We start from the raw sequence: 49885 nt of genomic DNA, 5'->3' as shown, positions 1-49885 counted from the left end.
ACCGAAAGAGGGCCCCCGAAGGGGCCCTCTTTCGGTCGGACTGACGTTAGGCCGCGGTGACCGGATTGGTGGCCGCCTTCTCGGCTTCTCCGACGCCGATGTACTCGGCCATCAGCACGTGCATCGTGCGGCGCGTGTCGCGAGTGTTCGGGACCGCGTTAGTGACCTTGCCGTCCTTGCTGACCTTGGTGACGAGCACGGCGTTGTCAGCCCAGAGCGGGTTGTCGAACGCGAAGAAGTCGACCTCGACCTCGACCTCGTCCTTACCCTCGCCCTTCTTGACCTTGACCTTGTTGTTCAATCCGTCCAGCAGGTTGAGGCTGAGTTTCTTGTCGTAGAAGGTGCGCGCGAGGCGGACGTAGCCGTGGATGGCGATCGCCCATGCCGCCAGCGACCCCGAGCGGTACTTCTGCCGGTCGGTGTAGCTGGAGACCGGACGAAGTTCGGGCCGCAGGTCGGCCAACTTCTTCCAGTACCCAACGAACCAGCTGACAACCTTGTCGATATCCGCCTCGGGGATATCGGCCCAGGCATCCTCGAACGCCACCGCCAGGGTGTTGAACGCCACCAGCCGCGGGTTCTTCTTCGCCAGCGTGTTGCTGACGGTCTCGACGTTTTTTTCGGTCAGCAGGGGCGACTGCTGGATGACGGCCCGGGCGATCTTTTGGCCGGTGTTGCGCTGGGCCAGGTACTTGGAGCGGGTGGCATCAGCCTTGTCGCCCTCCTGGTTCATCCAGTAGAAGATCTCGTTCTCGGTCTCGGCGGGCACGGTCCAGATCCGGACCGAGAACTTCCGGTTCAGGTCGAAGGTGGAGCCCTTCGCGGCCGAACCCGCCGCTTCGACGATGGACAGAATCCGGTGAACCGAATCCGGGGCGGTGGCCCTGCCGTCCTCGATCACGAACTGGCCCGCGGTCTCGTCGTAGTAGACGTTCGATTCTTCCGGCCGGAAGTTCAACGTCAGCTGCCCGAAGACCGCCTTGTTCTCGATCAGGTCGCGGGCCCACCGGTCAACCTTGGCGTTCTTCAGCACCTGCTTCTTCGTGACCGAGTTCTTCCCCCGCTGGCGGTCCGGGTCGACCTCAAGCAGGTCATGCTCCACCATCCACCGAATGTCCCCGGCCGTGACCACGCCGTCGTAGACGACGTGGTCGAGGTCGTGGCTCTCGATGACGGGCTCAATAATCATGCGTTTCACTTGGTACTTCTCCTAAATATAGTGTTCATCGTGCGCCACAGGTACGTGGCTTCGGTCGCTTACCGGCTGCGGTACGTCGCCGATAGAAGCCGATGGTACGTCGGAATTACGTGGCTGTCAAAAAGGTTCTGGCGACCAAAATCTCCACGTACCGCCAGGGCGTCCCCCGACAACGCCGTCGGCCGACGCCTCGGCCCTGCCGAACGCCGGCGCAGATGAGCAACGCGATCGGCACCGCACTCCCGTCCGGCCGAGGCGACAGCTTCTTCTACAGGGTGGTGGTGGTAATGACGGCCATTTCGTTAGAAGGTACTTTGCCGGTTCACGGACAACCCCGAGTCAACACCTTCCATCATCCTGAGAAGCTGTTCGCGACCGAGGACGATGACTCGCCGTAACCGGCGGTCATAGAGCCGACGATGCCGCGACCAGCGCGGCATCGCCCGCCAGGACACCGTCGATCACCTCCAGCAAGCGTGCCGCTGCGTGCCCGACGGCGAAGCGCTGCGTGTAATGCTTTGCTGCGGTGGCACCGTGGCGGGCCGCCCGGGCGGGGTCAGCAAGTTCGTCGAAAGTGGCTGCCAGCCCGGCGATGTCGTCGACGCCCACCGGGGGACACCCTGGTGGCTGGTATTCAAGCAGGCCGCCGACGCTCGACACGATCGGAGTCACGCCCAGCTGCATCGAGAGCACCTGGACCCCGCTCTGCGAGGCGCGACGGTAGTGGGCGACCGAACCCTTGGCCCGGCCCAGGGTGCCCACGACTTCGCTGTACCGATACCGTCCCGAGCGCCAGTGGGTGTGGGGCGGTAGGCGTCCGCTATCCACCGACCCATCGCCGATGAGCACCAAATTGTCACCGCGCCAACCGGACCCGTCGACGTGGCGTTGCCAGGCCCGCAGCACCACGTCCAGGTTCTTGTACGGGTTCAGCCGGCCCACCATGACGAAATCGCGCCGGGCCTCGGCCGCGACGGGCGCCGGAACCAGCGCCGGGTCCAGGTCACTGGTCAACGGCGCGACATGCACGGGGGTGCCAGCCACATCCCGGCGATCGGCGACGCGTGCGGCAACGTAGTCGCTGTAGGTGACGGTGGCCGCCGAGCGGGCACCCCAGCGGTCGAATACTGCGAGTTCGTAGGACGGTCGCTGTTCGGCGGCGTCATGGGGACGGTCGTCGTGTATCAGCTGAATCCGGGGTGCGCTGCCGGCCAACGCGATCCAGCGCGGGTCGCGCACCAACTCGGTGACCACGACGTCGGGTCGGTAGGCGCGGACGCGGCGCCAAGCGGCGAAGCTGTCCGGCCAGGTGGCCGCCGTGCGGAACCGTGGGTCGAGCACGAGTTCGTAGTCACGGGCGGTGTCGGATTCCGGGTGCTGGTCGGAGGTCACCAGCAGCACCTCGGCCCCGAGGCGGCGCATCACCTCGGCCTGCACGCGCGCGAGCGGCCGCAGCCATGGCGAAAGCCAGAGCACCCGCACCATGGTTATCCGTTTCCGCTGGGGCCGTAATCTACCCACCAGCGGCCCTCGAATTGGGGGTAGGCGCGGCGTACCTCACCGAACAGGTCCGGCAGGGTCAGCAGCACGCGGTCGGGGTCTGCGCTGGTCAACTGCTCGGGGGAGATGATCGGGATGTCGGTGCCCGGAATCCTGCGGCCCTGTTTGCCCGGCGAGGCGTCGGCGATCCCCGCCAACAGCTGCCGGTCCACCTTTGCGATGTTCAGCAAGGCGGGCACCCGCGAGCCGGCGCCGTAGCCGTAAACCGTGCGGTTGGTATCCGCCTGCAGCACAAGCCAATCGCGCAGCTGCGCGGCGTGGCTGTCGACGGCACGCTGCAGGCGCTGCAGCACGAGCGCATCGGTCACGCCGAAATGGCTCTCCCGGGACAAGATCTCCCGCACGCGCTCGTCGGGCTCCACGTGGCCGTGTACGGCAGCTACCAGAATGGTTCCGGCGTACAGATCGAACTCCCATGCGGTGGCCACACTCATCCCCACGGCGGCAAGTAGATTGACCAGCGCCGTCAACGAGTAGTAGGCGAAGTGGCCGTGGCGCAAGGCAGTCCACTGTCCTTCGCTCACCATCGTCATCAAGGACGGGAATTGAATCAGCAACACGCCGTCGGGCGCGGTGACCTTCGCGCGCTGCTCGAAACCAGACCGCTGATGCGGGTCGTGGGTGATGCCGAAACAGTCGAGCACCACGTCGGCGACTTCTCCAGCTCCGATGGCTTCGGAAAACCCGCGTTCGGCAAGTAAGGGTAACCACGTCCCGCCGTGCGGGCTACCGAACTCGCGAACCGTGTTCCCACGCAGCCAACCTGCTTCGGCGACTTGCCGTACGGCGTCGGCGGCCTGATCCCGCAGCGCTTGCGGTTCGATGCCGCGCGGCTCCTCGGTCACCGTGTCGTCGTCGGCCAGTTGTGCCAGGCCGCAACCAATGCAGAGATCCATCGCCAACGGATGCGCCGATTCCTCGGGGCTGATCGGATCGCTCGCGAACGGAAAGTGGTCGGCCGCGGGCGCTTTCCCCAGATCGAGCACCCGGTGCAACTCGATGCCGCCGCAGCCCCGGCAGCCGCGGGCGGTCATCAACGGACCGCCGCAGTCGTCTTGGCCTTGCGTGCCATATGCAGGGTCGGCAGGGGATAGACGATCTGACCGCCCCACTCGGTGACGTAGCTGAGTTGCTCGGTGAGCTCGGATTCCAGGTTCCAGGGCAGCACCAGCACCACGTCCGGTCGGTCGCGGGCGATGACCTCCGGGTCGTGAATCGGGATGCGGGTGCCGGGTGTGAAATGCCCATGCTTATAGGGATTCCGGTCTACCGTGTACTCGAGGAGGTCGCTGCGGATCCCGCAGTAGTTGAGCAAGGTATTGCCCTTGCCGGGGGCGCCGTAACCGACGACGCGCTTTCCCTCGGCCTTGCATTTGAGCAGGAAGCGCAGCAGATCATGGCGCGCCTGCTCGGTTCGCTGGCGCAGCTTCAGGTAGCCCTCCGGACGGTGTAGGCCGGCCGCCTCTTCGATGCGAAGGATGTTGGTCACTCGCGCCGACGGTGCGCCGGCCACCTCGATCGGGCGGGCCCAGACGCGGATCGATCCGCCGTGGGTGGACAGCAACTCCACGTCGACGACGGCCAGGCCCGCGCTGGCAAGGGCGTTGATCGCCGAGTAGACGGTGTAGTACTGGAAGTGCTCGTGGTAGATCGTGTCGAATTGCCCGAGGCTGACCAGGTTCAGGGCGTGGTGCACTTCGATGCTCAACCAGCCGTCGTCAGCGAGCAGACCGCGCAGCGACTGGGTAAAGCCGCGCAGGTCGGGTATGTGTGCGTATACGTTGTTGGCCACCACCAGGTTCGCCGGGCCGTGCTCGGTGCGCACCCGCTGTGCCACCTGCTGGTCGAGGAACTCCGAGACGGTCGGCACTCCCCGATCGGCCGCTGCCGCACCGACATTCAGTGACGGTTCGATTCCCAGGCAGGGAATCCCCCTGGCCACCGCGTGTTGCAGGAGGTAGCCGTCGTTGCTGGCGACTTCCACCACGAACGAGTCGGTTCCCAGCCCGAGCCGCTTCGCCGCCTGCTCGACGAAGGTCTCCGCATGCTGGACCCAACTGTCGGAATACGAGGAATAGTAGGCGTATTCGGTGAATGTTTCCTCGGGTGTGATCAGCGCGGGTATCTGCAGCAGCAGGCAGTCCTCGCACAGCCGCAGGTGCAGCGGGTAAGTGGGCTCGGGCAGGTCGAGTTCCGCGGCGGCGAGAATTTTCTCGCAGGGTGGTGTGGCGCCCAGGTCCAAGACGCTGAGCATGCGGTCCGAGTCGCATAAGCGGCAGATCATGTGGTTCTCGATTCGTCGTTGGGTGGGAAGGGTTGGGTTCGCGAGGCTGTGCGGTGGTGTCACATCACCGCGCCGATCGCGTCGAGATACGCGTCGGTCATGGCCGTGACCGTGTAATGCTTTTGCATCCGCTCGAACCCGCGGCGTCCGATCTCGGGCAGCCCGTCGGGTTCGGCCAGGATTTCGGCCAACCGGCTCCGCCAGGCCGCCACCGAGACCGGTTCGACTACAAACCCGCAGTTGCCGAAATCCAGCATCTCCGGGACGGCGCAGATGCCCGATGCGGCAACCGGCACGCCACGCGCCATGGCTTCCAGGATCACCAGCGGGAAGGCCTCCGAACGGCTTGGCACACAGAGCAGATCGGCGTCGGCCAGAGCCGGGCCGGGGCCGTGTGACCAGCCGTGCCACTGAACTCGATCGCGCAGCGACTGCGGGGTGCGGGCTTCGAGCTTCGCGCGGTCCGGTCCGTCACCGAAAATCGAGAGCCGCCAGGGCAGATCGGTCAGACCGGCCAACGCATCGATCAGCAGGTCGGGATTCTTGTGCTCGACGATGCGGGACAACATCACCAGGTGCGGTGGCGCTCCGGCAACCCGCACGCGTTGTGGCGGTTCATCACTACAGGCGACGCCATTGGGCGCCACGAAGGGTTGCCCGCTCAGCCGGTGATGCGGAGTCAGCATCTCCCAATGCCGTTGCGCTAGCACGATGAAGCCGTCCGCCCGGCGCATGGCTGTGGTCAGCGGACGTGAATAGATTGGCCCGTCCTCGGCAGGCGGCACATGTGGGGCAACCAGCCAGCGCCGGTCTGCAGATGCCGCTCGCCACAGCGTGGCGAACCCGGTCTCGGTGTTGGTGTCGCCGCTGATCAGCACGGCCGGTCCGGCGGGTAGATCTACCATGGGTGCCCACCACGGCTGACGCACCACCCGCACGCTGTGTGGAATCTCCTTGATCAACGGCCCGAACCGCTGCATGCACACGATGGTGACGGGGTAACCGCGACGGTCCAGTTCCGCCGCCAACAGCGCCTTCTGCCGTTCCGCGCCCCCGTAGACCAGACGATTGGTGGTAATCACGATCGGTGGTTTGTCGGTGCGACGCGCTTCGATGGCGCGGTTGCGCACCGCGCGTTTGGATCGCTGCACGCGGTCCAACAGGGCGGTGCCCGCCAGGTAGGCATCGGCGTGGTGCACGCTGTCGCGGCGTTCCAGCAGCAGAGCAATGTTGGCGCGCAGCAGATCCCGGTTGCGGAACCGTTCGACAGTGGAGACCTCTGCGCCGTGCACCGAGACCGGATCACCGGCGCTCTGAGGGGGCGTCGGGTTGCCGTGGTCGACGTCGAGTTCGTCGGCCAGCAGAATGCGCCAACCGGCCGCGGTAGCCCGTTCCTGCCAATCGGTTTCCTCACCGTAGAGAAAAAACTCCTCGTCGAAACCGCCGATCTGATTCCACGCCTCGCGGTTGATGGCCAGACAGATTCCGGCCACGTACCCGTCGATGCTTTCGGATTCGGCTGGCTGCCTGCGATACAGGTGTGAGATCGGCGTTCCCCGCAGGCGGTCGGAGTAGCCGGCGGCGGCCACCAGCGCGCGAGTCAGGGTGCGGCGACGCGTAGCGATGTCCCACCGTTGCGGACCGGGCGCCCCGATGTCCTGGATCAGCGGTGACACGGCGGCCACACCGGGCCGGTGCAGCAGTCGCCGGGTCCGCGTCAGCGGCCCCTTCAGCCGCGTATCGGCGTTGAGCAGCAGCAGGTCCGTATCGGCGGGGGTGTGTGCCACCAAAGCGTTGAACGCTCCGCCGAAGCCCAGGTTCACCGGCCCCAGCACCCAATGCACATCCGGGTGACGGGCGGCCAGCTCCTCCCGTCCGGGGTACGTATCGCCGCTGTTCTCGTAGACGTAGACCGGCAGTTCGGGCGCGTATTCGGCGAGACTGGCCAGGCACTGCTCCACCAGGTCGTGGCTCTTGTAGGTCACGATCAGCGCCGACAGCGGACGCTCAAGGCCCAGCGGAACCGGCTCTGCCGTCGGCGGTTTCAGATACGCGCGATCCAACTCGGTTGTCATGGCAACACCTGTCTTCCGAACAGTGAAGTCAACATCGACCATTTGACCGGGCCGATCACCATGTTGACGGCCAGATACGTTGTCGCCGCGGCGGCCAGCACGAGCACGACCTGGGCACCCGTCAACAGCAACACCACCCCGGCACAGGCTGCCGTTGGCACCAGCAACCACAGCAGGAACTTCGCCGGGGTGCGGTAACCGCAGCGGCTGCCCAGTCGCCAGCTCGCCAGCGCCATACCGAACAGCTCGGTGCACACTAGGGCGATGCCGGCCCCGACGGCACCGAACCGACTGTCCAGAGCCAGATTCAGCACGACGTTGACGACCAACGTGGCCACGAACAATCGGAAGAAGAACCGCTGTTCGTGGCTGGCGAACAGGCCTTGCCCCAGGGTTCCGGTGACGAACCGCAGGGACGCTGCGATGAGGAGCAGCGCCAATGTCGGTGCGCCGCGAGTCACGAAGTCGCTGTCGCCGAACAAGTCGATAAGTGGTGCGGCCAGCATCGAGCCGACCACGGCAACCGGGAGGGCGATAAAGAACATCAATTCCACACTGCGGCGCAAGAATCCGACGTAGGCATCGATATCGCGGGAATAGAGCGCGGTGGCCGTGGACAGCGTCGACTTCTGGAAGAACACCGACAGCGCCTCAGTATTGAATGCGATGGTGTAGGCCAACCCGTAAACGCCCACTTCGGCGTGGGGGCTCAGCAGCGATAGGATCACGCCGTCGGCGCGCCAATAAAGGATCCCCAGCACCGCGACGCCCATGAGCGGAAGGCTTTCCCGCAACAGGTGCATGGACTCGCTCGCCGAGAAGACCGGACGCAGCTTGATGTGCCGTGCCGCGGCCGCGCCCTGGATTAGCAACTGCACTGCGGGTGGGATCAGTTGTGCGACCGCGAACCAGATCACGTCTTCGCGCGTTGCCACCAGCCAGCTGACCATGGCCAGGGTGCCCAGCCGGCCGGCGACATCGGAGATGGCCACCGCGGCGAAGCGGACAGTGGATAAGAATACCGGCTCGAACCGGGTTCGCATCGTCAGCATCAGCAGCTGGCCGGACAACACCACCAACATCACGCGAACGTCAACGTCGCGATAGATGAGCCACCCGGTGGCGGCCGCGATGACCGCCAGTGGGACGCAATACACAAGGGAAAGACCACTATTGACCCGGACCAGCCGCTCCAGCTCGCCACGCCCAGAGGTCACGCGCCGTACGATCACGGTGCTGATACCGAGATCGGTCATGCTGGTCCACATGCCGATGAAGGCCACCGCCACCATGAGCTGGCCGTAGCGGCCCGGTCCCAGGTAGCGGGCGGTCATCGCCACCGACACCACCGAAGCCAGCATCCCCAGTGCACGGCAAATCAATTGGATCGAGAAGGCGTGCGCGATCCGCGCTTGCGGTACTTCAGCCGCTGGCGCAGGCGCTGCCGAGGACTGCGGGGCCTGGGAGATCCCGGCCACCGCAGCATCCCCAGCAGCCTCGGTCACGGTGCCGCCCTTCATCTAGTACGCCCCGTCACTGGCCAACACCGCTTTGAGGGTGCGGGCGATGATCACGAGATCGCCTGCCATGGACCAGTTGTCGACGTAGGACAGGTCGAGGCGGACCGAGTCCTCCCAGGACAGGTCGGATCGGCCGCTCACCTGCCACAGGCCGGTGACCCCCGGCTTGACCAGCAGCCGCCGCTTGACCTCACCGTCATAGTTCTCCACTTCCCGCCGCAGGGGCGGTCGCGGGCCCACCACACTCATGTCCCGCTTGAGTACGTTGATGAACTGCGGTAGCTCGTCGATGCTGTAACGGCGCAGGATGCGGCCGACCGGTGTGACCCGAGGGTCCCGGTGAATCTTGAACAGCATCCCGGCGCCCTGGTTCAACGGCAATAGGCTTTCGATTTGCTGATCGGCGTTTTCGACCATGGTGCGGAACTTCAGCATGGTGAACGGTTGACCGTCCAAACCGATCCGCTCGGCGCGATAGAAGATCGGTCCCTTGCTGGTCATCCTGATTGCTGCGGCGGCGGCGAGGAGGAGCGGCGCCGTTACGACGAGGGCGAACAGAGCGAAGCAGAAGTCGAAGGCACGCTTCTGAATACGTTGGGTGCCTTCGTATTGCGGCTTGTCGACGTGGAGCAGCGGAAAACCCGCAATGGGCCGCATGGTCAACCGGGCGCCGGCCACGTCCATGACGCCCGGTGACACCACCAAATCGACATCGAGGGTCTCGAGTTGCCACATCAACTCACGGATCCCGTGGACGCCGAAGTGTTCGGTACGCGTCACCGCGACGGTGTCGGCGCCGCACTCCTCTAGTGCCGCCACCGCGCTGGTTTCGTCACCGAGGATCGGGATCTCGCGGTCCTGAACGGTGAGGCTCTCGCCGCGCCGCGGCCCGTACCCCGGGATGCACACGCCGACGACGACATACCCGTCTTTCGGGCTGCGGATCAGCTCATACGCCAGGTGAGCGACTCCGGATCGGTCCCCGATGGCCAGGACCATCGTCTGGTAATGGCCCTGTGCACGCCGGTGCCACACGTACTTTCGCCACAGGTTGCGGCTGGCCAGCAGGCCCAGGGTGCCCACCGGAAGGGCAACGGCGAGGTAGCCACGGGCAAGCTCGATCTTGGCGAGCAGGGTGACCATCGCGATGATGCCGAACACGGAGAACGATGCGCTGGCGATGCGTCGGTACTCGTCGATGCCGGCGCCGATGATGCGGGGCGAACGAGTGTGGAACACCGATATCGACGACAGCCACAGCACCGCGAACAGGCAGGAGAACAGCGTCATCACTGGCCCCGGATAGCCGGACATATTAGGGGAGTCGCCAAATCGGACCAATTGCGCAAGCATGATTGCCGCACAGACGATTATCGAGTCGGTGATCCGTAGCCGTGCGGAGTACCTCTGCTGCCAGCGTGGAATGGTGCCGCTGCCCGGACTGCGGACGACGGGTGACAGGCTGGTGTGGGCGTGCAGTGTGGCTGTCATGCTGGCCGCTCCCTCGCTCATGCGGACGCCGCTTCCCTTGCAGTGCCGGAGGTTTCGACATGAGTCCGGATGCCCGCGCCGGTGTAATAGGCGCCGGGGTAACAGATCAGCTGTGCGCGTGCCGCGCGCACCAGCGCCAGGGGACCCTGCAACAGGTAGCGCCGGGCCAATCGGCGTGGTTCGCGGGTCAGCCGGTAAAACCACTCCAGTCCGATCCGCTGCATCCAGCGTGGCGCCCGGCGGGTCATGCCGGCGAGAAAATCGATGGCGCCGCCCGACGGCAGGAAGACTCGTGCGCCCGTCGCATGCCCGTACCGGTCGACCCACAACTCTTGGCGCGGCTTGCCCAGGCTCACCACGAGGATGTCGGTGCGCGCCGCGTGGATCGCCGAACACAATGCGTCAGAACGGGATTCGACATCGTCCGGGGGAGGCGCCCACATTCCCGAGACGGTCAGCGCTGGATAGTGCTCCTCGAGGTGCCGGGACAGCAGCTGATGGGTTCGGCTACTGCCGCCGAAGAATCCGACCCGCTGGCGGTTCGCCTCGGCCAGTGCCAATACCGCTGGAAGCAGATCGGCTCCGGTAACCCGAGGCCATGGCTTGGAGGTCAGCAGTTGACCCCGCCATGCGATCGGCATCCCGTCGGCCAGCAGCAGCCATTCCAGCATGCCGCTGGGAGCGGCACCCGCCGTTCGGAAGTGGTGCAGGTGATCGAGGTTGACCGATCCCACCGCCAAACCGCGATCCGAACCGGAACGGAGGTGGGAATCGATCAGCGCTAACACCTCTTCGGTGTCACACCGCTCGACGATGCTGCCGCTGACGACCATGCGTACGGCGGCTGCAGGCAGCGTGTCGTGGGCCATGTCGATTCACCCGAGACGTTCTTCGCTGCTGCTGGTCATGATGCCTCGCCCCTCAAAAGCGGCCAGCTGGCGTCCTTTTCGGAGATCACTGTGACCGGAAGCGGCCACTCGATGCCGAACATCGGCTCATTCCAGCGGAAGTTTTCTTCACTGCCCGGTTGGTAGGGGCCGCTGATCTGATAGAGGATCTCGGTGTCGTCGGTCAGTGTCTGAAAGCCGTGCGCCACATAGGGCGGCAAGAACAGGGCGCGGCGGTTGTCGGCACTGAGCTCGACCATCACGTGCTTGCCGTATGTCGGTGATTCCGGCCGGACGTCCACGGCAACGTCGGCAATGGCACCGCGGATGCAGCGCACCAGCTTGGCCTCGGCGTGTGGTGGTACCTGGCGGTGCAGGCCGCGCACCGTGCCGCGGGTTTGGTTGAAGCAAATGCTGGTCTGTGCGACCTCGGGAATCAGCCCATGCTGGGCGAATTCCGCGGCGCAGAAAATCCGGCTGAAAAACCCGCGGTGGTCCCGGTGCGGCTCGATGTCGATGATCGTCACGCCCGCGACCTGCGTGGGTGTGTATTTCATGCGGATCCCCCTGTTATCCCCTCTTGTGATTCGCATTCGACTGCGATTGGACGTTGCGCTACGGGCTTGAGTCGCAAGCGATCTGACTCAGCACTACTTTTTCCAGCACAAAAGCCTCGGCGTACCGCGACCTGCTCTGCACCCCCGGACCCGCATCAGGCCCAAGAACGTCTCTTCGTCGAACCAGTCCCGTCCGGTCTGAGACGGGTAGCACTGCTCAAGGAGCCGTGCCTTGCGGTGAGCCGCCTCGTCCGGGATCGGCACGTACAGTGTGGGATTCGGCAAATCCGACTCCCACTTGAGAATCTCGTAGCCCAGCACCAGATGCGCGCGAAACTCCGTCGGGATGAGCTTGCCGAGTAAGCGATGGTCCTGGTGGTAGTCGTCGCGCTGGGGGCCGATCACCAGGTCGGGTTCACAACCACGACGAAATTCGGCGAGTTGTCGCTTGACCGCGCCCCAATGCTCGGGCAGGCGCCCGTCGGGTAGATCAGCCACCGTCAACCGAACGTCCGCCTGCGGGAAGAACGCCGCGAAGGCGCCTTTTTCCTCGATCTCGCGTTCGGTTCCGGCGCCGGTCAGCACCAGCGCGTGGATGACGACATCGGAACGTTCGCCCGCGACCTGCGCCAGCGTCGCGCCGGCGCCGATGAGGATGTCGTCACAGTGAGCACCAATGACGGCGACCGACTGGATGTCGTCGCCGAAGATCAGCGGGTTCATGCCGACTGCGCGGTTTGCTGTGCCGCTTCCCAGGCCGCCCACGGGCGGATGCCCCGGTTGTAGTCGGCGTCGAGTTCGGCGCGCTCCTTGAATGTGTCGGCCGGCTTCCAGAAGCCGTGGTGCTCGTAGCCCAGGAGCCGTCCGGTACCGGCCAGCGCCATGCAGGCATCGCCGACCAGGTCGCCGTTTTCCGGGATCAGGTCGATGACGTCCTGGCGCAGCACGAAGTAACCGCCGTTGACCCAGATGGGGAACTTGGCGATCGGGGCGATCTCTTTGATATCGCCGTCGGACCCTACGTCGACGCAGTGAAACGAGGACTGCGGCGGCACCACAAGCATTGACGCTGCGGCGCCGCTGGCGTGGAACCGCTCGATCATGGTGTCCAGCGGCGCGTCCGTCAGTACGTCCGCGTAGTTCGCCAGGAAGTATTCGTCGTCACCGAGGTACTTGCGCACTCGGCGCAGCCGCTCGCCAATGGGCGATTCCAGGCCGGTGTCGACGAAGGTGACGGTCCAGTCGGACATGTCGGAGTCCAGCAACTCGACTTCGCCACCCCTCATGACGAAGTCGTTGGACTCGGTCTCGCGGTAGTTGACGAAGAACTCCTTGACCAGAGCCTGGCCGTAGCCAAGGCAGAGGATGAACTCCTTGTGCCCGTAATGCGCGTAGTAGCGCATCACATGCCACAGCAGCGGTCGCGGGCCGACCATCTGCAGCGGTTTGGGTACCAGGTCGCCATCGGCGCTGCGCATCCGCATGCCGTATCCGCCACAAAACAGTACGACCTTCATTGCAAGCCCCCCTTTAGGCCGAACACAATTTGTCGATTCCCCCTGGACGAACCGCCGATCAGCGGTTCTCCCTAGCCGCCGGTTGAACTAAAACTCAACCTTTGCCCACCATCCATTATACGTACCTACCGTATGTAAGCAAGCGCAAATCATGACTTTGAGTATGGCCAGTGCATGGAACGCGGTCGTTGCGGCATTTTGGGCCGACCGCGTGTTGCAGCGATCGCCGGCGGCGTTGATTGGTTGCATGCCAAGCGCTGCCAACCACGCGCCTCGCGTTGGACATTGCGAACCCGAGCGGTGCCATCGGCCCAGCTCAGACCGTGCCGTATCCGGCCGATGGCGGCTGGGCCATCACTGTCGGAACCAAGCCGTAGCGAGGGCCCGGGCCAGGGCCCTGACTCGCCACGCCGCGCGGCATTCCGCCCACCAAGCCGGGTGGCAAACCAGCCACGCCGTTGGCGCCCGCGCCGCCCGGCAGCGCGGAACTGATGCCGGTGAGGTGGGCGGTGGGGATCACGCTGGTCCAACTCGCCGGGACCGACAGCGAACCCAAGCTGGCCGCTTGGCCCATGGCGCCGAGTACACCCGCGCCGGCCGCCTCGGCGCCACTGGCCGCTGCACCGGCGGCCGCCTCGGCGGCGCCGACGGCAGCCTCGGCAGCCTGCTGAGCAGCGGTTGCCGCCATGCCCTGCATGGTCTGAGCGATGCTTAACAGGCTGCTCAGGGCAAACAGCGGCATGGTGGCGATGTTCATGTAGTTCGCCATGTCCCCGGAGGACGAACCGAACGGGATCGCGGTCGTCGCCGCAGTGGGTGCGCCGGTCAGCGAGGCCGGTGTCGACATGTCCCGCAGCGCCGTGGGCAGCGAGTTGACCAGCGAAGCCAGCTTTGACTGCGTTGCCGCGGCCTCGCCGGTGGCTTGCGACACCGCTGCGGCCTGCGCGGCTGTGCCCGCGGGATTGGTGACCTGGGGCGGCGCCTGGAACGGCGTCAGCGCCGAGGCCGACGCGGAACCCGCTGCATAGCCGTACATCGCCGCGGCATCCTGGGCCCACATCTCGCTGTAGTGGGCCTCGATCGCAGCGATCGCGGGCGAGTTCTGACCGAAGAAGTTCGTTGCCACCATCGTCGCCAGCAAAACCCTGTTGGCAGCGACCACACCGGGTGGCACCGTCATAGCGTATGCCGCTTCATAGGCGGCGACGGCGGCCCTGGCCTGGTCTGCGGCTTCCTCGGCCTGGGTGGCCGTGGCGCTCATCCAGACCGCGTAAGGCGTGGCCGCCGACACCGCGGAAATCGCCGCCGGTCCGAGCCACGGCCCGCTGGTCAGGCCGGCGATCACGGCGTCATAAGCAGAGGCCGCCGCTCGCAGTTCGGTAGCCAACCCGTCCCACGCGAAGGACGCACTCAGCAGCGGGCCGGCGCCCGCGCCGCTGTACATCCGCGCAGAGTTGATCTCTGGTGGTAATGCGCCGAAATCCATTGCACGCTCCGCCCGTCAGCCGGCCGTAGCCGCGTTGGCGGCTTCGGTGGCGGCATAGGACCCCGCGCTGACGCGCATTACCTCGACGAACATCTCGTGGATTGCCGCGGCTTGAGCGCTGACGGCCTGATAGAGCTGGCCATGAGCCGCGAACTGCATTGCGGTGAGCGCGGATACTTCGTCCGCGGCGGCCGGCGCAACGGCCGTCGTCGGAATTGCCGCTGCGGCGCCTTCGGTGCTGACCGAAATGCCGATGCCCTGCAAAGTGTTGGCCGACGTAGCCAAGGCTTCTGGCTGAGTGATGACAAACGACATGGAGCCTCCCCCTACCCGAACGACTGCCTGTCGGGTGCTGCGGTCCCAACTTGAGCCCGGGGTGGAAGCTTCAGACCCGTTGAAGCCCCCGCCAATCCCACGCCCAAACCGCAACTCCCCTTGATAGGCCACTATACATACTTTTAGAACGATGCCAAGTGCTGAGAGCGACATGGAGTATTTTTGAGGACCTGGATGCGGTCAGATTGGCGTGGAGAGTCCCAGGTTGGGTCTTGGCTTGATAACCTCACAGGTGGCGCACAAATAGTGCGTCGGACACAACGGTGACTGCTTTACCACCTGACGAACCGGCCACCTGTGAGGAAGGCATCGCGATGGTGAAGGTGATCGCTCGAAGAAACGGTCGTTGCCTCGAGGCGCGATCCGACGATCCCCGCGGGTCATATGTCGACTGAAACGACGGACGGACGAGCAGACACCACCCGGCAACAGATTCTGCGGGCCGCAGCACATCAATTTGCGCGCCGCGCCTACCACGACGTCGGACTGGACGACATTCTTGCCGAAGCCACGTTGACCAAAGGCGCGATGTACTTCCACTTCCGCTCCAAGCACGCGCTGGCGGTAGCGATCATCGAGCAACACAGGGAAGAAGGACGAGCAGCCGTCGAGGATCTCTTGGCGCGTCAGCTCTCAGGGCTGGAGACCTTGATCGACTTCTGCTACCTGGCTGCGGTGCGAGAGATCAGTCAGGACGTGGCCCGAGCGGCGTCCCACCTCATCGAATCGGTCGGCCGAACCGAAGGGCTGCAGGCCCAGCTGTTGGGTGGCTGGACGGACATGCTGGCCGATGTGGTGAAGCGCGCGATCGCTGAGGGCGACGTCGTAGAAGGATGGGACCCGCGCGACATCGGGCGGCTCATCGTCTCGATGTACATGGGGCTGCGGCAGACCAGCGACCTGGATGACCCGCAGCGGTACCTGCTGGACCTCGAGAAGAACTGCATGCTGGTGCTGGCGGGCATCCTGCAACCCGATCGACTCGACTACTTCAAGCAGTTCATCAGGCGGCGCACCACCTTGGCGGTCAATTCGCTGGCAGCCACGGCTACCGCCGGCTGAGCGATGTGATGCGGCGTTTGGCACGCACGATCGAAAACCCGGTAAGAGTGGCTGCTAATCTTGACCGGCTGACCAGGAAGAACGATTCACGGCGCTCCGGACTTAACCGGTTCGACATCATTGTGGAGGTGCGGGAGAGCGATGGCGCGCCAGGTGCGGTCCGAGGTAACCCGACGGAAGATTCTCGACGCCGCGATTGATGTTTTCGGTGAGGTGGGATACGCGGCCGCTGGCTGGGGCACGATCATCGAGCGGACCGGCATGACCAAAGGTGCGCTCTACCACCACTTCGATTCCAAAGAAGCGCTCGCTTCCGACATCATCGACGAGGGCGCCGAGGTGCTCGTCGGCGCCTTTCGCAGCGTGTGCGGCTCAGCGTCGCCCGCCCTCGAGAACATGATTCACGGGACCTTCGCCATCGCCCAGGTGCTGACGTCGGACAAGACCGCTCGCGCGGCCGAGCAGTTGATTGCCGCACTGGCCGGATTCAACGACGCGGCCTCTCGCTGCTGCGCAGCCTGGATCTCGGAGATGACCGTGCAGGCCAGTCGCGCCATCGCGGAGGGCGATCTGCGCGAGGACATCGACGCCGAACGGCTCAGCGAGTCGATCGTGGGGGCGATGTTCGGGTCGCGATTGCTTTCGATCTCGATGTCGCGCATCCGCAGCGGCGAAGGCATTATCGAGGAGCTCAACGAGCGGCTGAGTCAGCTGTGGATGCTGCTGCTGCCGGGCATCGCGGCCGAGACGTCGCTGCCGTACTTCCGGCAGTTTCTGGCGCGTGAGGTTCTTCGCCACTCCCGATCCGCCGCGCCGGCGGCTGCCGCTGCCGGACCAGCGGAAAGCTAGCTACTAGGCACTGACGGCGCGGCGACGGCGGTCCTTGACGATCCGGGCCGGAACGCCGCCGACGTCGACGTCGTCGGGCACCGGTTTGGTGACGACGGCTCCCGCATAAATGCCCACGCGGCTTCCCACATCGACGCCGAGCACCATGGCGCCCGGGAAAATGAAGACGTCGTCGCCGATGGTGGGGTACTCGCCGGGACGGCCCTCGCCGATGGTCACCCCTTGGTGTATCCGGCAGTTCGCGCCGATTCGGGCCCGGTGATGGACGTGGACCCAACCGACGTGCGCGACGGACAGGCCGGGCCCGAATGCGTTGAGCGGTATGCCGAATCCGAGTCGCTCACCCAGGAATTTGAGCCGCAGTCGCAGGTACGCGGCCACGAAGCGACCGGCCGGCGTTCGCGCGGTGTTCGTCCAGTACTCCGTCTTGCGCAGCATCCGCTGGAAGTAGGGGGCGCGATGCATGATCCGGTAGCGATGCCGCCATCGGTCTAAGCCTTGAGCATGCAAGTCAGCAGCGAGGTACGACTCCAAGTCGTTGCGAGTCCTGATCACCCGTAAAACCATACAACAAGTATTAAAACTAGCCTATACCAATACTTGTGGTTCGCGGGAATTCATAGGAAGTGGAGTCGGACGAAACCTGCTCGCGGAGTCGATAGGTCTCGTCGGCGCCTCCGGATGAGACCTGGTACCCGCCACGGCGGCACATTAAACATTCAAAGCCGGTGAGAATGATCACCGCGCTATCGGGGCCCTAATACCGGCCTCAGCGCTCTTCTTCCCAAAGTTGTTCGGTCAGATCCTGAAACGCGGCGAGGGCGAACTTGTCGTCAGCGCGCATGACGGCGGACCTACTCATCAACGCTCGGACCACCGATCCGTCCTTGTGGGCCAACTCGACGACCATGTTTGCCAGAGCGTGCACGAAGGACAGCAGCGAGGATTCCTCTTCCGGTGCCTGGTGGAAGATTTCGTGAAACCGCAGCGCAAGAACCTCTTCGGGGTCGCAGCCCACCATTTGAGCGAACGCCGAATTGGTGAACAGGATGCTGCCGTCGTCCGCGATCGCGAGGACCGGAACCGGTATTCGCTCGAGGACCACCAGCGCGGGCAGTTGCTTCAAGGTGGTCATCGGCGACTGGGCTGGTTGCCGATTCCGTCTTCGTTCCACAGCCCGATTATGGCCTATCACCGAAATTACGCGAACACGCTCGCGTTCAACGCGTTCCGCTCACTCGGCTTCGGGGCCGGATGCTCGCCTCGTTCGCGTCACTGCGTTCCGCTCACTCGGCTTCGGGGTTGGATGCTCGCCTCGTTCGCGTCACTGTGTTCCGCTCACTCGGCTTCGGGGTTGGATGCTCGCCTCGTTCGCGTCACTGTGTTCCGCTCACTCGGCTTCGGGGTTGGATGCTCGCCTCGTTCGCGTCACTGTGTTCCGCTCACTCGGCTTCGGGGGCCTGATAGCGCGGGAACACTCCCACCGGAGCCGGCAACGCCGTACCGGGCGCCAGCCGCGCCGCAACGGCGGCGAACGTCCGCTGATCCGCGCCCTGCCCAAGCAGATCGAGCAACTTGCCGGCGGATTCCGGCATCACCGGTTGCACCAGCAACGCTGCGATGCGGACCACCTCGCACGTCACGTAGAGGGTGGTCCGGAACCTGTCCTGGTCGTCTTGCGACTCGCTCTTGCGCAGCACCCAGGGCTGCTGCGCCGAGAAATACTTGTTCGCGTCGCCGAGCATCAGCCAGATCGCCTCGAGCGCCAGATGCATCGCCTGGACGTCGAAGTGTCCGCGTACTCGTTCCAGCAAGCCGTCGGCGGTCGCCAGCAACTCGCTGTCGGCGTCGATGAACTCCCCGGGTTCGGGCACCACCCCGTCCAGGTTCTTGGCCACCATCGACAACGACCGCTGGGCCAGGTTCCCGAGCTCGTTGGCCAGGTCGGTGTTGACCCGGGTGATGATCGACTCGTCGCTGTAGGCGCCGTCCTGTCCGAACGGGATCTCCCGCAGCAGGAAGTAGCGCACCTGATCCGCACCGAACGTGTCGACCAGGGCCACCGGGTCGACGATGTTGCCCACCGACTTGCTCATCTTCTCACCACGGTTGTGCAGGAAGCCGTGCGCGAAAACCCTTCGCGGCAAATCGATTCCGGCCGACATCAGAAACGCCGGCCAATACACGGCGTGGAAACGGATGATGTCCTTGCCGATCATGTGCAGATCGGCCGGCCAGTACCTGGTGTACAACTGCGAGCCGGTGTCGGGAAATCCCGCACCGGTCAGATAGTTGGTCAGCGCGTCGACCCAGACGTACATGATGTGGTCGGGGTGCCCGGGCACCTGCACGCCCCAGTCGAACGACGTGCGCGAAATGGAAAGGTTGTCCAGCCCACCCGAAACGAAGCTGATGACCTCGTTGCGGCGGGTCTCCGGCGCGATGAACTCGGGGTTGTCCCGATAGTGCGCCAACAGCTTGTCGGCATACTCCGACAGCCGGAAGAAGTAGGTCTGCTCCTCGGTCCACGTCACCGGAGTGCCGGTCTCGACCGCGATCCGGGACCCGTCCTCGAGCAGCTGGGTCTCCGACTCGACGAAGAACCGCTCGTCCCGCACGGAGTACCACCCGGCGTAGTTGTCCAGATAGATATCGCCAGCGGCCTCCATGCGACGCCAGATCTCCTGCGACGCCGCGTGATGATCGGCGTCGGTGGTGCGGATGAACCGATCGAAGGAGATGTTGAGCTTCTCCTGCATGCGTTGGAACACATCGGAGTTGCTCCGCGCCAGCTGCGCGGTCGGGATCCCGGCGGCGGCCGCGGCCTGCGCAACCTTGAGCCCATGTTCGTCGGTTCCCGTCAGGAACCGCACGTCGAACCCGTCGAGTCGTTTGAATCGCGCGATCGCATCGGTGGCGATGTATTCGTACGCGTGACCCATGTGCGGTGCGCCGTTGGGATAGGCGATCGCGGTGGTCACGTAATAGGGCGCCGGTGGACTCATCGGGAACCAACCCTAGTGGGGTGGCGCCGGCCCGCGCGTGTGGACATATCGTGAGCGCGTGAGCTCCAACCGGTCTGGCCGACGAGAAGCGCCGCCCGCCCCGGAGCCATTGTCGCCGTTGATCGACGCCCACACCCACCTGGACGCGTGCGGAGCGTCCGACGCCGAGGGTGTCCGTGCCATTGCTGATCGGGCGGCCGCGGTCGGCGTGGCCGCCGTCGTCACCATCGCCGACGACCTGGATTCGGCGCGCTGGGTTCAGCAGGCGGTTCAGTGGGACCCGCGAGTCTATGGCGCGGTGGCGTTGCACCCGACCCGAACCGATGCCCTCACTGATGCCGCCCGCAGCGAGATCGAACGGTTGGTGGCCCACCCGCGGGTGGTCGCGGTCGGCGAAACCGGCATGGACATGTATTGGCCGGGCCGGTTGGAGGGCTGCGCGTCGCCCGACGTGCAACGCGAGGCCTTCGCGTGGCACATCGACCTGGCCAAGCGCACCGGCAAGCCGCTGATGATTCATAACCGAGAGGCCGACCGAGAGGTGCTGGATGTGCTGCGCGCGGAGGGCGCGCCCGAGACAGTGATCTTTCACTGTTTCTCGTCCGGAAGTGAGATGGCTCGCACTTGCGCCGAGGCAGGGTGGTTGCTCAGCCTGTCCGGGACGGTGAGCTTTCGAAACGCGCGCGACCTGCGCGAAGCCGTTCCGCTGATACCGATCACGCAACTTTTGGTGGAAACCGACGCACCATTTCTGACTCCGCACCCCTACCGCGGCGCAGCGAACGAATCCTACTGCCTGCCTTATACCGTCCGCGCCATCGCTGAGCTGCTAAATCGCCGTCCCGAGGAATTGGCGGAAATAACGACGAGCAACGCCTGTCGCAATTATGGGCTGGAAATCGGGCCGACGGAGTAAACCCTGGTCGGCCCTCGCTCGGCCGTTACACGGACATCCCCGAGTTGCTCAGCATTGGACGGTTCGTTACCGTCTTGTGATCGAACGGGTGGGCCTCTGGGCCCATTTCGTCATTTCAGCTGAATATGGTCGAAAGCTCGTTCTGAGGTGTTGCTGCTGAGGGTTGTAGTGGGTCGAGACAGACTTGGACTTGGAATAGACATTGAGACTGCTTACTAAACTTCATCAAACTGAATCGCCGTTGTTGCGCCTGGTACTGGGCGCCTTGCTATTGGCACTGGCATTCGCTGGAGGGTATGCGGTATCCGCGTCCAAGACGGTGACGCTGACCGTCGACGGGACCTCCATGCAAGTCGCGACGATGAAGTCGCGGGTCATCGACATCGTTGAGGAAAACGGGTTCTCCGTCGACCAGCGCGACGACCTCTTCCCGGCCGCAGACGCCTCGGTCTCCGACGCCGCAAACATCGTGCTGCGGCGTAGCCGACCGCTGCAGATCTCGCTCGACGGCCAGAACGCCCACCAGGTCTGGACCACCGCGTCGACCGTTGACGAGGCGCTGACCCAACTCGCGATGACCGACACGGCGCCGGCCGCAGCTTCTCGCGCCAGCCGGGTGCCGCTGGCGGGCATGGCCCTGCCGGTCGTGAGTGCCAAGACCGTTCAGCTCAACGACGCCGGCGCGGTGCGGACGGTGCATTTGCCGGCGGCGAACGTCGCCGAGTTGCTGGCCGCCGCAGGGGCGCCGCTGGTCGACAGTGACGAGGTGGAACCGGCCGCCACCGCTCCCATCGTCGACGGGATGGAAATCCGCGTGACCCGTAACCGCATCGAGCGGGTCACCGAGCGGATGCCGCTGCCGCCCCCGGCGCGCCGCATCGAGGACCCCGAGATGAACATGAGCCGCGAGATCGTGGAGGACCCGGGCGCTCCGGGCGTCCAGGACGTCACATTCGCGGTGGCTCAGGTCAACGGCGTCGAGACAGGCCGGCTGCCGATCTCCAACACCGTGGTCGAACCGGCCCGGGAAGCGGTGGTGCGAGTGGGCGCCAAGCCGGGCACCGAGGTGCCGCCGGTCAGCGACGGCGGCGTGTGGGACGCCATCGCCGGGTGCGAGGCCGGCGGAAACTGGGGGATCAACACCGGCAACGGGTATTACGGCGGCGTGCAGTTCGACCAGGGGACCTGGGAAGCCAACGGCGGGCTGCGCTATGCCCCGCGCGCCGACCTAGCCACCCGCGAAGAGCAGATCGCGGTCGCCGAGGTAACTCGGTCCCGTCAGGGCTGGGGCGCCTGGCCAGTGTGCAGCGGACGGGCAGGTACGCGCTGACCATCCGGCTGCTCGGGCGCACCGAGATCAGGCGGTTGGCCAAAGAGCTCGACCTGCGACCGCGTAAGTCGCTCGGCCAGAACTTCGTGCATGACGCCAACACGGTGCGACGGGTGGTCGACGCCTCCGGCGTCGGCAAGTCAGACACCGTGCTGGAAGTCGGACCCGGCTTGGGCTCGTTGACCTTGGCGTTGCTGCAGCGCGGGGCGGCGGTCGTCGCCGTCGAGATCGACCCCGTCCTGGCGGCCCGCTTGCCGCAGACGGTCGCGGAGCACTCCAGCAGCGAAGTCGAGCGGCTCATTGTCGTCAACCGCGACGTCCTCACGCTGCGCAGGCAGGATCTGACCTCCGAGCCCACTGCGGTGGTGGCCAATCTGCCCTACAACGTGGCCGTTCCGGCCCTGCTGCATCTGCTCGCCGAGTTCCCCTCCATTCGCGTGGTGACCGTGATGGTGCAAGCCGAGGTCGCCGAACGCCTGGCCGCCGAGCCCGGCGGTAAGGAGTACGGCGTGCCCAGCGTCAAGGTGAACTTCTTCGGTCGGGTGCGGCGCTGTGGCACGGTGCCGCCCACTGTCTTCTGGCCCATCCCGCGCGTCTATTCGGGGCTGGTACGCATCGACCGGTACGAGGCCGCGCCCTGGCCCACCGATGAAACGTTTCGCAAACGGGTCTTCGAGCTGGTGGACATCGCTTTCGCGCAGCGGCGCAAGACGAGTCGCAATGCGTTCATCGGGTGGGCGGGATCGGGGAACGAATCCGCGAATCGGTTGCTGGCGGCCAGCATCGACCCCGCCCGGCGCGGAGAGACCTTGTCGATCGAGGACTTCGTGCGACTGCTGCAGCGTTCCGAAACGCCCGACGGCGCCGGCGGGAACGGCCCCAGCCCGGCCCCGCTTCCGGCTGGCTGAGCCCGCTCCGATGTGCGGCGCTCGTGGTGCCGCTACGTGTGGTTCGGCGCCCGCAGCGATAGTCTGCTGCGGTGTCTGACGGCAACACCGCCGAGTTGTGGGTGCCCACCGGGTCGGTCACTGTTCGCGTTCCTGGGAAGGTCAACCTTTATCTGGCCGTCGGGGATCGCCGCGACGACGGCTATCACGAACTGACCACCGTCTTTCACGCCGTCTCGCTTTTCGACGAGGTGACCGTTCGCAACGCCGACGTGCTGTCTCTCGAGCACGTCGGCGAGGGCGCCGAGCGCCTGCCGACCGACGAGCGCAACCTGGCCTGGCGGGCGGCCGAACTGCTGGCCGACCATGTCGGTCGTGCACCCGACGTGTCGATCCTGATCGACAAGTCCATCCCGCTGGCCGGGGGAATGGCCGGCGGTAGCGCCGACGCGGCCGCGGTGCTGGTGGCAATGAACTCGCTCTGGGAGCTCAACCTGCCCCGGCGCGACCTGCGCATGATGGCCGCACGGCTGGGCAGCGACGTGCCGTTCGCGTTGCACGGCGGCACCGCGCTGGGTACTGGGCGCGGGGAGGAACTGGCTACGGTGTTGTCCCGCAACACTTTTCACTGGGTATTGGCATTCTCCGACAGCGGGCTACTGACGCCCGAGGTGTACGCCGAATTGGACCGGCTCCGTGACACCGGGGAGCCGCCCCGACTGGATGAGCCGGGTCCGGTGCTGGCGGCGTTGGCTGCCGGTGACCCGGACCTGCTCGCGCCGCTGTTGGGCAACGAGATGCAAGCGGCCGCGGTGAGCCTGGATCCGGCGCTGCGGCGGACCCTGCGTGCGGGGTTGGAGGCCGGAGCGCTAGCCGGCATCGTCTCCGGTTCTGGCCCGACATGCGCGTTCCTATGCGCCACCGCGGCATCGGCGGTCGACGTCGGCACCCAGTTGTCCGGAGCGGGCGTATGTCGAACCGTCCGGGTCGCTTCCGGACCCGTCCCCGGCGCCCGAGTGGTACCGGCGCCGGCAACAGACCGTTGACGCTGTTAACAAGGCTGTGACATCTACCTCAATGCGCGGTTCGGTTTTGCACATCTTTAAGAGTTGCTTAAGATAATCGGCGGTGACGAATAGCGGTAGGCACGCAGCCCTTCGCGGGACCGCTTGTTCATCACCGAATCGAGACCTAACCGCTCCCCAACTGTGTGCGCGCGCCTGCTTCAAAGTGAGATCTAGCAGGTGGAACATGAAAAGTCGGGCCTTGGGGGAAAAGCCGGAACCGAGGAGGTTTGCGTGAGCAGGTTCACCGAGAAGATGTTCCGCAATGCCCGCTCTGTGACGACGGGCATGGTCACCGGTGAACCCCACGAACCAGTCCGGCACACCTGGGGCGAGGTGCACGAACGCGCCCGTTGTATCGCAGGCGGATTGGCCGCCGCAGGGATTGGACTCGGCGACGCCGTGGGTGTGCTGGCCGGCTTCCCGGTTGAGATCGCTCCGACCGCCCAGGGCCTGTGGATGCGGGGCGCCAGCCTGACCATGCTGCACCAGCCCACGCCACGGACAGACCTGGCCGTGTGGGCCGACGACACGATGACCGTCATCGGCATGATCGAGGCCAAGGCCGTCATCGTGTCCGAACCGTTCTCGGTCGCCATCCCGGTGCTTGAGGAGAAGGGCATCAAGGTTCTGACCGTCGCGGACCTGCTGGCCTCGGAGCCGGTCGACCCGATCGAGGTCGGCGAGGACGACTTGGCGCTGATGCAGCTGACGTCCGGGTCCACTGGATCTCCCAAGGCGGTCCAGATCACGCATCGCAACATCTACTCCAACGCCGAGGCGATGTTCATCGGCGCCGAATACGACGTCGACCGGGACGTCATGGTCAGCTGGCTGCCCTGCTTCCACGACATGGGCATGGTCGGCTTCCTCACCATCCCGATGTACTTCGGGGCGGAGCTGGTCAAGGTCACCCCGATGGACTTCCTGCGCGACACGCTGCTGTGGGCAAAGCTCATCGACAAGTACAAGGGCACCATGACCGCGGCGCCCAACTTCGCCTACGCCCTGCTGGCCAAGCGGCTGCGCCGCAACGCCAAGCCTGGCGACTTCGACCTGTCGACGCTGCGCTTCGCGCTGTCGGGCGCGGAGCCCGTCGAACCCGCCGACGTCGAGGACCTCCTCGATGCGGGCAAGCCGTTCGGGCTGCGGCCCTCGGCGATCCTGCCCGCCTACGGCATGGCCGAGACGACGCTGGCGGTGTCGTTCTCCAAGTGCAACTCCGGTCTGGTCGTCGACGAGGTGGACGCCGACCTGCTGGCGGCGCTGCGCCGGGCCGTGCCCGCTACCAAGGGCAACACCCGCCGGTTGGCGACGCTGGGGCCGCTGCTCAAGGACCTTGAGGCGCGCATCGTCGACGAGCAGGGCAATGTGATGCCGCCGCGCGGTGTGGGTGTGATCGAGTTGCGCGGGGAATCGCTGACGCCCGGCTACATCACCATGGGTGGCTTCATCCCGGCTCAGGATGAGCACGGCTGGTATGACACCGGCGACCTCGGCTACATCACTGACGAGGGCCACATGGTGGTCTGCGGCCGCGTCAAGGACGTGATCATCATGGCCGGCCGCAACATCTACCCGACCGACATCGAGCGGGCCGCCGGCCGCGTCGACGGAGTTCGTCCGGGCTGCGCGGTGGCGGTGCGGCTGGATGCCGGACATTCGCGGGAGTCGTTCGCCGTCGCGGTCGAGTCGAACGCTTACCAGGACCAGGCCGAGGTCCGCCGCATCGAGCACCAGGTGGCGCACGAAGTGGTCAAGGAGGTCGACGTCCGGCCCCGCAATGTGGTGGTGCTCGGGCCCGGGACGATCCCGAAGACGCCGTCGGGCAAACTGCGCCGCACCAACTCGGTCACGCTGGTCACCTAAGTCCGTCTGCTCGCGCAACCTGCGCGACCCGCACTACCAGGCGTGGACGCGGTTCTGCGCGGGTTCCAATCCCAATTCGAGCAGCAACTCGGTGGCATCGGCCGCCTGCTCGCAGATCGTCGGCACCTCAGCACGCTCGGCCGCGGTAAACGCCTCCAGCACGAATGCCGCCGGATCCTTGCGCCCGGGCGGTCGGCCGATCCCGATTCGCACGCGCTGAAAGTCCTTGGTGCCCAATGCCGAAGCCACCGAACGCACCCCGTTGTGTCCGCCCTCGCCGCCACCCAGTTTGAGACGGATGCGCGCGAACTCCAGGTCGAGTTCGTCGTGGACGACGATGATGTCGGCCGGCGGCACCGAGTAGAACTTGGCCAACGGCCCTACCTGCCGGCCGGACTCGTTCATGTAGCAACGCGGCTTGGCCAGTACCACCGAGCGGCCGCCCAGTCGCCCGGTCACGATTTCGGCACCGGAACGCTTGTGCGCCTTGAACTTTGCGCCCAACCGTGCGGCGAGCACGTCGGCAACCATGAACCCGAGGTTGTGCCGGGTCCGGGCGTAGGTCTCGCCCGGATTCCCCAGGCCGACCACCAATAGCGGTTCGGCCACCTCGCGCTACTCGGACTCGTCGGTGGCCTCGGACTCGCCGGCTTCTTCCTCGCCGGCAGCCTCGGCCGCCTCGCCCTCTTCGCCGCCACCCTCTTCGGCGAGGTCCTCGGCGGTCGGGGCCTGGACGACGTTGACCACCAACAGGTCGGGGTCGGAGATCAGGTTCACACCACGCGGCAGCTCGATCTGGCCGGCGGTGAACTGGGTCCCCGCCTCGGCGCCCTCGACCGACAGGGTCAGCTGCTCGGGAATGGAGAGGGCCTCGGCCTCGATCTCGATTGCGTTGGCGTCCTGAGTGACCAGGGTGTCGGGACCGGCCTCGCCCTCGACGACGACCGTGACTTCCACGGTGACCTTCTCGCCGCGACGGACCACGAGCAGGTCGGCGTGCTGGATGGTGCGCCGGATCGGGTGGATGTCGATCGACTTGGTCAGCGCGAGCTGCTCCTTGCCGGCGATGTCCAGCGTCAGCACCGCGTTGGTGCCGGCGTGGCGCAGCACGGCGGCTAAGTCGTGTCCGGGCAGCTCCAGGTGCTGCGGGTCGGCGCCGTGGCCGTAGAGGACGGCGGGAATTTTGCCCTCGCGGCGGGCCCGGCGGGATGCGCCCTTGCCGGTCTCGGTACGCACCGTGACGCTGAGCTGGTTACCTGCGGATTTAGCCATGTCTCGCTCCTGTGTCTAGGGCACGGCCAGGGAGCGCGACAGTCTGAGAAAGTGATGTCGGTCTCCGTCGATAACGGTGGGCTGGCATTTTGCCGGCCACCCTCGCCGTGACGCCCGGTCAGGGTATCGCATTCGCGTGTCGCACCGGAAATCGCCGGCCGGGCGCGGGAGGGTGGGGACGGCTTCCCGCGAGCAGACGCAGAATCGCCCCGAAACGGGCATTCCGATGCGATTCTGCGTCTGCTCGGCGAGAGGTCAGAAGGGGAACTGGGTGTCGGTGAGCCGCTCGGACAGCTCCCACAGGGCCTTCGCCGTTTGCGGGTCGCGTGCCCGTCGGCTGCGCCCGACGGGCTGCGTGCGGCCCAGGTAGCCGAACCTAGGGCCGATGAAGGTATCGCCGGGCAGGTCCTGGGATGCGGCATACAGGGTCTGGCGGGCTCCGAAATCAGCGTCGGTCGCAATCACGCCGGTGCCCCACGACACCACCGCGTCACTTAGCTTGCGGCCCGAGGCGCCCTGCAGGTTGGTGTGCGAGAAGCCGGGATGAACCGCGAGGGCGCGCAGCGGCGAACCGGCCGCGGTCAGTAGACGGTGCAGCTCACTGGTGAACAGCAGGTTCGCCAGCTTGGACTGGCAGTAGGCCAGCCACGGCGAATACCGGCGCGACTGGTAGTTGAGATCATTCAGATCGATCCGGCCGGGCCAGTGCGCCATGGAAGACACCGTCACCACGCGGTCGCTGAGCTTGGGTAGCAGCAGGTTGGTCAGCGCGAAGTGGCCCAGGTGGTTGGTGCCGATCTGGCTTTCGAATCCATCGACGGTCAGGGCATAGGGGGCGGCCATGATGCCGGCGTTGTTGATCAGAATGTCGGCGCCGGCCACGCCGTCGGCGAATCGGCGCACGGATGAGAGATCCTGCAGGTCCAGTTCCCGGATGTCGACGGAGCCGCTCATCTGCGCGGCCGCGGCCTTGCCCTTCTGGATATTGCGGACGGCCATGATGATTCGGGCGCCGCGGCCTGCCAGCTCCCGGGCGGTGATCGCGCCCAGCCCGCTGTTGGCGCCGGTGATGATGGCGGTGCGCCCGGCGAAGGAAGGTAGATCAGCTGCGGTCCAGTCGGTCATGGTTGCCAACTGTAGGCAGCCGCGTTTACGAGCGGTCGAACGCCAGCGGCAGGGCAAGTGGTCCGGTGATGCCACTCATGTCTTTCCAGGGCACCGGGCCGGTCAGACGCGGATTGGGCATCCGCGCGGTGATGACGCGGAGCGCCTCCGTCAGCTCCAACCGAGCCAGGTGGGCGCCGAGGCAGTAGTGCACACCGCCGCCGAAGTTGAGGATCGCCACAGGGTTCGGACGGGTGATGTCCAGCCGTTCGGGATCCGCATAGGCGCCGGGGTCGCGATTGGCCGCCGCGGTGTTCGCCAGCACCAAGGTGCCGGCCGGGATGAGCACTCCGCCGAGTTCGACGTCCTCGGCGGCTTGCCGCAGCGCCCCGAAAATGATTGGGCGATAACGCATCAGCTCGTGCACCGCGTCCGGCGCCAGCTCCGGACGCCGGGCTAGTAATGCCCACTGGTCGGGATGGGCGGCCAACGCTTGCACCGCCGCCGCGAGCTGGTTGCGGGTGGTGTCGCTGCCGGCACCCAGCAGGGTCGCGCAAAGCATCAGCAGCTCGTCGTGAGTGAGCCGGTCGCCGTCCTCTTCGGCGCGGATGAGGTCGGAAATCAGGTCGTCGCCCAGCGACGTCCGGCGCGTGGCGATGAGGTCTTCGAGGTAAGCGTCCAGTTCGGTCCATGCGGCCAGGATGGTCGGCGCGTCGTCGGCCACCGTGGGCTCGAAGAGCTTCTTGATGTCCTCGGTCCAGTCGGAGAACAGGCGCCAGTCCTTGGCGGGCGCGCCCAGCAGTGCGCAGATGATCGCCGTCGGATATCCCTTGGCGATATCGGTCACCAGATCGCAGTGCCCCGAGCGGGTGACCGGCTCGACAAGTCCGGTGATGACTTCGACGGTGAAGGCGCGCAGCCGTTCGGCCGCACGCGGCGAAAACGCTTTTGACACCAGGCGGCGCAGCCGATGGTGCTCGGCCCCGTCCATCGCCAGGATGTTGCTGACGGCCCTGTCCCACAGCGGGCCTGAAGTGACCCCGCGCGGTGCCAGTCCCAGACCGTGCGCGGTGACAAACCTGTTGTCCCGCAACACCCGACGGACCAGGTCGTAGCTCAGTACCTCCAGTCCATAAGGCCCCATCGCAATCGGGGACTGCGCCCGGGCGTCGGCGATGACGCGGTGCGCCTCCTCGGGATCGGTGAGGTGGTAGTAGGCGATCTCGGGCAGCTGGACCGGTGCGTCGTCGAGAACAGATTGGCTTGTCATGCCAGCGACTATCCGGCGATCCGGGGTTGGAACCATCCGCCGCAGCGCGTAGATCTGTGCGGGGCATAGCGCAATTCGCCAGACGGTCCGTCGACATCGATGTGCGCGGTCTGGCGGATGTTTTGGCTGGATGGTGGCTTGATGCTGGTTACCATGAGCCAACACGTGGAGATGCCACCGCTGACCTGGAGCTTGACTGAGTTGCTGCCCACCGGAACGGTCACGTTGTTGTTGGCCGACGTCGAGGGTTCGACGCGGTTGTGGGAGACGCAACCCGAGCAGATGAACGCGGCGCTGGCGTTGCTCAATCGCACGGTCGATGAGACCGTTGGCGTGTACAACGGGGTGCGTCCGGTGGAGCAGGGGGAGGGCGACAGCTTTGTCGCCGCGTTCGCGCGCGCTTCTGACGCGCTTGGGTGTGCGCTGGCGCTGCAGCGGGCAGAGTTGTCGCCGATTCGGATCCGAATTGGGTTGCATACCGGTGAGATTCAGTTGCGCGACGAGGGCAACTATGCGGGTCCGACGATCAATCGTGCGGCGCGCATCAGGGACCTGGCGCACGGTGGGCAGACGGTGTTGTCGGGGGTAACGGAATCACTGGTGATGGATCGGTTGCCGGAGGGGGTATGGCTGACCGAGTTGGGCAGCTATCCGTTGCGGGGCGTGCCGCGACCGGAGCGGGTGCTGCAGCTGTGCCATCCGGATCTACGTAACGAGTTCCCGCCGCTGCGGGTGCGCAGCGCCGCGGCGTCACACAACCTGCCGGCTCAACTGACGAGTTTCGTTGGGCGCCAAGCCGCGTTGGCCGAGTTGCGACAAGTGATCGATGGCAACCGGTTGGTCACGTTGAACGGTGCCGGTGGAGCCGGGAAAACACGCCTGGCAGTGGAGGTGGCGGCCCGCTTGGTCGATGCCTTTCCCGACGGAGTGTGGTACGTCGACCTAGCGCCGATCACTAATCCGGCGGTTGTGCCCGTCACGACGGCACGCACGCTGGGGCTCCCGGATCAGCCGGGCCTGTCCACCGTGGAGACGCTGGTGCGGTTCGTCGGTGGTAAGAGAATGTTGTTGCTACTGGACAACTGTGAGCATTTGCTAGATGCCTGTGGATCGATGGTCATGGAGCTCCTCGCTGCCTGCCCGCAACTCATGATTCTGACCACCAGCCGTGAGCCGCTCGCGTTGCCAGGCGAGCTGAGTTGGCGGGTGCCATCGTTGTCTTTGGCCGACGAGGCAATCGAGTTGTTCGCCGATCGCGCCCGCCGAGTCCGGCCGAATTTTGTTGTGGATGAGGGGAATACGGCACTGGTTGCCGAGATCTGCGAGCGGCTCGACGGTATGCCGTTGGCGATTGAGCTTGCCGCTGCACGAGTTAGGGCGTTGTCGCTCAAGCAGATTGTGGACAGCCTGCATGACCGGTTTCGGTTGCTGACCGGCGGTGCGCGCACCGCGGTGCGCCGTCAGCAGACCCTGCGCGCGTCAGTGGATTGGTCACACGCACTGCTCACCGAGCCCGAGCGGGTGCTGTTCCGGCGCCTAGCCGTGTTTGCCGGCGGCTTTGACTTCGATGCTGCCCAAGCCGTTGGTACCAGCACCGAGGTGGAGGGCTACCAACTGATGGATCAACTCGGCCTCTTGGTCGACAAGTCATTGGTTGCTGCCTCGGAAACAGGCACCGACGACGGCATGCGCTACCGCTTACTGGAGACGGTGCGCCAATACGCGCAGGAAAAGCTCAGCGAGTCCGGGGAAGCCGGCGAGGTACGCACCCGCCATCGCGACTACTACGCGGACAAGTCAGCCGCGATGCACGCGCGTGGCCCGTCGGCAGATGAGGAGTTGCTGGCCTGGGCGCAAACCGAGATCGAGAATCTTCGTGCCGCGTTCGCCTGGAGTCGGGAGAACGGCGATTTCGATATTGCCCTGCGAATGATTGTCTGCCTGCTGCCCTTATGGCTCTGGGGCGGCCGGGTTCTCGAGGCACTTGCCGGATTGGCCGCGATACTGACTGAAGAATCGGGCCTCACTCCTGCGGTGTGGGCGGGCGCCGTGGCCCAGGAAAGCATCTTAGCTTCGTGGGTAGCGATGCCCACGGACCTTGCGCGGGCGCAGAAGGCGTTGGCGATCGCGCGTCAGCTCGACGACCCGGAGCTGGTTGCGCAGACCCTCGTCGCCTGCGCCACTCTGGCGCTCTATAGCCCGGATATCGCCCAGCAGTATTCGGACGAGTTGACGGAGATGTTCAGCGCCGTGGATGACCGGCGGGGTCTGTGCCAGGTTTTCGGTCATCGGGCGACCATAGGTGCAATGGTCGGCGAGCCCCTGGCAGCCTGCTCCTTCGCCGAGAAAGCACGGGATCTGGCCAATGCGCTCGGCGACCGGTTTTTCTCGCGAAACAGTCGGGCGTGGCTGGCCATCATCTTGGTGTTCCAGGGCCAACTCGCGGACGCCACGCACGTAGCCAGCGAATTGGCCGCGGAGGCCGAGGCGGCTGATGACGTCACTATGGCGCTTTACGGCCATTTGGGTCAGGCCTTGGCGCTGTCGTTCCGAGGGCAGGCGGATGCCGCACGTGCCTACGCACAATCGGCGCTCGCGGCGGCCGAGCGGATCGGCGGGATCGCTGGTGACACCGTGCACGCTGCATTTGCCTATGCCGCACTCGCCGGTGGCGACGCCGCTGCGGCCAGGCGGGCGGCCGAGGAAGCGTTGCTGCACACCGTTCCTGCGCGAGAGGTTTTCACCCGCAGTACCGTGCCGGTGGCCGAGGCGATCTTCGCCTGCGGTGACCTGGCCGGCGCGCGTTCATGGGTAGACGGCATCGTCAAGCTGGTGCCCGGCTGGTATCGGTTTGTAGCGCTGACGGTGCGAGGGTTCATTGCTCTCGCGCAGGGCGATCCAGAGCAGGCCGAGCACGATGCGCATGACGCACTGGCCGTCGCCGCCAGAACCGGTGCGTTCATGCGGGTAGCGGACACGCTAGAACTGCTGGCCCGCGTGGCGGCCGCCGACGGCAACCATCCCTACGCGGCCCGACTCTTAGGCGCGGCCGCTGGCATTCGGCAGCGTCTGGAACACGTCCGCTACCCCATGTACGAGGCCGGCTACCAAGCCGTCCTCGGAGAGGTACGGGAAACGTTGGGGAAAGACGTTTTTGACGATGCCTGGAGAGCAGGGGCCGAGCTTTCCACAGCGGAAGCGATCGCCTATGCCCAGCGCGGCCGCGGCGAGCGCAAACGACCGGCCACCGGCTGGGGCTCATTGACGCTAATGGAGCAGGACGTGGTTCGTCTGACCTCAGAAGGGCTGAGCAACAAGGAGATTGGGGCGCGACTGTTCATCTCACCACGCACCGTGCAGACCCACCTCACGCACGTGTACGCCAAGCTGGGCATCACTTCCAGGGTGCAACTGGTCCAGGAAGCCGCTCGTCAGTAAGACTGAGACCATGACATCCTTGACCGAGCGCGTTCTGTTCAGATTCCTCAGTTTGCATGACAAAATCTATCAAGCGACGAATGGCCGGATCGGTCATCGGATACCCGGTATGCCACCCAATCTGCTACTGCACACGGTGGGCGCCAAGACGGGCCAGCAGCGCACCACGACACTCACCTACGCCAAGGACGGTGACGACTATCTCGTGGTGGCATCGAAGGCCGGCTACCCCAAAGCGCCCGGTTGGTATCACAACCTGAAGGCCAACCCGGAGATTGAAATCAGCGTTGGCGCACATCGTTTTGCGGTCACAGCCCGCCCGGTGCTGCCCGACAGTCTCGACTACGCGCGACTGTGGAAGCTCGTCAACGCGAACAACAGTAACCGCTATGTCGAGTACCAGAAGAAGACGTCGCGGCCGATCCCAGTGATAGTGCTGACCCCCAGACCCTGAGCCCCCGGCCCCCTGCTCGCGCAAGGAAACGCAACCAGAAACGCTACTTCTTGGCGACGACGAATCCCCGGATGATCGCCTCGACATCGTTGCTTTCCGAGACGGCCTGGTCGGCAAGGCTGGTGATGATCAGCTGAACCAGGTATCGCTGGTTGTCCGGTGGTCGACCGGTCGGCAGCACCACCCGGCTCCAGCTGCGCATCCGAGCGCTTTTCAGCTCGTAAGTCCCCTGCACCACCGACGACGGGAACCCGTTGAAGTCCGCGGTGGAAGCGTCCAGCTGGTGAAAGCTGTCGGGCAGATCGGTATTCGCGTGTTTGATTGCCTCGGCGGGGTTGAGTTCCCCGCGCAGCTTGAATACCACCAGCATGGCCGCCGGATAGTTGTCACCCTTGGAGATCATCACCGCCTTGGAGGCGGGGTTCGGGTCGCCGCGGCGTTTCCAGCCCGGCGGGGTCGGCATCGACACCGTCAAGTCCGGCAGGCTGGCGGGGTCTACCGGATCACCGGCCACACCCTGGTCTTCCAGATATTTCGACAGCGGGACCGGCGGTTCCGACGTTGCCGGAGTGCTGCTGGCCGCTGTGCCACTGGTTGTCCAGATCGCCTGATAATCAGGAACTTTGGGCCCACCGCAAGCGACGACCGCAAGGGTGAGCAAGGCAGTTCCGGCGGCGGCCGCGATAGCACGCCGCGTCACAGAATCTCGCGGACTGTGTCGATCGGGCGAGCCAGCCGGGTGCCCTTCGGGGTTACGACGAACGGCCGTTCGATCAGGATCGGGTGCTCGGCCATCGCGTCGAGCAACTCGTCGTCACTCGCCTCGGCCAGATTCAGTTCCGCGTACAGCGATTCGCGCTTGCGGACCGCGGCGCGCACCTCGATGCCGGCGTCGGCGATCATTCGCACCAGCTCGTCCCGGGACGGTGGTGTCTTCAGGTACTGCACCACCGTCGGTTCGAAACCATTGTCCCGCAACAAGTCCAGCGTCTTGCGGGACGTGCTGCACTTGGGATTGTGATAGATGACGGCCCGGTCGCCCATCTAGGCGTCTCCGTCGAACAGTCCTGTGACTGAGCCATTTTCAAAGACCGCACGAATGGTGCTGGCCAACAACGGCGCAATGGACAGGACGGTCAGCTGAGGGAACCGCTTCTCCTCGCCGATCGGCAAGGTGTTGGTGACGATCACCTCGCGGGCACCGCAACCGGCCAGCCGCTCGGCCGCCGGATCGGAGAGCACACCGTGCGTGGCCGCGATGATCACGTCCTTGGCGCCGTCGTCGTGCAGCAGCTTGACCGCGCCGGCGATCGTGCCACCGGTGTCGATCATGTCGTCGATCAGTACGCAGGTGCGGCCCTGCACCTCACCGACCACACGGTTGGACACCACCTGGTTGGGCACCCGCGGATCCCGGGTCTTGTGGATGAAGGCCAGCGGGACACCGCCCAGTGAGTCGGCCCATTTCTCGGCGATACGCACCCGGCCGGAGTCGGGGGAGACCACCACCATGTTGCTGTCGGGGTAGTTGTCCTTGATGTAGCCGGTCAGCAGGTTCTGGCCGCGCATGTGGTCAACGGGACCGTCGAAGAAACCCTGGATCTGATCGGTGTGCAGGTCCACGGTCACGATCCGGTCTGCGCCGGCGGTCTTCAAAAGGTCGGCCACCAAACGCGCCGAGATCGGCTCGCGACCGCGGTGCTTCTTGTCCTGCCGCGCATAGGGGTAGAACGGCATGACCGCGGTGATCCGCTTGGCACTGCCGCGCTTGAGCGCATCGATCATGATCAGCTGTTCCATCAGCCACCGGTTCACCGGCGCCGGGGCCGATTGCAGGACGAAGGCGTCACATCCGCGCACCGACTCCTGAAAGCGCACGAAGATCTCGCCGTTGGCGAACTCCCGCGCCGTCTGCGCGGTCACGTGGACGTCGAGTTCCTTGGCGACCTGCTCGGCCAGCTCCGGGTGGGCGCGGCCGCTGAAGAGCATCAGATTTTTGCGGTTATCGGTCCAGTCGTGGCTCACCGGGCTGCCCTCTCGGGATCTGAAATGAAGGCACCATCGTACGTAGCGAAGTGCCTGGTGCTGCGCCCGGGTTACCGGGAAGTTGCTTCACGATGTCTGGTCTGGCTCCGACTCGAGGGCCTGCTGCGCGGCTTCGGCGGCGGCCGTGCCGGGTCGCTTGCGCTGCACCCAACCGTCGATGTTGCGTTGCGGACCGGCCGACACCGCCAGCGCGCCGGGCGGGACATCCTCCCGGACCACGGTGCCGGCACCGGTGTATGCCCCATCGCCGATGGTCACCGGTGCCACGAACATGGTGTCCGAGCCGGTGCGCACGTGTGAGCCGATCGTGGTGCGCCGTTTGGTGACGCCGTCGTAGTTGACGAACACGCTGGACGCGCCGATGTTGGTGTGCTCGCCGATGTCGGCGTCACCGACGTAGGTCAGGTGCGGCACCTTGGTCCCGGTGCCGATGGTGGAGTTCTTGGTCTCGACGAACGCGCCCAGCTTGCCGTCGCCGCCGAGCACCGTCCCGGGCCGCAGGAAGGTGAACGGGCCGACGGTGGCCCCGTCGCCGATCGTCGACGACGTGCCGTGGGTCCGGCACACCGTGGCGTTCTCACCGATGTTCACGTCGGTCAGGGTGGTGTCCGGCCCGATGACGCAGCGACCGCCGATCCGGGTGCGGCCCAGCAACTGGGTGCCGGGCTGGATGACGGTGTCGCGACCGATCGTCACGTCGACGTCGATCCAGGTCGTCGCCGGGTCGACAACGGTCACGCCGGCCAATTGATGGGCGGCCACGATCCGGCGGTTGAGTTCGGCGCCCAATTCGGCGAGCTGGACGCGGTTGTTGACGCCCGCGACCAGCGCGCTGTCATCGACGTGTAGTGCGCTGACGGTGTGGCCGTCCCGGCGCGCGATCGCGATGACGTCAGTCAGGTACAGCTCCTGCTGAGCGTTGTTGGCGCTGAGCCGGCTGAGCGCGGATCGCAGCACGCCGATGTCGAAGGCGTAAACGCCCGTGTTGACCTCGCGTATCCCGCGTTGTGAGGCGGTAGCGTCGGCCTGCTCGACGATCGCCGTCACCTCGTTGTCCTGCGTCCGCAGGATGCGGCCGTAGCCGTGGGGATTGTCCAGCGTGGTGGTCAGCAAGGTCACCCCAGCTTGGCCAGCTGGGTGAGCCGAACTGTGAGTGGCGATCAGGTCGGCCAGCGTGTCGGCGTCCAGCAGCGGCGTGTCACCCGCGGCGACCACGACGATGCCGGCGTAGTCGTCGGGCAGGGCGGACAAACCGCACAGCGCCGCATGGCCAGTCCCGAGCGGCCGGTCCTGCAGCGCGACCTCGATGGCGCGACCCAGGTCGTCGGCGAGCTCGGCGACCAGCGGCGAAATGCGCTCGTGATCATGGCCGAGGACCACCACCAGGTGCTGCGGCGCGAGTTTGGTCATCGCGTGCAGGGAGTGCGACAGCATGCTGCGACCGCCGAGGGTGTGCAGCACTTTCGGGGTGTCGGACCGCATTCGGGTGCCAGGCCCGGCCGCCAGGACCAGGACCGCGGTATCACCACGAAACGTCATCAACTCTCCTCAAGTTTCGCCCTGCGAGCGTGCGTACGTGCACGCCGACACGCCGTCAAGAGTGGCATCTAGTGCACGCTCGCGGCAAAAGGCGCAAAAAAGTGAAGCTCCGTCGCCAGGACTCGAACCTGAACTATCTGAACCAAAATCAGAGGTGCTGCCGATTACACCACGACGGATCACCGATCAGCGGCGCGTGAGCCGCCGATGAAACCTTATCGAACCCGGCCGGTATTCCGGAGCCGAGCGTGGGTGCCTGGATACGCTGATGAGGTGGCCGCACCGGAGAGGACCCCGGACAAGGAAGCACGAACGCCCCGCGCCCGGATGACCGGCAGCGAGCGCCGGCACCAGCTCATCGGGATTGCTCGTTCACTGTTCGCCGAACGGGGCTACGACGCGACCTCGATCGAGGAGATCGCGCAGCGCGCCAACGTCTCCAAACCCGTCGTCTACGAGCACTTCGGCGGAAAAGAAGGCCTGTATGCCGTGGTGGTCGACCGGGAGATGTCGGCGTTGCTGGACGGCATCACCTCGTCGCTGACAAACAACCGGTCCCGCGTGCGGGTGGAGCGAGTCGCGCTGGCACTGCTCACCTATGTCGAGGAACGTACCGACGGATTCCGCATCATGATCCGCGACTCCCCGGCCTCGATCAGCTCGGGCACCTACTCCAGCCTGCTCAACGACGCCGTCAATCAGGTCGCGTCCATCCTGGCCGGCGACTTCGCCCGCCGTGGTCTGGACCCCGAGTTGGCCCCGCTGTACGCCCAGGCGCTGGTGGGTTCGGTGTCGATGACCGCGCAGTGGTGGCTCGACGCGCGAGAGCCCAAGAAGGAAGTGGTGGCCGCGCACTTGGTCAACCTCATGTGGAACGGGCTGACTCACCTGGAGGCCGACCCGCGATTGCAGGGCGAGTAATTGGGATCGGTAGCCATCCGGGCGAAGTGTGATTGTCGGCAACAACCAGCAAAGGACTGAACATGAACCGACCCTCGCGCATTCTCCTCGGTGTGGCGGCGGCCAGCGCAGCGCTGTCGCTGCTGGCGGCACCCGCCAACGCCGAGTCCGGCAACTGCCCGCGGCTGCAGGCCTGCACCACTTGGTGCCCCGGCGACCCCAACCCGGCGGGACGTCCCGTGCCCTGGGACGGCAGCGTCTGCCACGACTACTACTGGGACTCCTACGGCGTGCATGACGTGGGCAATGGTGCCTTCTACTCCTGGGCGACAATGCCCTGGTAGTTGGTTAACCACGGTCGCGGGCGAGTAGGTCGGCGATCGTCTCCCGCCGTACCAGCTCGCGCACCCGCCCGCGGGCGACACCCACCAGCGGCGGTCGGCCCACCACGTTGTACGTCGACGCCATGCTGTGGTGGTAGGCGCCCGTGCACGCCACGGCGAGCAGATCGCCGGGCCGTACATCCGTCGGTAACTCGACATCGCGAGCGATCTCGTCGCCGGCTTCGCAATGCCGCCCGGCGACGGTCACGAGGTGTCGGCTCACGATTGGGTGGCGGTTGGCCAGCGCGACCGTGTACTGCGCGCCGTACAGCGCCACCCGCGGGTTATCGCTCATGCCACCGTCGACGGCGACGAAGGTGCGCCCGCCCGGACGGGTCTTCACCGAACACACCCGGTACAGCGTGATGCCGGCGCGGGCGCTGATTGCGCGGCCGGGTTCCACCACGACGACGGGCCGGGGGAAATGCTCGGCGGCACAGGCCTCGTCCAGCGCGTCCTCGATCACTGCGGCCAACTCGTCGAGATTCAGCTCGCCATCACCGCGGGTGTAGGGGACGCCGTGGCCGCCGCCGATGTTGAGCTCGGTGAGGATCACGCCGTGGTGGGACCGCACGTCGGCCATCATGGCGATCATCCGCCGGATTGCTTCCCCGTACAGCGCCGCGTCGGTGACCTGCGAACCGATATGGCAGTGCAACCCGATCAGGTCGAGGATCGGGTGTGCCAGCACCCGTTGCACCGCGCGGGCCGCCTGGCCGCCGTCGAGGGTGAATCCGAACTTCTGATCACTGACGCCGGTGGTGACCGCCCGATGCCCATGGATGTCGATCTCGGGAGTCACCCGGATGAGTACGCGCTGGCGCCGACGTGCCAGGCCGGCCAGGTAGGCGATCTCGATGTCCGAATCCACCACCATGCGGCCCACCCCGACGGCGACCGCTTCGCGCAGCTCGTCGGGCGACTTCGCGTTGCCGTGCATGACGACGCGAACCGGATCCAGACCCCCGGCCAGGGCGACGGCGAGTTCGCCGGGGGAGCAAACGTCGATGCCCAGGCCTTCTTCCCGCACCCACCGGGCCACGGCCGTGGTGAGCAGCGATTTTGCGGCGTAGACGACCTCGACGCCGCGCAACGCTTTGCGGTAGCGGCGGGCGCGATATCGGAAGTCGGTTTCGTCGACGACGTAGGTCGGGGTGCCGAACTCGTCGGCGATGTCTGTGAGCGGTACCTCACCGAGGCACAGCCGGCCCTGTTCGTCACAACCGGTCGTCACCGGCCATATCGCCGGGTCGACGCGCCGGGGCGCGGCTTTGCCGATGGAGGGCAGCATGTCGAGCAATGTCATGCTTTTAACCTGCGGCGCGATCGCGGCGCTGACCGCTTTCCTGACGAACTCTTGACGGCTGTGGGCGCGATCTTGACGCAGTGCTTGCCCGATCGGAGGTCCGAGTCGGACGCCTAGAATGGCGGCATCATGACCGCACCGGGGACTGCGTACCCAGATACCCCGATCGCGGGGCTCGTGGAATTGGCGCTGAGAGCGCCAACTTTCCAACAACTCATCGAGCGTGCCTCCGATCGACCCGACAAACTCGCGCTGGTAGGACCTGCCAGCGCGCGCCTTTTCGTGGCCGCCGCGCTGGCTGGGCAGGGACCGTTGCTGGTGGTCACCGCCACCGGCCGGGAAGCCGACGACCTGACCGCCGAGCTGCGCGGCGTGTACGGCGACGCGGTGGCCGTCTTCCCGTCCTGGGAGACCCTGCCGCACGAACGGCTTTCCCCGGGCATCGACACCGTCGGGACCCGGATGCTGGTGCTGCGCCGGCTGGCGCATCCCGACGACGCGCGCCTGGGTCCCCCGCTGCGGGTCGTGGTGACGGCGGTGCGTTCCCTGCTGCAACCCATGGCGCCCGATCTGGGCCTGCAAGAACCGCTGACGCTGACCGTCGGCGACGAGACGCCGTTCGAGGACGTCGCTGCCCGGCTGGTCGAGTTGGCCTACACCCGGGTGGACATGGTCGGGCGGCGCGGTGAGTTCGCCGTTCGCGGCGGCATTCTGGACGTCTTCGCACCGACGGCCGAGCACCCGGTCCGGATCGAATTCTGGGGCGACGAGATCACCGAGATGCGGATGTTCTCGGTGGCCGACCAGCGCTCGATCCCGGAGATCGAAGTCGACCACTTGATCGCGGTGGCGTGCCGGGAACTGCTGCTCACCGACGACGTCCGGGCGCGAGCGGCGGAGCTGGGTGGTCAACATCCCGGTTCGGAGAACACGGTCACCGGCAGCATCATCGACATGCTGGCCAAGCTGGCCGAAGGCATCCCGGTCGACGGGATGGAAGCGCTGCTCCCGGTGTTGGTTCCTGCAGAAGACGGAGCGCACGCTTTGCTGACCGACCAGCTGGCCGACGGCACCCCGGTCCTGGTATGCGACCCGGAAAAGGTTCGCACCCGCGCCGCCGATTTGATCAAGACCGGCCGAGAATTCCTGGAGGCGTCCTGGTCGGTGGCGGCGCTAGGCACGGACGCGCCGGTCGACGTCGAGCAACTGGGCGGTTCGGGCTTCACCGAACTCGAGGACGTGCAGGCTGCGGCGAGCGCTTCGGGCCATCCGTGGTGGACGTTGAGCCAGCTGTCCGACGAGTCCGCCACCGAGCTGGACATCCGCCCGGCGCCGTCCGCGCGGGGACACCAACACGACATCGACGGGGTCTTCGCGATGCTGCGTGCGCACGTGGCAACCGGTGGGCATGCCGCGATGGTCGCGCCCGGCACCGGAACCGCCCATCGGATGGTCGAACGGCTGGCCGAGTCGGACATCCCGGCAGCGATGCTGGACTGCGGTGCCGCGCCCAAAGCTGGGGTCGTCGGCGTGCTCAAAGGCCCGCTGCACGACGGAGTGGTCATCCCTGGGGCCAACCTCGTCGTTATCACCGAAGCCGACCTGACCGGCAGCCGGGCTACTGCGGTCGAGGGCAAGCGCCTGGCGGCCAAGCGGCGTAACACCGTCGACCCGCTGGCACTGACCGCCGGTGACCTGGTGGTGCACGACCAGCACGGCATCGGACGGTTCGTGGAGATGGTCGAACGGACCGTCGGCGGTGCCCGCCGCGAGTACCTGGTGCTCGAGTACGCATCCAGCAAGCGCGGCCAGCAGGCCGACCGGCTGTATGTCCCGATGGACTCACTGGACCAGCTGTCGCGGTATGTCGGTGGGCAGGCGCCCGCGCTGAGCAAGCTGGGCGGCAGCGACTGGGCCAACACCAAGACCAAGGCGCGCCGGGCCGTCCGGGAGATTGCCGGCGAATTGGTCGCGTTGTACGCCAAGCGTCAGGCCAGTCCCGGCCACGCGTTCGCGCCGGACACTCCGTGGCAGGCCGAGATGGAAGATGCGTTCGGCTTCACCGAGACCGTCGACCAGTTGACCGCGATCACCGAGGTCAAGTCCGACATGGAAAAGCCGATCCCGATGGACCGCGTGATCTGCGGCGACGTCGGTTACGGCAAGACCGAGATCGCTGTGCGCGCGGCGTTCAAGGCGGTTCAGGACGGCAAGCAGGTCGCGGTGCTGGTGCCCACCACGTTGCTGGCCGACCAGCATCTGCAGACCTTCACCGACCGGATGGCCGGATTCCCGGTGACCGTCAAGGGCCTGTCCCGGTTTACCGACCCCGCCGAATCCCGCAAGGTGATTGACGGCATGGCCGACGGATCGGTGGACATCGTGATCGGCACCCACCGGCTGTTGCAGACCGGGGTGCGCTGGAAAGACCTCGGCTTGGTCGTGGTCGACGAGGAGCAGCGGTTCGGCGTCGAGCACAAGGAGCACATCAAGTCGCTGCGCACGCATGTCGACGTGCTGACCATGAGCGCCACCCCGATTCCGCGGACGCTGGAGATGAGCCTGGCCGGGATCCGGGAGATGTCGACGATCTTGACGCCACCCGAAGAGCGCTACCCGGTGTTGACGTACGTGGGTCCGCAGGAAGACAAGCAGATCGCGGCTGCGTTGCGACGGGAATTGCTGCGCGACGGGCAGGCCTTCTACGTGCACAACCGGGTGAGCTCGATCGACCGGGCCGCCGCTCGGGTGCGGGAGCTGGTGCCCGAGGCGCGGGTCGTAGTCGCGCACGGACAGATGCCTGAAGAGCGGCTGGAACGCACCGTGCAGGGCTTCTGGAACCGCGAATTCGACATCCTGGTGTGCACGACGATCGTGGAGACCGGCCTGGACATCTCCAACGCCAACACGCTGATCGTCGAGCGCGCCGACACCTTCGGCCTGTCCCAGCTGCACCAGTTGCGCGGTCGGGTGGGTCGCAGCCGGGAGCGCGGGTACGCCTACTTCCTGTACCCGCCGGACGCGCCGCTGACCGAGACGGCGTATGACCGGCTGGCGACCATCGCGCAGAACAACGAGCTGGGCGCGGGCATGGCCGTCGCACTTAAAGACCTGGAAATCCGCGGCGCCGGAAATGTGCTGGGCGTCGAGCAGTCGGGGCACGTCGCCGGCGTCGGGTTCGACCTGTACGTGCGGCTGGTCGGCGAGGCCGTCGAGGCGTACCGGGCCGCGGCCGACGGCAAGACGGTGACTACCGCCGAAGAGCCCAAGGATGTGCGCATCGACCTGCCCGTCGATGCCCATCTGCCGCCCGATTACATCGCCAGCGACCGGCTCCGGTTGGAGGCCTATCGGCGCCTGGCGTCGGCGACCGACGACGCCGGTGTCAACGCCGTCATCGAAGAGCTGACCGACCGGTATGGCCCGCCGCCCGAGCCGGCCCAGCGGCTGGTGGCGGTGGCGCGGCTGCGGTTGCTATGCCGGGCATCCGGGATCACCGAGGTCAGCGCCCCGTCGGCGGCCACGGTGCGGCTTTCGCCGCTGAATCTGCCGGATTCCGCGCAGGTGCGGCTGGCCCGGATGTATCCGGGCGGGCGTTACCGCGCGACGACGTCCACCGTGCAGGTTCCCATTCCGCGAACGGGCGGCGTGGGCGCCGCGCGGCTGCGTGATGTTGAGTTGGTGCAGATGGTGGCCGATTTGGTGACGGCACTCGCGGGCATCCCGCAGCAAGATATTGGTATAACGAACCCCGAGCCCGTCACGTCGAGTAAGGAGCGGCAAGCGCGATGACGACTGTCGTCCTGGTCGACCCCCGCCGCCCCTCGTTGGTGCCGGTCGAAGCCATCGAGCTCCTCACTGGTGAAGTGCAGTACACCGAGGAGATGCCGATTGCGGTGCCGTGGTCGCTGCCTGACGCGCACCCGGCGCACACCGGCGGGGACGCGCCGGTGCTGTTGTCCTCGGACCCCAACCACCCAGCCGTCACCGCCCGGCTCGCCGCCGGTGCCCGGCTGATCTCGGCGCCCGCGGGCCAGCGCGGTGAACGGCTGGTGGATGCCGTCGCGATGATGGACAAGCTGCGCACCGCGGGACCCTGGGAGAGCGAGCAGACCCACGACTCGCTGCGCCGGTATCTGTTGGAGGAGACCTACGAGCTGCTGGATGCCGTGCATAGCGGCAATGTGGAACAGCTGCGCGAAGAACTCGGTGATCTGCTGTTGCAGGTGTTGTTTCACGCCCGCATCGCCGAGGATGCGGCGCTGCTGCCGTTCACCATTGACGACGTCGCCGACACGCTGATGCGCAAGCTCGGCAATCGAGTTCCGGGAGTGCTTGCGGGGGAAACTATTTCGCTGCAGGACCAGCTGGCGCAGTGGGAGGAACGCAAGGCGGCCGAAAAACCCAGGGGCTCGGTGCTGGACGACGTGCACACCGGTCAGCCGGCATTGGCGTTGGCGCAGAAGGTGATTCATCGCGTCGTTCAAGCCGGCCTGCCCGCCGAGCTGATCCCCGAGGAGCTGACCACGATCACGCTGTCGGCCGACGTCGATGCGGAAAATACCTTGCGGGCAGCGGTTTTGGATTTCGTCGACACGGTTCGCGGTGTGGAGAAGGCGATTGCGGCGGCGCGGCGCGGCGACAGTGTCGCCGAGGAACTCGACATGAGCCCGCTCGGCTTCGTCACCGATGACGAGTGGCGCGCCCATTGGCCGTTCGGTGAAGTGGCGGAGGAACCGTCGGCGCCCGCCGTCGAGCCTGTCCTCGATCCCGCCGTCGAGCCGGCCCTCGATCCCGGCCTCGATCCCGCCCTCGATCCCGCCCTCGAGGAGGAACCCGTCGCGGCGTCCGCGTCCGCCAAGGATTCCCGGCCCAAAAAGCGCAAAGGGCGCCGCTGAGGGCCGCTCGTCGATGTTTGCGGTGACTCAGACGGTTTTCACAAAGATGCTGCTGAGGAATCACTGAATGGCTCCAATCCAGCACAAATCTGTGTGCTGGACGGCGAACTCGCCCGGGCAGCCGGCAAACCCATGGGACGATGGCTGAGGCTGAAAAGGACAAGTGGCCGCATGGGGAGACCAACAGGGAGAGTTTGTGTCGCCGAGACGCTGGTTGCGCGCGGTCGCCGTGATAGGGGCGACCGCGATGCTGTTGGCGTCAAGTTGCACCTGGCAGCTCAGCCTTTTCATCCCCGAAGGCGTGCCGCCCCCGGCGGGGGATCCGGTACCTCCGGTCGACACGCACGTCAGTGGCCGGCCTGCGGATCAGTTGCGGGAATGGGCGCAGCAGCGCGCTCCGGCGCTGGAGATGCCGGTCATCGCCCTGGAGGCGTACGCGTACGCCGCTCGCGTGGCCGAGGTCGAGAATCCGAAGTGCCATATTGCGTGGACGACGCTTGCGGGCATCGGCCAGGTAGAGAGTCATAACGGCACCTATCGGGGCGCGGCCATCGCGCCCAACGGGGACGTCCGGCCCCCCATCCGGGGTGTTCGACTCGACGGCACCGGCGACACCTTGCGCATCGTGGACACCGACGCGGGGGCTCTGGATGGCGACGATGGGGTAGAGCGCGCGATGGGGCCGATGCAGTTCATCTCCGAGACCTGGCGGTTGTACGGCGTCGACGCCAACAACGACGGCGTGGCCAGCCCGGACAACATCGACGATGCCGCCCTGTCGGCCGCGGGTTATTTGTGCTGGCGCGGAAAGGATCTCGCGACGCCTCGTGGGTGGATTACCGCGCTGCGGGCCTATAACAACTCGGGTGTCTATGCGCGGGCGGTCCGGGACTGGGCGACCGCCTACGCGGCGGGTCATCCGCTGTAGCAGGATGGTTCGGGTAACCGAGGCTTTAGGCTGAGGCTGCCGGGGGTCTTTCAGCCAGGAGACAAAGGAGAACCCAGTGCCGATTATCGAGCAGGTCGGAGCCCGCGAGATCCTCGATTCCCGCGGCAACCCGACCGTCGAGGTCGAGGTCGCCTTGATCGACGGAACGTTTGCCCGCGCCGCGGTGCCGTCCGGCGCGTCGACCGGCGAGCACGAAGCCGTCGAGTTGCGCGATGGCGGTGACCGGTACGGCGGCAAAGGGGTGAAGAAGGCCGTTCAGGCGGTGCTCGACGAGATCGGTCCGGCGGTCATCGGCCTCAACGCCGATGACCAGCGGCTGGTCGACCAGGCGCTGGTCGACCTGGACGGCACGCCGGACAAGTCACGGCTGGGTGCCAATGCCATCCTCGGCGTCTCGCTGGCCGTCGCCAAGGCGGCCGCGGATTCCGCGGCGTTGCCGCTGTTCCGCTATCTCGGTGGTCCCAACGCGCACATCCTGCCCGTGCCGATGCTGAACATCCTCAACGGCGGCGCGCACGCCGATACCGGCGTCGACGTCCAGGAGTTCATGGTGGCGCCGATCGGCGCGCCGAGTTTCGCGGAGTCGTTGCGTTGGGGCGCTGAGGTTTATCACGCGCTGAAGTCGGTGTTGAAGAGGGAGGGCCTGTCCACCGGGGCTGGGCGACGAGGGAGGTTTCGCCCCGGACGTGGCCGGCACCACCGCCGCGCTGGACCTGATCACGACCGCGATCGAGTCGGCGGGGCTGCGGCCCGGCGCCGACATCGCGCTGGCCCTCGACGTCGCCGCCACCGAGTTTTATGAGGACGGCACGGGATACCGCTTCGAAGGTTCGACCCGCACCGCCGAGGAGATGGCGGACTTCTACGCCCGCCTGCTCGCGTCCTACCCGCTGGTGTCCATCGAAGACCCGCTCTCCGAAGACGATTGGGACGGTTGGGCCGCGTTGACGGCGGGAATCGGTGAGCGGGTGCAGATCGTCGGCGACGACCTGTTCGTCACCAATCCCGAACGGCTTGAGGAAGGCATCGAGCGCGGAGTGGCAAATGCGTTGCTGGTCAAGGTGAACCAAATCGGGACGTTGACCGAGACGCTCGACGCGGTGGCGCTCGCCCACCACAGCGGCTACCGAACCATGATGAGCCACCGCAGCGGTGAGACGGAGGACACCACGATCGCCGACCTGGCGGTGGCCGTCGGTAGCGGGCAGATCAAGACCGGTGCACCGGCCCGCAGCGAACGTGTGGCCAAGTACAACCAGCTGCTGCGGATCGAAGAAGCGCTTGGTGATGCTGCGCGGTATGCGGGTGATCTCGCGTTTCCGCGGTTCGCGGTGGATTCGAAGTAGGCAGTTTGGCCGCCAAGTCCGATCCGAAACGCCGCTCCCCGGCTTCCCGGCCGGGGAAGCCCGGTGATTCGGGTCGGGGGCGTCGCTCTGCGGGCTCGGCGAAGCCGGTTGCCAAGCCGCTGTCGCGGCCGCAGTCCAAGCCCGCGCAGACCGCGCCCGACGAGAGTCGCCACGCGGGCCGCTCGCAGGAACATGTCGTCGAACCGATACGTCGGTCGTTCACCGAATCCGTTGAGCAGCGGTCGGATCAGCGGTTGGGCTTTACCGCGCGGCGAGCCGCGATCCTGGCCGCTGTCGTGTGTGTGCTGACGCTGACCATCGCCGGTCCGGTGCGCACGTATTTCGCTCAGCGCACCGAGATGGCGCAGCTGTCCGCGACCGAGGCCGCGCTGCGCGGCCAGATCAAGGATTTGGAGCAACGCAAAGGTCAGTTGGCCGACCCGGCATACATCGCGGCGCAGGCCCGCGAGCGGCTCGGTTTCGTCAAGCCCGGTGACATTCCGTTCCAGGTGCAGCTTCCGCCGACGGCCGCGGTGCCTGCGCAGCCGGGGGAGGAGGTTGGCGGGCACCCAAAGAACGAGCCGTGGTACACCTCGCTGTGGCACACCATCGCCGACACGCCGCACCTGCCGCCGCCGGCTGCTCCGTCGGCGCCCGAACCCGGGCCCCAGCCCCCGAATCCGACGGCTCCCGGTGGTTGATCGTGCAGACTTGGAGGTGGTGGCGCGTCAGCTCGGCCGTGAGCCGCGTGGGGTGCTGGAAATCGCCTACCGATGTCCAGACGGTTCACCGGGTGTGGTGAAGACGGCGCCGAAACTTCCTGATGGAACACCGTTTCCGACGTTATACTACCTGACGCATCCGGTGCTCACGGCCGCCGCCAGTCGATTGGAGACCACCGGTTTGATGCGTGAGATGACCGCGCGTTTGGGTGCTGACCCGTCGTTGGCGGCGGCGTATCGGCGTGCCCACGAATCGTATCTGGCTGAGCGGGACGCGATTGAGCCTTTGGGGACGACGTTTTCCGGTGGCGGCATGCCGGACCGGGTCAAGTGTCTGCATGTGCTGATCGCGCATTCACTGGCCAAGGGGCCCGGGGTCAATCCGCTGGGCGACGAGGCCGTGGCATTGTTGGCCGCCGAGCCGGGAACCGCGGCTTTGATTGCGGGACAGTGGAAATGATGCGTCTGGCTGGGATCGACTGCGGTACCAACTCGATTCGGTTGTTGATCGCGGACTGGGTTGACGGGCGGTTGCGTGACGTCCATCGCGAGATGCGCATCGTGCGGCTGGGGCAGGGGGTGGATGCGACCGGCTCGTTTGCACCTGAGGCGATTGCGCGCACGCGGGCCGCTCTGGTCGATTACGCGGAGTTGCTTCGGGTACATGGTGTTTCGCGGGTGCGGATGGTCGCTACATCCGCTACCCGGGACGCCGGGAACCGGGATGTGTTTTTCGCGATGACGGCGGAGGTGTTGGGGGCGGTGATTCCCGGTGCGATCGCCGAGGTGATCACGGGCGCGGAGGAGGCCGAACTGTCGTTCGCCGGCGCGGTTGGCGAATTGGACAGGGCCGATGCGCCTTTCGTGGTTGTGGACCTTGGGGGCGGGTCGACTGAGATTGTGGTCGGCAAGGCGGCGGATGAAGTGGTGGCGAGTTATTCGGCCGATATTGGTTGCGTCCGCCTGACCGAGCGTTGCCTGCACTCCGACCCGCCCACGCCGGAGGAGGTGGCGGCGGCCCGCTCGGTGGTCCGTGAGCGGCTCGCCGTGGCGTTGCGCGCGGTGTCGGTGGAGGGGGCCCGGTCTTGGGTCGGTGTTGCCGGGACGATGACTACGTTGTCGGCCTTGGCTCACGGTATGGCGGTGTATGACTCTGCTGCGATTCATCTTTCGCGCGTGGGTCGCGAAACTTTGCTGGCGGTGTGTAAGCGGTTGATCGGTATGCCGCGGTCGGAACGCGCAGCGCTTGGGCCGATGCACGAAGGGCGTGTCGACGTGATCGGTGGAGGTGCGATTGTGGTGCAGGAGTTGGCCAATGAGCTGTACGCGCGGGCCGGTATTGCGGAGTTGACCGTCAGCGAGCACGACATCTTGGACGGGATTGTCCTGTCGATCGCGGGTTAGCCTTCCTCGGCTCTCTCAGGAGGATGTGCGTCGTTGCCCGGCTTGTAGCGACATTGTCGGTGGTGCGGTGACGGCGTGCACGGGCCTGGCAGATCGGGACGCCCCCGAACTCCTCGACCGTGGGATTGGCTTGCGGTCGTTTCCGGGCTCTCTCAGGAGGATGTGCGTCGTTGCCCGGCTTGTAGCGACATTGTCGGTGGTGCGGTGACAGCGTGCACGGCCGGTGCCCGGCAGATCGGGACGACCCCGAACTCCTCGCCGTGGGATTGGCTTGGCGGTCGTTTCCGGGCTCTCTCAGGAGGATGTGCGTCGTTGCCCGGCTTGTAGCGACATTGTCGGTGCGCGTGATCCACAGGCGAAATGTGGTGACTGGCGGCATGTTGACGGGAATGCAACGTTCAACGCATGAGCATGCTTCTACGGGGAACCGAGCTTCGCTATGTGCTTACCTACCAACTGGTGTTGCACGGACCCGCGACTATTCCGGAACTCATCAATGCCCTCAAGTGGCATGGCTTTACCGTCAACGGTCGGGCTTCGAAGGCCATTTCTGATGCACTGCGCTGGGAGATGGGAAGGGGAAGGGTTGATCGCATCCGACGGGGCAAGTATGCGGCGTTGGAATTTCCCCGCGGCACTGAACACCGGATGCACCAGCGAGTTCTGGCATTGCGTGCCGAGTCGAGGGCTAGAAGTGGGCGCGAAGATCCGCTCCAATGGTTCGACTGATTGGCGCTACAAGCCGGGCATGGACACGCATGCTCCCGGAAGGGCAGGGTGAAAACCGGTGCGCGAGAACGGTTCGATGCGGCGGCCGCCCTCGACCACGCCACCGACAATGTCGCTACAAGCCGGGCATGGACACACATGCTCCCGGAAGATCACGGTGAAAACCGGTGCGCAAGACCGGTTCGATGCGGCGGCCGCCCTGGACCACGCCACCGACAATGTCGCTACAGGC

At 66.0% G+C, this 49885-nt stretch carries 44 protein-coding genes, 1 tRNA gene and 1 pseudogene; 20 read left to right on the top strand and 26 right to left on the bottom strand.

The window, feature by feature from the left end; translation table 11 throughout:
* Positions 1-46: 46 nt before the first annotated feature.
* Entirely contained in the window at positions 47-1189 is a 1143-nt protein-coding gene (locus BN972_RS24525) for a DNA sulfur modification protein DndB (RefSeq protein ID WP_036364185.1), read from the bottom strand.
* Between the two features lie 224 nt (positions 1190-1413).
* Between BN972_RS24525 and BN972_RS24520 the strand changes: the two genes are divergently transcribed.
* Positions 1414-1596, top strand: coding sequence for a hypothetical protein (locus BN972_RS24520; protein ID WP_036364183.1), 183 nt, complete (start codon positions 1414-1416; stop codon positions 1594-1596).
* A 7-nt stretch (positions 1597-1603) separates the two neighbouring features.
* Here BN972_RS24520 and BN972_RS24515 read toward each other — a convergent pair whose 3' ends face one another.
* The 12 genes from BN972_RS24515 to BN972_RS24460 form a co-directional block, all read right to left on the bottom strand.
* Entirely contained in the window at positions 1604-2674 is a 1071-nt protein-coding gene (locus BN972_RS24515; protein WP_200869771.1) for a glycosyltransferase family 4 protein, read from the bottom strand.
* An 11-nt stretch (positions 2675-2685) separates the two neighbouring features.
* Entirely contained in the window at positions 2686-3792 is a 1107-nt protein-coding gene (locus tag BN972_RS24510; RefSeq protein ID WP_036364181.1) for a class I SAM-dependent methyltransferase, read from the bottom strand.
* Positions 3792-5042 (bottom strand): class I SAM-dependent methyltransferase, encoded by a 1251-nt coding sequence (locus tag BN972_RS24505; RefSeq protein WP_036364178.1) that lies wholly within the window; start codon positions 5040-5042, stop codon positions 3792-3794. Before BN972_RS24505 ends, BN972_RS24510 begins: the two co-directional genes overlap by 1 nt.
* Before the next feature lie 59 nt (positions 5043-5101).
* Positions 5102-7117, bottom strand: coding sequence for a glycosyltransferase (locus BN972_RS24500; RefSeq protein ID WP_036364175.1), 2016 nt, complete (start codon positions 7115-7117; stop codon positions 5102-5104).
* Complete coding sequence (locus BN972_RS24495) at positions 7114-8586, bottom strand: flippase (protein ID WP_036365751.1); 1473 nt, start codon at positions 8584-8586, stop codon at positions 7114-7116. Before BN972_RS24495 ends, BN972_RS24500 begins: the two co-directional genes overlap by 4 nt.
* 51 nt (positions 8587-8637) lie before the next feature.
* Positions 8638-10128: a sugar transferase gene (locus BN972_RS24490; RefSeq protein ID WP_036365748.1), complete on the bottom strand. Its 1491-nt coding sequence runs from the start codon at positions 10126-10128 to the stop codon at positions 8638-8640.
* Positions 10129-10145: 17 nt separating this feature from the next.
* The gene (locus BN972_RS24485) at positions 10146-10997 is read right to left on the bottom strand and encodes a WecB/TagA/CpsF family glycosyltransferase (protein WP_235192578.1); all 852 of its coding nucleotides are present in this window, start codon (positions 10995-10997) and stop codon (positions 10146-10148) included.
* A gap of 35 nt (positions 10998-11032) precedes the next feature.
* Positions 11033-11572: a dTDP-4-dehydrorhamnose 3,5-epimerase gene (rfbC, locus tag BN972_RS24480; RefSeq protein ID WP_036364172.1), complete on the bottom strand. Its 540-nt coding sequence runs from the start codon at positions 11570-11572 to the stop codon at positions 11033-11035.
* Between the two features lie 93 nt (positions 11573-11665).
* Entirely contained in the window at positions 11666-12295 is a 630-nt protein-coding gene (locus BN972_RS24475) for a PIG-L deacetylase family protein (RefSeq protein ID WP_315968811.1), read from the bottom strand.
* Positions 12292-13089 carry a glycosyltransferase family protein gene (locus tag BN972_RS24470; RefSeq protein WP_036364169.1) on the bottom strand — a complete coding sequence of 266 codons (798 nt, stop codon included), beginning with the start codon at positions 13087-13089 and terminating at the stop codon, positions 12292-12294. The genes BN972_RS24475 and BN972_RS24470 overlap by 4 nt, the downstream gene beginning before the upstream one ends.
* Before the next feature lie 316 nt (positions 13090-13405).
* Positions 13406-14575, bottom strand: coding sequence for a PPE family protein (locus BN972_RS24465; RefSeq protein ID WP_036364167.1), 1170 nt, complete (start codon positions 14573-14575; stop codon positions 13406-13408).
* Positions 14576-14590: 15 nt separating this feature from the next.
* Positions 14591-14890, bottom strand: coding sequence for a PE family protein (locus BN972_RS24460; protein WP_036364164.1), 300 nt, complete (start codon positions 14888-14890; stop codon positions 14591-14593).
* 405 nt (positions 14891-15295) lie between these two features.
* Between BN972_RS24460 and BN972_RS24455 the strand changes: the two genes are divergently transcribed.
* Complete coding sequence (locus tag BN972_RS24455; RefSeq protein ID WP_036364162.1) at positions 15296-15973, top strand: TetR/AcrR family transcriptional regulator; 678 nt, start codon at positions 15296-15298, stop codon at positions 15971-15973.
* A gap of 141 nt (positions 15974-16114) precedes the next feature.
* The gene (locus tag BN972_RS24450) at positions 16115-16822 is read left to right on the top strand and encodes a TetR/AcrR family transcriptional regulator (RefSeq protein ID WP_036364159.1); all 708 of its coding nucleotides are present in this window, start codon (positions 16115-16117) and stop codon (positions 16820-16822) included.
* A 3-nt stretch (positions 16823-16825) separates the two neighbouring features.
* Here the strand turns inward: BN972_RS24450 and BN972_RS24445 are convergent, their stop codons facing one another.
* The 3 genes from BN972_RS24445 to metG all read right to left on the bottom strand — a co-directional run bounded on the left by BN972_RS24445 (position 16826) and on the right by metG (position 19827).
* A complete protein-coding gene (locus BN972_RS24445; RefSeq protein ID WP_036365743.1) occupies positions 16826-17377 on the bottom strand; it encodes a DapH/DapD/GlmU-related protein in 552 nt (183 codons plus the stop codon).
* A gap of 214 nt (positions 17378-17591) precedes the next feature.
* Positions 17592-17957, bottom strand: coding sequence for a PAS domain-containing protein (locus BN972_RS24440; RefSeq protein WP_051545788.1), 366 nt, complete (start codon positions 17955-17957; stop codon positions 17592-17594).
* Between the two features lie 307 nt (positions 17958-18264).
* Positions 18265-19827 (bottom strand): methionine--tRNA ligase, encoded by a 1563-nt coding sequence (metG, locus tag BN972_RS24435; protein ID WP_036364153.1) that lies wholly within the window; start codon positions 19825-19827, stop codon positions 18265-18267.
* Positions 19828-19885: 58 nt separating this feature from the next.
* Here metG and BN972_RS24430 point away from each other — a divergent pair, with 58 nt between their 5' ends.
* From BN972_RS24430 to BN972_RS24410, 5 genes are all read left to right on the top strand, one after another.
* The gene (locus BN972_RS24430; RefSeq protein WP_080697170.1) at positions 19886-20743 is read left to right on the top strand and encodes a TatD family hydrolase; all 858 of its coding nucleotides are present in this window, start codon (positions 19886-19888) and stop codon (positions 20741-20743) included.
* Between the two features lie 202 nt (positions 20744-20945).
* On the top strand, positions 20946-22073 hold the full coding sequence (locus BN972_RS24425) for a resuscitation-promoting factor (protein ID WP_036364151.1): 1128 nt from the start codon (positions 20946-20948) through the stop codon (positions 22071-22073).
* Positions 22046-22981 carry a 16S rRNA (adenine(1518)-N(6)/adenine(1519)-N(6))-dimethyltransferase RsmA gene (rsmA, locus tag BN972_RS24420; protein ID WP_390176236.1) on the top strand — a complete coding sequence of 312 codons (936 nt, stop codon included), beginning with the start codon at positions 22046-22048 and terminating at the stop codon, positions 22979-22981. Before BN972_RS24425 ends, rsmA begins: the two co-directional genes overlap by 28 nt.
* Before the next feature lie 71 nt (positions 22982-23052).
* Positions 23053-24006, top strand: a complete 954-nt coding sequence (locus tag BN972_RS24415; protein ID WP_036364148.1) for a 4-(cytidine 5'-diphospho)-2-C-methyl-D-erythritol kinase — start codon at positions 23053-23055, stop codon at positions 24004-24006.
* Positions 24007-24258: 252 nt separating this feature from the next.
* Positions 24259-25893: a fatty acyl-AMP ligase gene (locus BN972_RS24410; RefSeq protein WP_036365735.1), complete on the top strand. Its 1635-nt coding sequence runs from the start codon at positions 24259-24261 to the stop codon at positions 25891-25893.
* A gap of 33 nt (positions 25894-25926) precedes the next feature.
* Here BN972_RS24410 and pth read toward each other — a convergent pair whose 3' ends face one another.
* The 4 genes from pth to BN972_RS24390 form a co-directional block, all read right to left on the bottom strand.
* Positions 25927-26502, bottom strand: coding sequence for an aminoacyl-tRNA hydrolase (pth, locus tag BN972_RS24405; protein ID WP_036364145.1), 576 nt, complete (start codon positions 26500-26502; stop codon positions 25927-25929).
* Between the two features lie 6 nt (positions 26503-26508).
* The gene (locus BN972_RS24400; RefSeq protein WP_036364143.1) at positions 26509-27165 is read right to left on the bottom strand and encodes a 50S ribosomal protein L25/general stress protein Ctc; all 657 of its coding nucleotides are present in this window, start codon (positions 27163-27165) and stop codon (positions 26509-26511) included.
* Positions 27166-27420: 255 nt separating this feature from the next.
* Positions 27421-28290 carry an oxidoreductase gene (locus BN972_RS24395; protein ID WP_036364140.1) on the bottom strand — a complete coding sequence of 290 codons (870 nt, stop codon included), beginning with the start codon at positions 28288-28290 and terminating at the stop codon, positions 27421-27423.
* Between the two features lie 25 nt (positions 28291-28315).
* Complete coding sequence (locus BN972_RS24390; protein WP_036364137.1) at positions 28316-29539, bottom strand: cytochrome P450; 1224 nt, start codon at positions 29537-29539, stop codon at positions 28316-28318.
* A 153-nt stretch (positions 29540-29692) separates the two neighbouring features.
* Between BN972_RS24390 and BN972_RS24385 the strand changes: the two genes are divergently transcribed.
* Together BN972_RS24385 and BN972_RS24380 are read left to right on the top strand one after the other, a co-directional pair.
* Complete coding sequence (locus tag BN972_RS24385; protein ID WP_099051231.1) at positions 29693-32977, top strand: helix-turn-helix transcriptional regulator; 3285 nt, start codon at positions 29693-29695, stop codon at positions 32975-32977.
* Between the two features lie 10 nt (positions 32978-32987).
* Positions 32988-33431, top strand: coding sequence for a nitroreductase family deazaflavin-dependent oxidoreductase (locus tag BN972_RS24380; RefSeq protein ID WP_036364133.1), 444 nt, complete (start codon positions 32988-32990; stop codon positions 33429-33431).
* 43 nt (positions 33432-33474) lie between these two features.
* On the opposite strand, the gene BN972_RS24375 is transcribed toward BN972_RS24380, so the two are convergent.
* From BN972_RS24375 to BN972_RS24355, 5 genes are all read right to left on the bottom strand, one after another.
* The gene (locus BN972_RS24375; RefSeq protein ID WP_036364130.1) at positions 33475-34131 is read right to left on the bottom strand and encodes an LpqN/LpqT family lipoprotein; all 657 of its coding nucleotides are present in this window, start codon (positions 34129-34131) and stop codon (positions 33475-33477) included.
* Positions 34128-34475: an arsenate reductase (glutaredoxin) gene (gene arsC, locus BN972_RS24370; RefSeq protein ID WP_036364128.1), complete on the bottom strand. Its 348-nt coding sequence runs from the start codon at positions 34473-34475 to the stop codon at positions 34128-34130. Before arsC ends, BN972_RS24375 begins: the two co-directional genes overlap by 4 nt.
* Positions 34476-35456 (bottom strand): ribose-phosphate diphosphokinase, encoded by a 981-nt coding sequence (locus tag BN972_RS24365; RefSeq protein WP_036364126.1) that lies wholly within the window; start codon positions 35454-35456, stop codon positions 34476-34478. It lies immediately after the preceding gene.
* 87 nt (positions 35457-35543) lie between these two features.
* Positions 35544-37016: a bifunctional UDP-N-acetylglucosamine diphosphorylase/glucosamine-1-phosphate N-acetyltransferase GlmU gene (gene glmU / locus BN972_RS24360; protein ID WP_036364123.1), complete on the bottom strand. Its 1473-nt coding sequence runs from the start codon at positions 37014-37016 to the stop codon at positions 35544-35546.
* Between the two features lie 107 nt (positions 37017-37123).
* Positions 37124-37195, bottom strand: a tRNA-Gln gene (locus BN972_RS24355).
* 148 nt (positions 37196-37343) lie between these two features.
* Between BN972_RS24355 and BN972_RS24350 the strand changes: the two genes are divergently transcribed.
* Both BN972_RS24350 and BN972_RS24345 read left to right on the top strand, forming a co-directional pair.
* Complete coding sequence (locus BN972_RS24350; RefSeq protein ID WP_036364121.1) at positions 37344-37937, top strand: TetR/AcrR family transcriptional regulator; 594 nt, start codon at positions 37344-37346, stop codon at positions 37935-37937.
* A gap of 62 nt (positions 37938-37999) precedes the next feature.
* Entirely contained in the window at positions 38000-38260 is a 261-nt protein-coding gene (locus BN972_RS24345; protein ID WP_051545787.1) for a hypothetical protein, read from the top strand.
* Positions 38261-38264: 4 nt separating this feature from the next.
* On the opposite strand, the gene lysA is transcribed toward BN972_RS24345, so the two are convergent.
* Positions 38265-39605, bottom strand: coding sequence for a diaminopimelate decarboxylase (gene lysA, locus BN972_RS24340; protein WP_036364118.1), 1341 nt, complete (start codon positions 39603-39605; stop codon positions 38265-38267).
* A 129-nt stretch (positions 39606-39734) separates the two neighbouring features.
* Between lysA and mfd the strand changes: the two genes are divergently transcribed.
* The 8 genes and pseudogenes from mfd (at position 39735) to BN972_RS28530 (ending at position 49653) form a co-directional block, all read left to right on the top strand.
* Positions 39735-43397 carry a transcription-repair coupling factor gene (mfd, locus tag BN972_RS24335; RefSeq protein ID WP_036364116.1) on the top strand — a complete coding sequence of 1221 codons (3663 nt, stop codon included), beginning with the start codon at positions 39735-39737 and terminating at the stop codon, positions 43395-43397.
* Positions 43394-44503, top strand: coding sequence for a nucleoside triphosphate pyrophosphohydrolase (locus BN972_RS24330; protein ID WP_036364113.1), 1110 nt, complete (start codon positions 43394-43396; stop codon positions 44501-44503). The genes mfd and BN972_RS24330 overlap by 4 nt, the downstream gene beginning before the upstream one ends.
* Positions 44504-44699: 196 nt before the next feature.
* Positions 44700-45431 carry a lytic transglycosylase domain-containing protein gene (locus BN972_RS24325; RefSeq protein ID WP_036364110.1) on the top strand — a complete coding sequence of 244 codons (732 nt, stop codon included), beginning with the start codon at positions 44700-44702 and terminating at the stop codon, positions 45429-45431.
* 76 nt (positions 45432-45507) lie between these two features.
* A pseudogene (gene eno, locus BN972_RS24320) lies at positions 45508-46798 on the top strand (phosphopyruvate hydratase).
* Between the two features lie 5 nt (positions 46799-46803).
* Complete coding sequence (locus BN972_RS24315; RefSeq protein ID WP_036364106.1) at positions 46804-47499, top strand: FtsB family cell division protein; 696 nt, start codon at positions 46804-46806, stop codon at positions 47497-47499.
* Complete coding sequence (locus BN972_RS24310; protein ID WP_036364103.1) at positions 47492-47980, top strand: DUF501 domain-containing protein; 489 nt, start codon at positions 47492-47494, stop codon at positions 47978-47980. The genes BN972_RS24315 and BN972_RS24310 overlap by 8 nt, the downstream gene beginning before the upstream one ends.
* Positions 47977-48924 (top strand): Ppx/GppA phosphatase family protein, encoded by a 948-nt coding sequence (locus BN972_RS24305; protein WP_036364100.1) that lies wholly within the window; start codon positions 47977-47979, stop codon positions 48922-48924. Before BN972_RS24310 ends, BN972_RS24305 begins: the two co-directional genes overlap by 4 nt.
* A gap of 405 nt (positions 48925-49329) precedes the next feature.
* Positions 49330-49653: a hypothetical protein gene (locus tag BN972_RS28530; protein ID WP_065138734.1), complete on the top strand. Its 324-nt coding sequence runs from the start codon at positions 49330-49332 to the stop codon at positions 49651-49653.
* Positions 49654-49885 lie beyond the last annotated feature (232 nt).

The sequence above is a fragment of the Mycobacterium asiaticum DSM 44297 genome (assembly GCF_000613245.1).
Taxonomy (GTDB): Bacteria; Actinomycetota; Actinomycetes; order Mycobacteriales; family Mycobacteriaceae; genus Mycobacterium; species Mycobacterium asiaticum.
The sequence above is the reverse complement of the archived record's forward strand: the minus strand, read 5'-3'. Positions and strand labels throughout refer to the sequence as shown.

Bases quoted from the DNA above. Each gene is read 5' to 3' on its own strand.
- BN972_RS24505 (WP_036364178.1), bottom strand. From the start codon at position 5,042: ATGATCTGCCGCTTATGCGACTCGGACCGCATGCTCAGCGTCTTGGAC.
- BN972_RS24455 (WP_036364162.1), top strand. From the start codon at position 15,296: ATGTCGACTGAAACGACGGACGGACGAGCAGACACCACCCGGCAACAG.
- BN972_RS24525 (WP_036364185.1), bottom strand. From the start codon at position 1,189: ATGATTATTGAGCCCGTCATCGAGAGCCACGACCTCGACCACGTCGTC.
- BN972_RS24395 (WP_036364140.1), bottom strand. From the start codon at position 28,290: ATGACCGACTGGACCGCAGCTGATCTACCTTCCTTCGCCGGGCGCACC.
- lysA (WP_036364118.1), bottom strand. From the start codon at position 39,605: ATGACATTGCTCGACATGCTGCCCTCCATCGGCAAAGCCGCGCCCCGG.
- BN972_RS24345 (WP_051545787.1), top strand. From the start codon at position 38,000: ATGAACCGACCCTCGCGCATTCTCCTCGGTGTGGCGGCGGCCAGCGCA.
- BN972_RS24450 (WP_036364159.1), top strand. From the start codon at position 16,115: ATGGCGCGCCAGGTGCGGTCCGAGGTAACCCGACGGAAGATTCTCGAC.
- BN972_RS24330 (WP_036364113.1), top strand. From the start codon at position 43,394: ATGACGACTGTCGTCCTGGTCGACCCCCGCCGCCCCTCGTTGGTGCCG.
- arsC (WP_036364128.1), bottom strand. From the start codon at position 34,475: ATGGGCGACCGGGCCGTCATCTATCACAATCCCAAGTGCAGCACGTCC.
- BN972_RS24475 (WP_315968811.1), bottom strand. From the start codon at position 12,295: ATGAACCCGCTGATCTTCGGCGACGACATCCAGTCGGTCGCCGTCATT.
- mfd (WP_036364116.1), top strand. From the start codon at position 39,735: ATGACCGCACCGGGGACTGCGTACCCAGATACCCCGATCGCGGGGCTC.
- BN972_RS24400 (WP_036364143.1), bottom strand. From the start codon at position 27,165: ATGGCTAAATCCGCAGGTAACCAGCTCAGCGTCACGGTGCGTACCGAG.
- BN972_RS24510 (WP_036364181.1), bottom strand. From the start codon at position 3,792: ATGACCGCCCGCGGCTGCCGGGGCTGCGGCGGCATCGAGTTGCACCGG.
- BN972_RS24485 (WP_235192578.1), bottom strand. From the start codon at position 10,997: ATGGCCCACGACACGCTGCCTGCAGCCGCCGTACGCATGGTCGTCAGC.
- metG (WP_036364153.1), bottom strand. From the start codon at position 19,827: ATGAGTCCACCGGCGCCCTATTACGTGACCACCGCGATCGCCTATCCC.
- BN972_RS24470 (WP_036364169.1), bottom strand. From the start codon at position 13,089: ATGAAGGTCGTACTGTTTTGTGGCGGATACGGCATGCGGATGCGCAGC.
- BN972_RS24490 (WP_036365748.1), bottom strand. From the start codon at position 10,128: ATGACAGCCACACTGCACGCCCACACCAGCCTGTCACCCGTCGTCCGC.
- BN972_RS24460 (WP_036364164.1), bottom strand. From the start codon at position 14,890: ATGTCGTTTGTCATCACTCAGCCAGAAGCCTTGGCTACGTCGGCCAAC.
- BN972_RS24380 (WP_036364133.1), top strand. From the start codon at position 32,988: ATGACATCCTTGACCGAGCGCGTTCTGTTCAGATTCCTCAGTTTGCAT.
- BN972_RS24465 (WP_036364167.1), bottom strand. From the start codon at position 14,575: ATGGATTTCGGCGCATTACCACCAGAGATCAACTCTGCGCGGATGTAC.
- BN972_RS24350 (WP_036364121.1), top strand. From the start codon at position 37,344: ATGACCGGCAGCGAGCGCCGGCACCAGCTCATCGGGATTGCTCGTTCA.
- BN972_RS24440 (WP_051545788.1), bottom strand. From the start codon at position 17,957: ATGACCACCTTGAAGCAACTGCCCGCGCTGGTGGTCCTCGAGCGAATA.
- glmU (WP_036364123.1), bottom strand. From the start codon at position 37,016: ATGACGTTTCGTGGTGATACCGCGGTCCTGGTCCTGGCGGCCGGGCCT.
- BN972_RS24305 (WP_036364100.1), top strand. From the start codon at position 47,977: ATGATGCGTCTGGCTGGGATCGACTGCGGTACCAACTCGATTCGGTTG.
- rfbC (WP_036364172.1), bottom strand. From the start codon at position 11,572: ATGAAATACACACCCACGCAGGTCGCGGGCGTGACGATCATCGACATC.
- BN972_RS24390 (WP_036364137.1), bottom strand. From the start codon at position 29,539: ATGACAAGCCAATCTGTTCTCGACGACGCACCGGTCCAGCTGCCCGAG.
- BN972_RS24520 (WP_036364183.1), top strand. From the start codon at position 1,414: ATGAGCAACGCGATCGGCACCGCACTCCCGTCCGGCCGAGGCGACAGC.
- BN972_RS24385 (WP_099051231.1), top strand. From the start codon at position 29,693: ATGAGCCAACACGTGGAGATGCCACCGCTGACCTGGAGCTTGACTGAG.
- BN972_RS24500 (WP_036364175.1), bottom strand. From the start codon at position 7,117: ATGACAACCGAGTTGGATCGCGCGTATCTGAAACCGCCGACGGCAGAG.
- BN972_RS28530 (WP_065138734.1), top strand. From the start codon at position 49,330: ATGAGCATGCTTCTACGGGGAACCGAGCTTCGCTATGTGCTTACCTAC.